The organism is Pseudomonadota bacterium, assembly GCA_027624955.1.
Classification (GTDB): Bacteria; Pseudomonadota; Alphaproteobacteria; order UBA828; family UBA828; genus PTKB01.
Genome location: JAQBTG010000022.1, coordinates 1 through 57,671, shown reverse-complemented (window position 1 = coordinate 57,671; position 57,671 = coordinate 1). Strand labels below are relative to the sequence as shown.

At 58.6% G+C, this 57,671-nt stretch carries 50 protein-coding genes, 1 tRNA gene and 1 pseudogene (1 of these 52 running past the window's edge); 20 read left to right on the top strand and 32 right to left on the bottom strand.

Annotated features, from left to right (window positions below):
* A protein-coding gene (locus O3A94_10260) for an MFS transporter (GenBank protein ID MDA1356637.1) crosses the window boundary here: on the top strand, positions 1 to 202 show its 3' portion. It extends 1,040 nt beyond the left edge of the window; 202 of the gene's 1,242 nt are visible here — the last part of the coding sequence; its start codon lies beyond the left edge, outside the window; the stop codon is at positions 200 to 202.
* A 36-nt stretch (positions 203 to 238) separates the two neighbouring features.
* Here O3A94_10260 and O3A94_10255 read toward each other — a convergent pair whose 3' ends face one another.
* Positions 239 to 823, bottom strand: coding sequence for a molybdopterin-dependent oxidoreductase (locus O3A94_10255; protein ID MDA1356636.1), 585 nt, complete (start codon positions 821 to 823; stop codon positions 239 to 241).
* 294 nt (positions 824 to 1,117) lie between these two features.
* Here O3A94_10255 and O3A94_10250 point away from each other — a divergent pair, with 294 nt between their 5' ends.
* Positions 1,118 to 2,221 carry a class I SAM-dependent methyltransferase gene (locus tag O3A94_10250; protein MDA1356635.1) on the top strand — a complete coding sequence of 368 codons (1,104 nt, stop codon included), beginning with the start codon at positions 1,118 to 1,120 and terminating at the stop codon, positions 2,219 to 2,221.
* 9 nt (positions 2,222 to 2,230) lie between these two features.
* Here O3A94_10250 and O3A94_10245 read toward each other — a convergent pair whose 3' ends face one another.
* Entirely contained in the window at positions 2,231 to 3,940 is a 1,710-nt protein-coding gene (locus O3A94_10245; GenBank protein MDA1356634.1) for an ATP-binding protein, read from the bottom strand.
* Positions 3,941 to 4,221: 281 nt separating this feature from the next.
* On the opposite strand from O3A94_10245, the gene O3A94_10240 reads away from it, so the two are divergent.
* The gene (locus O3A94_10240) at positions 4,222 to 5,490 is read left to right on the top strand and encodes a Rieske 2Fe-2S domain-containing protein (protein MDA1356633.1); all 1,269 of its coding nucleotides are present in this window, start codon (positions 4,222 to 4,224) and stop codon (positions 5,488 to 5,490) included.
* A complete protein-coding gene (locus tag O3A94_10235; protein ID MDA1356632.1) occupies positions 5,487 to 5,960 on the top strand; it encodes an aromatic-ring-hydroxylating dioxygenase subunit beta in 474 nt (157 codons plus the stop codon). The genes O3A94_10240 and O3A94_10235 overlap by 4 nt, the downstream gene beginning before the upstream one ends.
* Positions 5,961 to 6,018: 58 nt before the next feature.
* On the opposite strand, the gene O3A94_10230 is transcribed toward O3A94_10235, so the two are convergent.
* Positions 6,019 to 6,729 (bottom strand): cysteine hydrolase, encoded by a 711-nt coding sequence (locus O3A94_10230; protein ID MDA1356631.1) that lies wholly within the window; start codon positions 6,727 to 6,729, stop codon positions 6,019 to 6,021.
* A 448-nt stretch (positions 6,730 to 7,177) separates the two neighbouring features.
* On the opposite strand from O3A94_10230, the gene O3A94_10225 reads away from it, so the two are divergent.
* On the top strand, positions 7,178 to 8,170 hold the full coding sequence (locus O3A94_10225) for an LLM class flavin-dependent oxidoreductase (protein MDA1356630.1): 993 nt from the start codon (positions 7,178 to 7,180) through the stop codon (positions 8,168 to 8,170).
* Between the two features lie 73 nt (positions 8,171 to 8,243).
* Here the strand turns inward: O3A94_10225 and O3A94_10220 are convergent, their stop codons facing one another.
* The 5 genes from O3A94_10220 to O3A94_10200 form a co-directional block, all read right to left on the bottom strand.
* The gene (locus O3A94_10220) at positions 8,244 to 9,170 is read right to left on the bottom strand and encodes an ABC transporter permease (protein MDA1356629.1); all 927 of its coding nucleotides are present in this window, start codon (positions 9,168 to 9,170) and stop codon (positions 8,244 to 8,246) included.
* 3 nt (positions 9,171 to 9,173) lie between these two features.
* On the bottom strand, positions 9,174 to 10,268 hold the full coding sequence (locus tag O3A94_10215; protein MDA1356628.1) for an ABC transporter permease: 1,095 nt from the start codon (positions 10,266 to 10,268) through the stop codon (positions 9,174 to 9,176).
* 19 nt (positions 10,269 to 10,287) lie between these two features.
* On the bottom strand, positions 10,288 to 11,787 hold the full coding sequence (locus O3A94_10210) for an ABC transporter ATP-binding protein (GenBank protein ID MDA1356627.1): 1,500 nt from the start codon (positions 11,785 to 11,787) through the stop codon (positions 10,288 to 10,290).
* Between the two features lie 58 nt (positions 11,788 to 11,845).
* Positions 11,846 to 12,919 (bottom strand): BMP family ABC transporter substrate-binding protein, encoded by a 1,074-nt coding sequence (locus O3A94_10205; GenBank protein MDA1356626.1) that lies wholly within the window; start codon positions 12,917 to 12,919, stop codon positions 11,846 to 11,848.
* Positions 12,920 to 13,345: 426 nt separating this feature from the next.
* On the bottom strand, positions 13,346 to 13,750 hold the full coding sequence (locus O3A94_10200; protein ID MDA1356625.1) for a nuclear transport factor 2 family protein: 405 nt from the start codon (positions 13,748 to 13,750) through the stop codon (positions 13,346 to 13,348).
* A gap of 133 nt (positions 13,751 to 13,883) precedes the next feature.
* Between O3A94_10200 and O3A94_10195 the strand changes: the two genes are divergently transcribed.
* The 4 genes from O3A94_10195 (at position 13,884) to rbsK (ending at position 17,106) form a co-directional block, all read left to right on the top strand.
* Positions 13,884 to 14,768: an IclR family transcriptional regulator gene (locus tag O3A94_10195; GenBank protein MDA1356624.1), complete on the top strand. Its 885-nt coding sequence runs from the start codon at positions 13,884 to 13,886 to the stop codon at positions 14,766 to 14,768.
* Between the two features lie 90 nt (positions 14,769 to 14,858).
* A complete protein-coding gene (locus O3A94_10190; protein ID MDA1356623.1) occupies positions 14,859 to 15,488 on the top strand; it encodes an SRPBCC family protein in 630 nt (209 codons plus the stop codon).
* 49 nt (positions 15,489 to 15,537) lie between these two features.
* Positions 15,538 to 16,164 carry a 2-hydroxychromene-2-carboxylate isomerase gene (locus O3A94_10185; protein MDA1356622.1) on the top strand — a complete coding sequence of 209 codons (627 nt, stop codon included), beginning with the start codon at positions 15,538 to 15,540 and terminating at the stop codon, positions 16,162 to 16,164.
* 24 nt (positions 16,165 to 16,188) lie between these two features.
* Positions 16,189 to 17,106, top strand: a complete 918-nt coding sequence (rbsK, locus tag O3A94_10180) for a ribokinase (GenBank protein ID MDA1356621.1) — start codon at positions 16,189 to 16,191, stop codon at positions 17,104 to 17,106.
* A 4-nt stretch (positions 17,107 to 17,110) separates the two neighbouring features.
* Here rbsK and cutA read toward each other — a convergent pair whose 3' ends face one another.
* The 5 genes from cutA to O3A94_10155 are packed head-to-tail and all read right to left on the bottom strand — an operon-like array spanning position 17,111 to position 24,907.
* The gene (gene cutA / locus O3A94_10175) at positions 17,111 to 19,510 is read right to left on the bottom strand and encodes an aerobic carbon-monoxide dehydrogenase large subunit (GenBank protein MDA1356620.1); all 2,400 of its coding nucleotides are present in this window, start codon (positions 19,508 to 19,510) and stop codon (positions 17,111 to 17,113) included.
* 4 nt (positions 19,511 to 19,514) lie between these two features.
* Positions 19,515 to 20,051, bottom strand: a complete 537-nt coding sequence (locus O3A94_10170; protein ID MDA1356619.1) for a (2Fe-2S)-binding protein — start codon at positions 20,049 to 20,051, stop codon at positions 19,515 to 19,517.
* Positions 20,048 to 20,926, bottom strand: coding sequence for a xanthine dehydrogenase family protein subunit M (locus O3A94_10165; protein ID MDA1356618.1), 879 nt, complete (start codon positions 20,924 to 20,926; stop codon positions 20,048 to 20,050). Before O3A94_10165 ends, O3A94_10170 begins: the two co-directional genes overlap by 4 nt.
* Positions 20,892 to 22,859 (bottom strand): hydantoinase B/oxoprolinase family protein, encoded by a 1,968-nt coding sequence (locus tag O3A94_10160; GenBank protein ID MDA1356617.1) that lies wholly within the window; start codon positions 22,857 to 22,859, stop codon positions 20,892 to 20,894. Before O3A94_10160 ends, O3A94_10165 begins: the two co-directional genes overlap by 35 nt.
* Positions 22,856 to 24,907, bottom strand: a complete 2,052-nt coding sequence (locus O3A94_10155; GenBank protein ID MDA1356616.1) for a hydantoinase/oxoprolinase family protein — start codon at positions 24,905 to 24,907, stop codon at positions 22,856 to 22,858. Before O3A94_10155 ends, O3A94_10160 begins: the two co-directional genes overlap by 4 nt.
* A gap of 279 nt (positions 24,908 to 25,186) precedes the next feature.
* Between O3A94_10155 and O3A94_10150 the strand changes: the two genes are divergently transcribed.
* Entirely contained in the window at positions 25,187 to 26,536 is a 1,350-nt protein-coding gene (locus O3A94_10150) for a trypsin-like peptidase domain-containing protein (GenBank protein ID MDA1356615.1), read from the top strand.
* Positions 26,537 to 26,686: 150 nt separating this feature from the next.
* Here O3A94_10150 and O3A94_10145 read toward each other — a convergent pair whose 3' ends face one another.
* The 10 genes and pseudogenes from O3A94_10145 to O3A94_10100 form a co-directional block, all read right to left on the bottom strand.
* Entirely contained in the window at positions 26,687 to 27,151 is a 465-nt protein-coding gene (locus tag O3A94_10145; GenBank protein ID MDA1356614.1) for an OsmC family protein, read from the bottom strand.
* Positions 27,152 to 27,276: 125 nt separating this feature from the next.
* Positions 27,277 to 28,959 (bottom strand): energy-dependent translational throttle protein EttA, encoded by a 1,683-nt coding sequence (gene ettA / locus O3A94_10140; protein ID MDA1356613.1) that lies wholly within the window; start codon positions 28,957 to 28,959, stop codon positions 27,277 to 27,279.
* Between the two features lie 137 nt (positions 28,960 to 29,096).
* A pseudogene (locus tag O3A94_10135) lies at positions 29,097 to 29,583 on the bottom strand (hypothetical protein).
* A 336-nt stretch (positions 29,584 to 29,919) separates the two neighbouring features.
* Entirely contained in the window at positions 29,920 to 30,378 is a 459-nt protein-coding gene (locus O3A94_10130; protein ID MDA1356612.1) for a DM13 domain-containing protein, read from the bottom strand.
* Between the two features lie 418 nt (positions 30,379 to 30,796).
* Complete coding sequence (locus tag O3A94_10125) at positions 30,797 to 31,909, bottom strand: ABC transporter ATP-binding protein (GenBank protein MDA1356611.1); 1,113 nt, start codon at positions 31,907 to 31,909, stop codon at positions 30,797 to 30,799.
* A gap of 48 nt (positions 31,910 to 31,957) precedes the next feature.
* Positions 31,958 to 32,836: an ABC transporter permease subunit gene (locus O3A94_10120; GenBank protein MDA1356610.1), complete on the bottom strand. Its 879-nt coding sequence runs from the start codon at positions 32,834 to 32,836 to the stop codon at positions 31,958 to 31,960.
* A 66-nt stretch (positions 32,837 to 32,902) separates the two neighbouring features.
* Positions 32,903 to 33,826: an ABC transporter permease gene (locus O3A94_10115; protein MDA1356609.1), complete on the bottom strand. Its 924-nt coding sequence runs from the start codon at positions 33,824 to 33,826 to the stop codon at positions 32,903 to 32,905.
* A gap of 106 nt (positions 33,827 to 33,932) precedes the next feature.
* Positions 33,933 to 35,156: an extracellular solute-binding protein gene (locus O3A94_10110; protein MDA1356608.1), complete on the bottom strand. Its 1,224-nt coding sequence runs from the start codon at positions 35,154 to 35,156 to the stop codon at positions 33,933 to 33,935.
* A 418-nt stretch (positions 35,157 to 35,574) separates the two neighbouring features.
* Positions 35,575 to 36,270: an IS6 family transposase gene (locus tag O3A94_10105; GenBank protein ID MDA1356607.1), complete on the bottom strand. Its 696-nt coding sequence runs from the start codon at positions 36,268 to 36,270 to the stop codon at positions 35,575 to 35,577.
* 456 nt (positions 36,271 to 36,726) lie between these two features.
* Positions 36,727 to 36,803, bottom strand: a tRNA-Ile gene (locus O3A94_10100).
* Positions 36,804 to 36,934: 131 nt separating this feature from the next.
* On the opposite strand from O3A94_10100, the gene O3A94_10095 reads away from it, so the two are divergent.
* The 3 genes from O3A94_10095 to O3A94_10085 all read left to right on the top strand — a co-directional run bounded on the left by O3A94_10095 (position 36,935) and on the right by O3A94_10085 (position 38,001).
* Complete coding sequence (locus tag O3A94_10095) at positions 36,935 to 37,282, top strand: hypothetical protein (protein MDA1356606.1); 348 nt, start codon at positions 36,935 to 36,937, stop codon at positions 37,280 to 37,282.
* Between the two features lie 64 nt (positions 37,283 to 37,346).
* Entirely contained in the window at positions 37,347 to 37,571 is a 225-nt protein-coding gene (locus O3A94_10090; GenBank protein MDA1356605.1) for a hypothetical protein, read from the top strand.
* A gap of 31 nt (positions 37,572 to 37,602) precedes the next feature.
* Positions 37,603 to 38,001 (top strand): c-type cytochrome, encoded by a 399-nt coding sequence (locus O3A94_10085; GenBank protein ID MDA1356604.1) that lies wholly within the window; start codon positions 37,603 to 37,605, stop codon positions 37,999 to 38,001.
* Here the strand turns inward: O3A94_10085 and O3A94_10080 are convergent.
* Positions 37,998 to 40,049, bottom strand: a complete 2,052-nt coding sequence (locus O3A94_10080) for a M24 family metallopeptidase (protein ID MDA1356603.1) — start codon at positions 40,047 to 40,049, stop codon at positions 37,998 to 38,000. The genes O3A94_10085 and O3A94_10080 overlap by 4 nt on opposite strands.
* A gap of 223 nt (positions 40,050 to 40,272) precedes the next feature.
* Between O3A94_10080 and O3A94_10075 the strand changes: the two genes are divergently transcribed.
* From O3A94_10075 to O3A94_10065, 3 genes are all read left to right on the top strand, one after another.
* Positions 40,273 to 40,725: a MarR family winged helix-turn-helix transcriptional regulator gene (locus O3A94_10075; GenBank protein MDA1356602.1), complete on the top strand. Its 453-nt coding sequence runs from the start codon at positions 40,273 to 40,275 to the stop codon at positions 40,723 to 40,725.
* Between the two features lie 161 nt (positions 40,726 to 40,886).
* Positions 40,887 to 41,453, top strand: a complete 567-nt coding sequence (locus O3A94_10070) for a hypothetical protein (protein MDA1356601.1) — start codon at positions 40,887 to 40,889, stop codon at positions 41,451 to 41,453.
* A 91-nt stretch (positions 41,454 to 41,544) separates the two neighbouring features.
* The gene (locus O3A94_10065) at positions 41,545 to 42,552 is read left to right on the top strand and encodes an MBL fold metallo-hydrolase (protein MDA1356600.1); all 1,008 of its coding nucleotides are present in this window, start codon (positions 41,545 to 41,547) and stop codon (positions 42,550 to 42,552) included.
* Between the two features lie 74 nt (positions 42,553 to 42,626).
* Here O3A94_10065 and O3A94_10060 read toward each other — a convergent pair whose 3' ends face one another.
* The 8 genes from O3A94_10060 to O3A94_10025 all read right to left on the bottom strand — a co-directional run bounded on the left by O3A94_10060 (position 42,627) and on the right by O3A94_10025 (position 53,490).
* A complete protein-coding gene (locus O3A94_10060) occupies positions 42,627 to 43,529 on the bottom strand; it encodes a 50S ribosomal protein L11 methyltransferase (protein ID MDA1356599.1) in 903 nt (300 codons plus the stop codon).
* Between the two features lie 10 nt (positions 43,530 to 43,539).
* On the bottom strand, positions 43,540 to 45,810 hold the full coding sequence (locus O3A94_10055) for a UvrD-helicase domain-containing protein (GenBank protein MDA1356598.1): 2,271 nt from the start codon (positions 45,808 to 45,810) through the stop codon (positions 43,540 to 43,542).
* An 84-nt stretch (positions 45,811 to 45,894) separates the two neighbouring features.
* A complete protein-coding gene (locus O3A94_10050; GenBank protein ID MDA1356597.1) occupies positions 45,895 to 47,634 on the bottom strand; it encodes a chloride channel protein in 1,740 nt (579 codons plus the stop codon).
* A gap of 61 nt (positions 47,635 to 47,695) precedes the next feature.
* Entirely contained in the window at positions 47,696 to 48,271 is a 576-nt protein-coding gene (locus O3A94_10045; protein MDA1356596.1) for a pentapeptide repeat-containing protein, read from the bottom strand.
* Positions 48,268 to 48,756: a thioesterase family protein gene (locus tag O3A94_10040; protein MDA1356595.1), complete on the bottom strand. Its 489-nt coding sequence runs from the start codon at positions 48,754 to 48,756 to the stop codon at positions 48,268 to 48,270. Before O3A94_10040 ends, O3A94_10045 begins: the two co-directional genes overlap by 4 nt.
* Before the next feature lie 30 nt (positions 48,757 to 48,786).
* Positions 48,787 to 50,478, bottom strand: a complete 1,692-nt coding sequence (locus O3A94_10035) for a glycosyltransferase family 4 protein (GenBank protein MDA1356594.1) — start codon at positions 50,476 to 50,478, stop codon at positions 48,787 to 48,789.
* Positions 50,479 to 50,629: 151 nt separating this feature from the next.
* A complete protein-coding gene (locus O3A94_10030; protein MDA1356593.1) occupies positions 50,630 to 50,833 on the bottom strand; it encodes a hypothetical protein in 204 nt (67 codons plus the stop codon).
* Positions 50,834 to 51,006: 173 nt separating this feature from the next.
* A complete protein-coding gene (locus O3A94_10025) occupies positions 51,007 to 53,490 on the bottom strand; it encodes a cation:proton antiporter (protein MDA1356592.1) in 2,484 nt (827 codons plus the stop codon).
* A 309-nt stretch (positions 53,491 to 53,799) separates the two neighbouring features.
* Between O3A94_10025 and O3A94_10020 the strand changes: the two genes are divergently transcribed.
* The 4 genes from O3A94_10020 to O3A94_10005 all read left to right on the top strand — a co-directional run bounded on the left by O3A94_10020 (position 53,800) and on the right by O3A94_10005 (position 57,533).
* On the top strand, positions 53,800 to 54,540 hold the full coding sequence (locus tag O3A94_10020) for a glutamine amidotransferase (protein ID MDA1356591.1): 741 nt from the start codon (positions 53,800 to 53,802) through the stop codon (positions 54,538 to 54,540).
* A gap of 35 nt (positions 54,541 to 54,575) precedes the next feature.
* Positions 54,576 to 55,760: a pyridoxal phosphate-dependent aminotransferase gene (locus O3A94_10015; protein MDA1356590.1), complete on the top strand. Its 1,185-nt coding sequence runs from the start codon at positions 54,576 to 54,578 to the stop codon at positions 55,758 to 55,760.
* A 28-nt stretch (positions 55,761 to 55,788) separates the two neighbouring features.
* Positions 55,789 to 56,322: a pyridoxamine 5'-phosphate oxidase family protein gene (locus tag O3A94_10010; GenBank protein MDA1356589.1), complete on the top strand. Its 534-nt coding sequence runs from the start codon at positions 55,789 to 55,791 to the stop codon at positions 56,320 to 56,322.
* A 98-nt stretch (positions 56,323 to 56,420) separates the two neighbouring features.
* Complete coding sequence (locus O3A94_10005; GenBank protein MDA1356588.1) at positions 56,421 to 57,533, top strand: aminotransferase class V-fold PLP-dependent enzyme; 1,113 nt, start codon at positions 56,421 to 56,423, stop codon at positions 57,531 to 57,533.
* Positions 57,534 to 57,671: the final 138 nt, after the last annotated feature.

The following is a 57,671-nucleotide window of genomic DNA, read 5'->3' as shown; positions in this document are numbered from 1 at the left end:
AGCGGGCTGGCGCATCGGCACAGCACTCTTTTTTACCATCTTCGGCATGGCGATCGGCGGCTGGTTAGCCGGTTTTCTCTACGATCTCACAGGCTCCTACACGGTCTCCTTCATCAACGCACTTGCCTTCAACGTGATGAATTTCGTGATCGTCGCCTTCTTGCTGAGCCGTGCCCGTACGCTCGGTGTCGCGACGCGCTAAGCACTGTGGGTGTCGCGACGCACTGAGCGTTGCGGATTATTGCACCTCGATGGTCGCGATTTGCCAAATCCAGCGGGCGTTATATGTATCGTTGCCAAATTGCGCATTCATGTGGCGCGGATAAACCAGCCAAAGCGGCCCTTTTTCGCGCACCGACATATATTCGCCGTCCGCCTTTAACGCGAGAATCGTCGGCCATTCCCTTGCATCCGCGATCGGCACTTCGATGGCATAATCGTTCAGAGCGGTAACCTTGAGCGTTGTTGCGCCGGAGTCCGCACCGATCACATCGAGAATCGCCGACAACAGCACGCCATCGAAGGTGATTGGCTTTTCGCTCCACGCAGTTTCTGTCGTGAATCGCACCACGCCGATGCTTTCCAGCGTCGCCATATCGAAGACCGCGGCGCCGCCCATATTGGCGCCAGAAATATTGCCGCTTACAGCAAGAACCTTGCGCCCCGTTGGCGCTGGGATCACGTCACCTGCAGCCAGAGTTTGAGCCGATACGACCGTGTATCCGTGCTCGTCCGCGGCCAATTTTCCGCCTGCCCCGGCAAATACCAATGCGCTCAACAGAAGCGCCAAGAACGGACCCAGGCCGGTTTTCTTAAAAATCATCACAAACAAGATTGTTACCTCCAGTATTCGTCGACACGCGCGGCTATTTTCCTCGACCCGTGAAGCCTACGAAAAACACTTTCGAAGTTAGGCCCAGTATTCTATGGATGCCGCAGATAATATGAATGCTCTCTCGGACCATATTGACAGTAATCGGTCAATTTTGACAATGTTAACTTTGTAACTAACTAAGTAACCTAAAATTGAAATTCATGACTCGGAATTATATTACTTTCGGGTTAGTGTAACCAATGATCGGCAAATCCAAGCCGATGCAATAAGGAATCCGCTTCCTTGGCTGAAATTGATACATCTAAGACAGTCGGCCTCCCTGTGCTTAGCGGCCGCGGCCTGGTTCTATACCGGCAGGGACAAGCACAGCCGGCATTGCCTAGCGGGATAAACCGAAATGCCGAAGTGGACACGCGCGGTATCACCAGCGACGGCGACAACATCGCGGACTGCGCCACCGAGTCATACGATTTTGTCTATGCCGTGGATTGCCTGACAACTTGCGCTGAGCCCTATAATGCGCTGGCGAATTGGCTGCGCGTGCTACGACCGCACGGCTTTTTAGCCGTGGGCTCACCGCCGCCCGAGATGGATGCACTGATCGCCCAAATCGGACATCTCGCGGTGCCGCTTGAAACGCCTAGCGAACCAGCGATGCGGGCCCTCCGCAAACGCATGGCACCGATAACGCCGACGGACTCGCAACAATCCCAGCAAGTTCAGTTGCTGGCGGAATTCACACAACAGGCGCTGAACGAGCGCCGCGGGCATCCTGATATTGCCCATTTGCAAGACATTCTCTCGAGCGGCGCTTGCAGCGCGACGCTGGTCGATTTAAGACGGCTTTACATGCTCTATCAGTGGCTGATTTCGACCCGCCATATCACCGGCGCTTGCATCGAAGTTGGCTGCTACAAGGGCGGCACCGCGAAATTGATATCGGAATCGATCTTACGCCACGATATGAACTGCGCCTTTCACGTATTCGATACGTTCGACGGCATGCCGGATGCGCTGGCCCCGGATGAAGCCGGCTTTCTCAACGTATTCGCGGACAATTCGTTCACCGACGTTCAACGCCTGTTGTCTAACAACCCCCAGAGTTTCGTCCATCAGGGCATTTTTCCTGAATCCGCGAGTGAACAGGTGCGGGGCTTGACCTTCAGATTCGCCCATATCGACGTCGATATTGAACGCTCCGTGCTGGATTGCTGCGCCTTTGTGTATCCCCGCCTGGCGCCAGGCGGCGTCATGGTGTTCGACGATTACGGCGACCCGTACTGTCCCGGCGCCGCGCGCGCAGTCGATGCTTATTTCGCTGGCCGTCCGGACAGCGTGGTGCATCTTCCCCTGTTGTCATCCGCTGTCTTGATCAAGCGCGGCTGAGTGCGGCGATCAGTCGGTGCTATCCGGAATGCGCACCGAGAACGTTGTTCCTTCGTTGACCACGCTTTCCACGCTGATCCTTCCGCCGTGCAATTCGACCGCAGTTTTGACCACGCTCAGCCCCAACCCCGTGCCGCCAATTCCGGCGGAATTTTCAGCCCGGAAAAAGGTGTCGAAAACACGGTCGATTTCATTCTCCGCAATACCGATTCCATTATCGACCACGTCAAGGATTAGCTCGCCATTTCCGCGCGATAGACTGACTTCGATTGGGCTGCCGTCTGGCGAATATTTTATCGCGTTGGACAGCAGATTATTGACAATGTGACGGATCAAACTGCTGTCGATCGATACATTATTACCGTCGCATTCAATATTGAGCTTGATGGCATGAAGGTTGCCGGCCAGGTTCTGTGACGCGCGGACGATGTTGCGTAACAAGGTTTCGAAATTCGCCTTCTCTGGGCTGAACGAGAACATGCCGGCTTCCATCTTGCGCACCAGCAAGATGTCATCGAGCAATTGGGTCATTTCGCCGACTTCTTGTTTGATCTCCTCTAGATAGTCCAGTTTTTCGGCCTCATCCATTTGGTCGCTATAATGTTGCAGGAGATCGGCGGCCGAAAAGATTGTCGTTAGAGGCGTGCGAAATTCGTGTGATGCGGTGGCGACAAAATTGGATTTCATCGAACTCAGCTCGACTTCCTTTTCCAAGGCAAGTTCAAGCCGTTTGGAATTCTCGGCAAGTTCGGCTTCGCGCTGTTTCATCTCTGTCACGTCAGTATAGATGACGGCGTTGAATCCATCGCTTGTCCGGCGGCCCTTGACGTGTAGCCATCGGCCATCGCTTAGCCGCTGCTCGAAGAAACTCTCTGGCAGCTTGTATAATTTATTCTGCTCGCGGACCCATTCCTCGATGCCGGCTTCGATTTGGCGGAACTGGCCGCGTAGATAACCTTCACGCGACAATTGATCTACCGTTCGCCCGGACACCGCATAGTCGGCGATTTTCGGGTAACTCGTCAGAAAGCGTTCATTCCAAATTTGCAGCCTGCCGTCTTGATCGTAGAGGGCGAAGCCATCGGTAAAGCTTTCGATGGCATGTATCAGATGCGTGCTTGCCTCTTTAGCACGCCGTTCTGCCTCTGCTGCCCGGGCGAGCAATCTTCTGGCTTCGCGGTTTTGCCATAGCAGGAAGAGGACTAGGATTGTCCCTGAAACCAGAATACCGATGAAATAGCCGACGACCTGCCAGAAAATATCGCTGCGCGCCGATGCAGTCTCAATCCGCAATCCACGGTTGTGATTCGTGGTGTCGAGCACCATCGAGTGAATCGGCGCGCTCAAATCCGTCAACTGGGAAAGGATCGACTGATAGGCGGCGCGATCCGCCTTTTGTAGAGTGGCGATTTCGGGCTCGATGTTGTCGAGCACGGCAGTCACTTCGCCGACCGTTTGCTCAAGTCCCGCGACCTCGCGCAACCGTTCGGATTCGCGGCCTTCGTTGATGACCAGCAAACGGCTCCAAAAAATATCGAATCGGGTTAGGAGGTCGCCCAGGTCCGCCTCGGCAGGTCCGATCGTGTGGTGATAGGTATCGAGGGCGCGGATGAGCCTTAGATGCTCAAGCTCAACTTGCGACACCAGCCATACATCGATGCGGGGATCGCTCTGAAACGGGCCGCGTTTCTCGATCATCTGATTTAGACCGAGAATCACGCTGATCGCTAAGCCGATAATCGCCGCGACAAGAATATATGTCGCTATGCCCCAATTTCGCATTGCTTCACAAATTTGTTATCCGGCTGTGCCCGGCGAACTCTACTCACTGACTGCCGATGCGGGAAGCATCAAAAACTCACTCCGTGAATTTAGGTGGTCAAAATTTCCCCCGGTGCCAAGCCCTTACCACAGGCGAAGAACCTCCGCGTCAACGCTTGACTTGCGCCCAATCGCGCCAATGATAGGAAGTCTGTTTTCATGAGGTGAGCGGTTCAACTATGCGCAACCATCCTTCATTGTCGTGGCCGGCCGGCGATTTCAGCCGCATTCCGTTCGCAGCCTATTGCGACCCGGACGTCTATGAAGATGAGCAGGAGCGGATTTTCCGCGGCCCCACCTGGAATTATCTGGCGCTTGAGGCGGAGCTGCCGAACGCCGGCGATTTTCTCTCCACCAAGGTCGGCGAAACATCTGTGGTCGTGAACCGCGACGGAGACGGTGCGCTGCATGCTTTTGTCAACAGATGCATGCACCGTGGCATGCTGCTCTGCCGCGAACGGCAAGGCAATGCGGCGAACTTCATTTGCCCGTATCACCAGTGGACCTACGATTTGACCGGACAACTGCGCGCCGTTCCATTTCCGCGCGGCGTCAATGGCGAGGGCGGCCTGCCGAAAGATTTCGACCGCGAAAAAATCCACCTGCATGAATTAAAAATTGAATCATACAAGGGCGTCATTTTCGGCACATTTTCCGACGCTGCTGAACCGCTGATCGATTATCTCGGCCCGGAAGTGATGTTTGAAATCGACCGCCTGTTTCACAAGCCGATCCGCATTCTCGGTTATCAGCGCCAGAGAATTTTCGGCAATTGGAAGCTCTATAACGACAATGTCCGCGATCCCAACCATGGCGGATTGCTGCACATGTTCCACGCCACCTTCGGGCTATACCGCCTGAGCCAAAAGGGCGGCGCCAAGCTAGATGCGCGCGGGCGTCACAACATCACCTGGAATTCCCTCGGCACGGATGACGAAAAGACGACCAGCGAAGGCTATGAGGGAACGAAGAAAGTCTATAAGCCGAAATTCACCTTGAATGACATGTCGATGTTGCAGAACCGCACCGAGCATCCTGACGATGTGACCCTGGTGATCCTCTCGGTCTTTCCCAATGTTGTCTTCCAACAAATCTCCAACAGCCTCTGCACGCGCCAAATTCGCACCATCGGCACCGACAAGATGGAGCTTTACTGGACCTATTACGGCTATGCTGACGATGATGAAGAGATGACCCAACACCGCCTCGACCAAGCCAATTTGGTCGGGCCGGGCGGCCTGATTTCGATGGAAGACGGCGAGGCGGTGGAGCTTGTACAGAACGCTGTTCAGCGCGAGCAGGACAAGCATGCAATGGTCGAGATCGGCGGCACCGGCAAAATCGAAACGCAGAAATCGCTGGTGACCGAAGTACCGATCCGCGGCTTCTATTCCTATTATTGCGAGCTGATGGGCTTCACGGCCGGCGTCGAAGCAGCGGCCGAATGACGGAGACGAGCGTGCGCGACGCCATCAACGACCTGATGGCCGATTACTGCCACTATCTCGACGACGACCGTCTCGAGGAATGGCTAGATTTCTTTACCGAAGATTGCCAATACAAGATCCTGTCGCGCGAAAACGTCGAGGACAGTCTGCCGCTCGAACTGCTGTCGTGCCGCAACAAGAACATGCTACGCGACCGCATCCTGTCGCTGCGCGAAGCCAATATCTACAACATCCATTTCGACAAGCATCTGTTGGGCGCAGTGCGGATTCTGGGAGCCGAAAACGGTGGCTACCGGGTGCAGGCGAATTACAGCCTCTATCAAAGCAATCAGGACGGCGTCAGCGAATTGTTCAGCGTCGGCACCTATCGCGATTTAATCACCTTCGCCGACGGCAAACCGCTGTTCAAAGAAAAGATCGCCGTGGCGGATACCTTCGGCATTCCGCGCCTGCTGTCGACGCCGATCTGAGTTTTTGAATTGCCGCAATTGCACCGTCGCCGGTGTTCCCGCCGGCTCGGGGCTTGCTCTACTCTGCGGCTTGCGACGCTTTTGCGCCGCGCGCGTCCCACGCATCGAGAATATCAGCCGATTCCATAACCAGCGCCATGTGGAGCGACATCATCTTGAGCGCCGCATCCTCCATTTCCGCATTGGTGCCGCGCACCAGATCTTGCGCGACGACGACGCGGTAATCGAGGTTGGAGGCATCGAACGCAGCATTCAGGACACAGCAATCGGTGAAGCCGCCGTTGAACACCACGGCGCGCACCCCCATGTTGCGCAGCAGGAAATCTAGATCGGTGGGATTGAAAATCGACAGCCGTTTTTTTGTCTCGACAATCTCGTCTTCGGGCTCGATACGAGTACGGAGGTCGGTCCATTTGCTGCCCTGGAGAGCGTGCTGATCGGCGCCCGGAATTTCACCGACATAAAGCGGGAACACCAGGCGCCAGGCGCTCACACCGCCTTTGACGTCATCACGCCCCGAGGCGCGCAGCACCGTGCGCACATGGATTATAGGCAGCCCCCTAGCGCGGCAAGCATCATGGAAGCTGTCGATCGGGGCGACGATTTCACGGGCGCGCGGCGCCGGACAGGGACAATCCGCATCCTCGCTCAAATGCCCTTCATGCATGTCGATGGAAACCACGGCAGTCCGCGCCGGATCGAGGAAGGATTCGAAAGCCGCGTCCGCGGGCAGAGGCCGACGCTGGCCATACACAAATATGTCGCTCATGCGGCTCCCCCCTTGCCAAGCTTTTGTTGAAGCCAGTTTGGCGTTCACCGCGGCGCAAGTCCAGGCCTGAGCGAACTGTGCGTTAGCGTTCCTCAAAAATCCTATTTACAATCGACGCACATACAGAAATAGCGGCGGCATTTGGCAGCAGAATTTGATGGAATTTCTCTCTCTCTCACTTCGTTCGATGAAGCTTTGGAAAAGCTTGAATTCTTTGGTGCCGACGCGGCATTTGTCGCCGGCGGCAGCGCCATGACGGCGGGAAAATGCGGCGGCGGGCAAAGCCAAACTGTGGCCACCGGCGGTGATTTCCTGCGCCGTCGCCGATGCTATCGGCAAACCAAACCGCAAAATCCCCATCGCCCCGGAACACCTGCTCGAAGCACGGGCCAGGGAAGAATAAACGCATGCAGCGACAAATAACCGAAATCACACCGAGGAACATCACATGACCGCAAATAGCACCCGACCGATCGGCGCACTTATATTTGGCGATACGCCGCCGGGCAAAATCGTCGAAATCTGCCAGAATTTGGAAAACAGCGGGTTCTCCGAAATATGGGTCGCTGAGGATTATTTCATGCTGTCCGGTTTTGCCACTGCCGCCACGGCGCTGGCGGCGACAAAACAAATCACCGTCGGCATCGGCGCGATATCAGGGCGGGTGCGCCACCCCGCAGTCACGGCGATGGAGGCCGCGACCCTGGCCGGCGTCCATCCCGGCCGGCTCAAGCTCGCCATCGGCCACGGCGTTCCGGCCTGGACCAGCCAGATGAAGCTGAAGCCCAAATCCTTTCTCAAATCTTTCCAGGAGGCCACCTCCGGCGTGAAGCGGCTGTTGAAAGGTGAAAGCCTGACCGAGGACGGCGAGTATTATTCCTATGACGCGGTGTCGCTCACCCATCCAGCGCCTGAGCTCGACGTTTTGGGCGCGGTGGTGGGACCGAAATCGACCGATCTGTGCGCCGAGATTTCAGACGGTATCGTGCTGTCGGTACTGTCCGGCCCGAAATATGTCGAGACGGTGAAGCAGAATATTAAAACGATTCGCAGCGCCAAGGGCCTACCGGGGAAATTTGATATCGTCACCTATGTGCTGGCTTCGGTCGGCGAGGACCGCGAACAAATCCGCAATGGGCTGAAGGACGTCGCAGCGTTTTATCTCGACGCCATGGGGGCGACGCTGATGACCGGCGTCTACGGCGCCAACGAACAGTTGCAGCAGATGATCAATCAGGGCGGTGCCGATGCCATCGCCAAGAACATGCCGGACGATTGGATGGATTGGCTCGCGGTCTGCGGCACGCCAGAGGATTGCATCAAATCGATCCACAATTTGTTCGACGCTGGGACAACCTCAATCGTGCTATGCCCGATGCCGACAAGCGATATCGATGTGCAGATCAAGCGCTTCAGTGAATCGGTGCTGCCGAATATCTAAGCAAATCCCGAGCAGGTGAAATCATCTGCGACGACGCATTTGCTTGAATTAAAATGAGACCGGACGGCGTGCTCTACTTGCGGTCCTCGCGCACATAGGGTGTGCCGAGGGCGCGCGGCGCGTCTTGGCCGGCGCGCATTTGGACGGCGGCGTAAATCAATACCGCTAGCGTCACGGCGTAAGGCGCCATTTCGAGGAAATATTGCGGGATGTTGTATCCGGTTGCCTTGAGGCGCGGAATGAGCGCCTCGATACCGCCGAACAACAGGCCGCCGAGGACTGCGCGCCACGGCCGCCAGCGCGAGAAAATGACCAGCGCCACGGCGATCCAGCCGCGCCCCTGGGTCATCTCTTCAACAAAAATCTTGGCAATTACCAGCGACAGATAACCGCCGGCCAATCCGATAAAGGCGCCGCCGAGTGTCGCCGCCAGCAGACGGTAACCTTCTACATTTATGCCGCCGGCGTCGGCGGCTTGCGGATTCTCGCCAACCGCGCGGAGACGCAGACCGATCCGCGTGTGATAGAGAAACCGCCATACAAGAATGGCGAGAATTAAGGTGACATAGACCACGATGTCCTGGCCGAACAGGAACCTGCCGATAACCGGAATATCGGTGAGCACGGGAATGTGGATCGGGTTAAGGGCGGAGAACGCCTTGTTAACCCAGGGCACGCCGATCAACCCGGTCAGGCCGATACCGAGGAAGACGAAGGTAATGCCGGTCAAGACCTGATTGGTGCGCAGCACGACGACAAAGAAGCCGAAACAGAAACCTAAAAACGCGCCGGCGAGGATGGCGAAGATAAATCCGAGAGCCGGGCTGTTGTCGAACTCAAGAAAGGCGATAACGCCGACCAAGGCGCCGCACAGCATGATGCCTTCGGCACCGAGATTTAACAGACCGGCGCGCTCGTTGATGATGAGGCCGAGCGCCGCGGCGATCAGGGGCAGCGCGAAAACGGGCGTGAAGGCCAGCCAATGGGTGAGGAAATCCATTACCTACGCCCGCTCGTAATGCGCCATGCGGAGGCGATAGCGGACAAAAAATTCTGATGCCGTTACTGAAAGCACAATCGCCGCCTGGAACAAGCCGACCAAGGCATCGGGCAGGCTATAGAAAACTTTCATGCTGTCGCCGGCGACATAAAGGCCCCCCATGAGAAAGGCGACGACCAGGACCATCAGCGGGCGATTCGCGGCAAGAAAGGCGATCACAATGCCGGAAAAGCCGTAGCCTGCTGCCAAGGTAAAGGTGAGGCGGCCTTCTGTCGCCGACGCAATGGTAAAACCGGCCACGCCGGCGAGAGCACCGGACGTCAAAGCCGATATCAAGGTGATGGCCGAGAGCGGCAGGCCAATCGCCAGCACCATGCGCGGGTTGACGCCGACGAAACGCGATTGAATGCCAAACCGACTGCGTTCAATCAGCCACCATACAAAGAACAGCGCCAAGCCAACAACGACGAGGCCGTAATGCACGTCTTCCCAACCGACCTTGGGCAGGCGTTCAAAATCGTCATAGCGCGGACTGTGCGGGAAATTATCCTTGGGGTCGCGCCACGGGCCGAACACCTGATTGAGGACGAAGTAAAAGGCGATGTAATTCAGGAGCAGGGTCGAAATGACCTCGCTGATGTTCAGGCGCAATTTCAACAGCGCCGCCGGCAATGCCCACATCGCGCCGAACAGAATGCTGAAGACGAACATCAACGGCAGGCGGAGGCTCTCCGGCCCGATATCGAAATAGGCGATGACGGTGCAGCCGACCACGCCCATGAAGAGCTGGCCCTCAATGCCGATATTCCAGTAGTTCACTCTAAACGCCATGGCGGCGGCGAGGCCGACCAGCACCAACGGCGTGCTTTGCACGACAACAGTACTCATGCCCGACGAGTTGAGAAAGGTGAAGACGATGAATTCATCATAGATCGACGACACATCAACACCGCGGCTCACCAGAATGGCGACGCAGATGCCAAGGCCGAAGAGAACGGCACCGAGAGCAATGGCGACGCGCGTGAAGAAGCCCATTTTCTGACGAACTTCGATTGTCAGGCGGCGGCCGCGGAGGAAGGAGAGCGAAAGGGCTGTCATAGTTCGACCTGCGCCATTCCTACGCGTGCCCGACCATCAATTGGCCGACCGCTTCGCGCGCCACCGGCGCGTCGAACTCACCGACCAGACGGCCGCGGTTGATCACCCCGACGCGATCGGAGACGGCAAGCACTTCATCAAGATCTTCGCTGATCAAAAGAATAGCGACGTCGCGTTTGCAGGCTTCGCGCAAATATTCATGCACGGCAGCGCAAGCCCGCACGTCCAGGCCACGGGTCGGCGAATGAGCTAGAAGGACAGTTGAGTCGCCCGACATCTCGCGCGCCAGGACGAGCTTTTGCGCGTTGCCGCCGGACAGCAGGCGGGCGCGTGTCGCCGGCCCGGCGCCGAGAATTTCATAATCTTTAATCGCTTCCAAGGTGCCGCGCAGGATGGCACGCCGATTTATCCAACCGGCCGGCCCAAACCTGCCACTCGACAGATGCGAGACGACATAATTATCCATCACCGAAAGATCGCCGGCGAGACCATAGATATAGCGTTCCGCCGGAATGGTTTTGACGCCTTTACGGCGCAGCTCCCCGGGCGTCGGCCGTTTCAGCACCTGCCCGCCGAGTGTGAATTCGCCGGATTCCATATGGCGTATGCCCATCAGGGTTTCCGCCAACTCGGTTTGACCGTTGCCGCCAACGCCGGCCAGGCCGTAAACCTGCCCGGCACGGAGCGTGATCGAGAGATCGTCCAGCGCGGTTGTGCCATTGGCACGCTTGGCGCTGATGTTCTTCAGTTCCAGCACGATATCGCCGCCGGCGCGCAACCGCAGGCTCTCGGAGGAGGCGGCCTCGCCGACCATCAGCCGCGATAATTCCGCCGGCGTCAGCTCGCCCGGGTCACGGCCGGCCTCGACCGTCGCGCCGGCGCGCATGACCGTGACTTTGTCGGCGTGGCTGAACACCTCGCGCAATTTGTGGGTGATGAGAATGACGCTCTTGCCCTGCTGGGCGAAGGATTTTAGCTGATCCAGCAGACGCGTCGATTCCTCGTCCGTCAGCACCGCGGTTGGCTCGTCGAGAATCAGAATGTCGGCGCCGCCCATCATCACTTTGATGATTTCGGTGCGCTGTTGTTCGGACACCGACAAGGTATCGATCCGGCGATCCGGATCGATTTCAAAACCGATATCGCGGCTGGCCTCGCCAATTCTCTTGCGCACCGCATTGAGGCTTTCGCGCCGGCTCGCGGACATGTGGCAAAAGGCGATGTTCTCCGCCACGGTCATGTTCTCGACCAGCTTGAAATGCTGATGAACCATGCCGATCCCAAGAGAATTCGCAGTCAACGGCCCGTCTATGGCGACCGATTTTCCATTCACCCTGACCACGCCATGGTCAGGAGAATAGAGGCCGCAGGCGATATTCATGAGCGTCGACTTGCCGGCGCCGTTTTCACCCAGGAGCGCGTGGACCTCACCGCGCTCGGCAAGAAAAAAGGCGTCCACAAGAGCCGGATTACCGTCAAAGCTCTTGTGGACGCCTTGGAATTCGAGAGCGGCGCTCATCAGTTCAGCCCGTGCATGGTCAAACTATATCGGGCCAAACTGCGTGCCGTTCTCGGCTTTACAGTGTTTTGGTCGAGCCAACGACTCCTTGGAGCAACCAATCCATCCCCCAAAGATCTCCGTCTGAAGGTACTTCGCCTTCCTTGACGCGCAAGGTTCCATCCTGGTCGTACAGCGGACCCTCGAAGACATGCTTGCCGCCAGCGATCGCGGCCTTTTCAGCATCAATCTTGGCGACGATATCGGCCGGCACGGCATCGCCGCAGCAGGCGATATCGTTGCCGCCGTCTTGGATATGGATGAAATCACCATAGGGCTGAGCGGCCGGATCCCATACACCGTCGACCATCTCCTGAATCTTGGGGATCAGATAGCGGTCCCACACCCAAATTTGCGAGCATTGGGTGGCCTCGGGCGCGAATTCTCTCATATCGCGGTGATGCCCGGTGCCGTAAATGCCGTTTTCCTGGGCAACGATCTGCGGGGTGGGCGTATCGACATGCTGGCCGATGACATCGACGCCCTGTTCGACAAGCGCCTGCGCCGCAGCTCGCTCCTTGACCGGGTCGTTCCAAGCGCCGGTGTAGACGACATGCAAGGTCACGTCCGGATTCACCAGACGCGCACCAATCAGATAGGCGTTGACCGTCCAATTGACGACGCCGAAGGGATTAGCGGCGACGAAGCCAATCTTGTTGGATTTGGTCAACGCGCCGGCAGCGATGCCACAGAGATAATGCGGCTCATAGGAGCGGCCGTAAATGGCCTGCAAATTGCCAGCATTGGTGTTGCCGCCCGGATTGATGAACGCCACGTCCGGATATTTCTCGGCGAGCTCGAGGAAGCCGTCGCTATGGCCATAGGCGCTGCCAAGAATGATGTTGTAGCCGCGTCTGATATATCTTTCGGCCGCTGGCTTGATCTCCGACACAACTTCGGGAATTTTCTCTACAAACGGAATGTCCCAGCCAAAATGCGCATCGATGCGCAGTTTGGATTCGTGAATTGCCTGGGTCCAACCGCCGTCGCTCTTGACGTCAAAATAGAGCCAAGCCGGCTTCGGGTCGCCTTTCAATTTAAACGGTTCCGCCGTCGCAGCTTGCCCAAAGGTCAAAGCCACCATCGAAATCATAATACCCGCCAGTGCGAGCCTAATAACTTTCATAGATCGTCTCCCTCTCATGTTTCTTCTCTCGCGCCAATTGCGGCCCCTTCGCGTGGGGCGCTTTTTCGTCTTATTACTTGCCGGCGCTTAACCCCCGACCCTTTTCACGGCGAAGCGTAGGACAGAAGTCTTCTTGTCGGCAAGGCCAATAGCGGTAATTCGTCCTTCGTCGCGTCGCGGCACCAATACCGCTAGAAGTGGATTTCACGGCAGCACCTGCTTTTGGATTTGCTTCCTGAATTCCACCGATCTCATGGTCACGGGCTCACCCAATTGGCGCCAATTTTAGCCTGACCAGCCGCCCATGAAGCGGGAAAATATATTTGCCCGCTATGTGGATATTGTATTCGTTTCTGAAACTTTTCGTCAAGTTGTCAGGACAAAGACCGCGGATTAGCGATAGGGTCCGCAACTGGCCATAGCTTCGGTATCTTCATAGGCATCCCACAGGACAATCTTGTCGCCGCGCACTTGGAACACCCAGCACCATTTTGCGCGGTAATCCTTTCCGCTGATTTGCGAGGCCGCTTCTTCGAGGCCGGTGACAGCCACCATATCGTCCTCGGCCACCCATATCTTATGCTCATGAGAGATGATTCTGAGTGCCGCCGGCATGACTTTGAAATATTCGTCGATCTTGGCCGCACCCTGCCAGCGCCCGGCCCACGGTAAATCGCTCGAGCCCGGCATATCGATCACGGCGTCATCGGCAAACGTGGCTATAATCGCCTCAATATCGCCGGTCGCCAGATAACCCACCCATTTTTCGATAACCGCCTTGGCCGATGAAGTTGTCATTTATTTTCTCCCGCTCGTTGAGTCTTTTGGTTTGTTCACGTTATCCAGATTACCCGGCCAAAGAGTAGACTTTCACGGCCCGGCATACCATCGCGATAACAACACACCATATGCCGGGTTATTCGGCGCTGCGATGACCTTGACCCCGGCGGTACTTTATCCGATATACGGATACGCTGATTTTTCGAAAACTGCGCGGGAAAGCATGGCGCAAAAGAATCAAAATGGTGGCGCAGCCGAGGAGAGAGCGCCGGCCCTGAAGGGTGTGCGGCGCTCCCTGCAGGTGCTGGAATATATCGCCCTCAATCCCGGCCGCGCGACCGATGTCGCCGCGGGATTAAAAGTTTCCTGGGCAACGCTGCACCGCACGCTGAGCGAGTTGGAGCAAGGCGGCTTTATCGCTCGCGACGGCGATTCAAACCGCTACGCTATCGGCCCCAGAATGTGGTTTATCGGCACCGCCTATCTCGCAGGACATAAGGTGCTGGAGGCAGCGCGACCCTATCTCGACACCGCTGCCGAAGCCGGCGATTACACGGTGCAACTGGTGGAGCGTTCGGGCCGCCTGGCGGTCACCCTGTATTCCTATCAGACCGCCGGGGAGGTCATCACTAAATCCACCTATGGCTATCATTTTCCACTGCATTGCGGCTCCAAGGGCCAGGTTCTGCTGGCCTATTCCGCGGCACAGGAGATCGATGAGTTTCTCAGCGGCCCGTTGGAAAGCCTGACGCCGGAAACGGTCACCCAACCCAAAGCGTTGCGCAAGCGCTTGAAAGAGATCAAATCCCAGGGCTATGCACAGACTGTCGGCGATGTGCAGCATTTCACTGGCTCTTTGTCGGCGCCGGTTTTTGACCGCACCCACCAGGTGGTTGGCGCCGTCTGCTTCATCACCGCGCGGAGCGCCTTTCGCGACAGCGCGCAGGTCGAGACGATGCTGGAAACACTATTGCGCACCGCCCAATCGGCCTCGTTGGCACTGGGCTGGCGGCCAGGCGCGGCACCGCAAAGTTGAGCCGCCAGGGGATGGTATGGTTTGTGATTGTTCGCATTACGGATACAATAACCACTAAATGGATACACACTTTCGGCCTTGAGAGCGCCCGTGCCAGAAATTTCGCAGAGCTTTGAAATCGATCAGCCGCCGGAAACGGTGTGGCGCTTCTTCCAGGATGTGCCGCGCGTCGTCACCTGCATGCCAGGCCTGGAATATGCTGGCCTTAAGGCCGACACAGCAGACAGTGAAACCCATCGCGGCAAGGTGCGCATCAAGCTCGGCCCGGTAAGCGCCGCCTTCGAGGGCGAAGCCGCGATTCTCGAGAGCGATGAAACCGCCCGCTCGGCGCGCATCGAGGGCAAGGGCATCGACAAGCGCGGTGGCAGCCGCGCCAGCGCCTCGGTGGTGTACAAGATAGTTGAAAATGGCGCCGGCAGCCGCGTGCAGCTCGACGCCGACATCAAGCTATCCGGCGCGCTGGCGCAGATGGGCCGGACCGGAATCGTGCAGGATGTGGCGGCGCAAATCACTGAGCAATTCGCCGCGAGCCTGCGCGCGACGTTGGCCGCGGATGGCGATGCGCAAACGGCAGCAACGGGCGCCGAAGCAACCGGCGGGGAAGCACCTACCTCGGCACCATCGCCGCCACCGGTGCCGAGCGAAATACGCGGCGATGCGCTGCTGCTCAAGATCCTCTGGCGCCGCATCAAAATGTTGTTCGGCTGGCGCAGCGCATAGCACCGGGTTAGGCTCTCACGCCCCTTCACCCAAACAGGCTGAGAGCAATATGTCCGAGATCGAATATTTTTATTCCGCGCATTCCCTTTTTGCCTATTTCGGTTCAGCCCGCCTGACCGAGATTGCACAAACCGCCGGACGCCGCATCGCGCATCGGCCGATCGATTTGCCCAAAGCCTTGATGGGTGTCGGTGCGACCCCGTTCAAGGAACGCAACAAAAAACACTTCGACTATTTTTTCGGCCGCGAAGAAGAACGCTGGGCGGAATATCGCAACGCGCCGATCCTGTCCCACCGCCCCACCCATCACGACAATGACACGACCCTGGCGAACTGCATGCTGATCGCCGGCTTGGAACGCGGCATCGATATCGGCCCGCTGGCGCATGCCATCCTGCAAGCGCATTGGCGCGACGATGCGGATTTCGCTTCGCCGCAGACCCTGGCCGCACTGGCCGGGCAGGTGGGCATCGATGCCGCGCCGCTGCTTGATGCCGCCGGCACGCCGGAAATTCACGCGCTTTATGACAAAAATACGGCGGAGGCGATTGCCCGCTCTGTGTTCGGCTCGCCGACATATTTTGTCGACGGCGATATGTTTTATGGTCAGGACCGATTGGAGATGGTCGAGCGCGCGCTACAGAAACCGTTTGCCGGAACCTGGCCGCGGGTATGATTCCGACCGTGGCATGAGCGCCTCGTGAGCGGCGTCGTTATTCTCGGCGTGTTCGTCGCCGATACGTCGTACCGCGCGGCGCGCCAGCCGCGCATGGGCGAGACGATTCTAGGCGCCGGCTTTACCCTTGGTCCCGGCGGAAAAGGCTCCAACCAAGCCGTTGCTGCCGCCCGCCTGGGCGCGGACGTGACCTTCATTTCACGAATCGGCGACGACCCGTTCGGAGATATGGCGATGGCGCTGTGGGCCGAGGCCGGTGTCAAGACGCAAGTGCAGCGCGTGCCGGAGAGCTATACCGGCGCGGCCTCGATCTTTCTCGAAGAGAGCAGCGGCAACAACGCGATCATCATCTGCCCCGGCGCGGCGGCAACCCTCTCGCCGGCCGACATCGAAGCCGTGGGGGACGTCATCCGCGCCGCCTCGGTGTTCGTCACCCAACTTGAACAACCCCTCCCCGCCGCACGCCGCGCGCTCGAGATCGCCCGCGAGGCGGGCGTGACGACGGTTCTTAACCCGGCTCCGGCGGCGCAATTGGACGCGGGATTCTTTGCCTTGTGCGATTATCTCACGCCCAACGAGACCGAAGCCGAAGACTTGACCGGCATCAAAGTCGAGACCGCAGGGGAAGCCCGCTTGGCCGCCCAAGCGCTGATGGATAAAGGCGCCAGTGCGGCGATCATCACGCTCGGCGAACAGGGCGCGTATTTGCACAACAACGAGATTTCAGAGTTATGCCCGGCCTTTGAATTCGCTCCCGTAATTGAGACGACAGGCGCGGGCGATGCCTTCAACGGTGCATTCGCGGTGGCGCTGGCGCGCGGCGATACGGCGCTGGAGGCCGTGCGTTATGGCTGCACGGTAGCCGGTATATCCGTGACCCGCCCCGGCACGGCGCAATCCATGCCGTCTCTGAAGGAAGTCCAAGCGGCGCTCGAAGCCTGAGCGGCTATTCCTCTGACTCGCCGCCGAGTGCGGCAAAAATCATGTTGGGCGTGAGGGGCACATGTTCGAGCGGGCCGATGCCGAGCGGACGAAGTGCGTCGGCGACGCCCGAGGCGACGACCTGGCCAACCGGAATGCAGCCGGCTTCGCCGACACCTTTGACGCCGAGCGGGTTGAGCGGCGACGGCGTTTCGAGATGGAGGATTTCGGCCTTTGGTACTTCGGTGGCGTAGGGCATCAGGAAATCCATGAAGTTGGCGTTGCGTGGATTGCCCTCTTTGTCATATTCGATGCGCTCGTAATGCGCGCCGCCGACGCCTTGCGCGATGCCGCCCATGATCTGGCCTTCGACAATGGTCGGGTTGATCATGCGGCCACAATCATGAACGCAGATATAGCGCTTGAATTGAATCGAACAGAGGCCGGGATCAACCTCGATAATGGCGGCATGCACGCCATACGCCCAGGCAGCATGGGGCGGGCTGTAATAATCCGTCGCCTCCAGGCCGGGCGCCGCGCCCTCGGCCAGGGCCGGGCCGTCATGGCGGCTGGCGGGGGCGAATTGGGTCGAGGTTTTGGCGGCCTCGTTGAAAGCATAGCGCAACGGGTTTGACGCGGTGGCGATCTCGGCCAAGCTCACGGCCATGGCGGGCACGCCGCTGACAAACGCCTTGCCGCCTTCAAGGACGAGATCTTCCTTGGCGGCTTCGAGCATATTAGAGGCGGCATCGAGGACCTGCTCGCGCACTTGTGACGCTGCTTTGTGGACGGCGTTGCCGCTCACCACCGCGGCGCGGCTGGCGAAGGTGGCGACGCCCCAATCGAAGGCGCCGGTATCGCCTTCGACGACGATCACATCGCCCACATCGACGCCCAGCTGATCGGCGGCAATTTGCGCGAACACGGTCTCATGGCCCTGGCCCTGGCAGGAGAGACCAGTGTTGACATAGACCTTGCCGGTGATCGGATGAATGCGGATATGGCTGCCTTCATAGGGGCCGAGCCCGGTGCCTTCGACGTAATAACCCAACCCCAAGCCAAGATAGCGTCCCTCGGCCCGCGCCGCTTCTTGCTCGGCAGCGAAAGCATCGAGATCGATCGCCTCGACGATCATGTCGAGCGCGCGGCCATATTGGCCGCTGTCATATTCCACCGGCAGGCCGTCAGCGAACAACAGGCCTTCGCGGCGGTAGGGGAAATCCTCATCGCGGATGAGATTGCGCCGGCGCACTTCGAAACGGTCGAGGCCGAGCTCGTCGGCCAGCTTGTCCATGGCGCGCTCGATGGCGAAACAGGCCTGCGGCCGGCCGCAGCCGCGATAGGGCGTGATCGGCACAGTCGGCGTGAAGACTGCCTTAAATTCAACTTCGATATGGGGCACGCGGTAGGGCCCGGCGATCGAGGTCGAGGCGACCTGGGCGACGGCAATGCCATAGGGAATAAAAGCGCCGGTATCGTGCAGGAAGAAATCGCGCAAACCAAGAACTTCACCATCCTTGGTGGCGGCCAGTTCAAGCTCGTGGATTTGCGTGCGCTCCTGCGCCGAACCGATGAAATTTTCGTTGCGGTCCTCAATATATTTGACCGGCCGACCGAGTTGCATGGCGACATAGGGCACCAGCAGTTCATCGGGATAGAAGAGATACACTTTTTGCCCGAAGCCGCCGCCGACATCGGGCGCGACCACGCGCACTTTGTCCTCATCGAGGCCGAGGATGGAGGCGAGGCCACCGCGCACCGCAATCGGCGCTTGCGTGCCATCCCACACCATCAGTTCGCCCGTGACCGTGTCATAGCGCGCGGCGACGGCGCGGCATTCGAGCGGCGCCGCGGTGCTGCGGTCAATCTGGACTTTGATCTTGGTGATGTGATCGGCGCGCGCGAAGGCGCTATCGGGATCGCCCGAGCGCTGCACGAAATGCGCCGCCACATTGTTGGCGACATCGGGATGCACACGCGGCGCATCGTCTTGCACAGCCGCCGGCAAATCCAATTCGACATCGAGCGGCTCGTAATCCACATCGATCAAGCGGGCGGCATCTTCCGCCGTGTAACGATCGACAGCGACCACCAGGACGACGGTCTGGCCGACATAAAAGACATCGTCGCGCGCCAAGGGGCGCTGGGTGCGCGGCTCGGTAAGCGAGGGATGGGGAATGAGCAGCGGCATGAGAATATCGAGGCGGCCAAGATCGTCGCAGGTATAGACGGCGGCAACGCCGTCCATCTCGCGCGCCGCTTCACAATCGATTGAGCGGATATGGGCACGCGCGAAGGGGCTGCGCACGAACGCCACATGCAGCGCGCCCTCAAGCGGAATATCGTCGATAAAGCTGCCTTCGCCGCGCACCAGTCTGGCATCGGCAAGGCGCTGTACGCGTTCTCCGAACAGGGCGGTCGACATGCGATTACGACCCTTTGCTGGTGGTCATGAGTTCATGCGCGCGGCGCACCGCCTTCACAATATTCTGATAACCGGTACAGCGGCAGAGATTGCCCGACAAAGCCTCGCGGATGGCGTCCTCGCTCAAATCAGGATTCTCATTTTCCTCAAAGAACGTGACCAACGACATGATGAAGCCTGGTGTGCAGAATCCGCATTGCAAAGCATGGCACTCGTGAAAGGCTTGCTGGACGGGATGCAACACATCGTCACTGCTGGCAACGCCTTCGATGGTGCGGATAATTGCGCCCTCGGCCTGTACCGCGAAGGTGAGGCAGGAGCGCGCGGCGGCGCCGTCGAGGCTGACCGTGCAGCAGCCACAAACGCCGTGCTCGCAGCCAACATGGGTGCCGGTCAGGCCGAGTTCGTGACGCAGGAAATCCGACAGCAGCAGGCGTGTGCTGACGCGCCGCGTCACGGCCTCGCCATTGACGGTGAGCGATACCTCGCGCGTCGGATCGCTATTTGCTCTCGCCGCCGTCTGGCGCACACGCCGCGTCATGACTGGCACCTTTGTTGCGCGCGGGCGCGCGCTTCCGTCAGAGTGCGGCGCGTCAGGGTATCGACCAGATGGCGGCGATAAGCAGTGCTCGCCTGGCCTTCGTCCAACGACGTCACCGCGTCGCGCGCGGCCTTGGCCGCAGCCGCGATGGCAGCATCGTCGAGCATCCCGCCGATTAACTCGGCTTCGGCCTTGTCGAGCCGTACCGCTGTTGAAGCGATGCCGCAGGCCGAGAGGCGTGCCGCCGTGCAACGGCCCGCATCATCGAGCGTTACCAGAGCGCAGATGCCCGCCAGAGCGTAATCGCCGTGGCGGCGGGCAAATTCCTTGAATGACCAGCCGGTGTTGGGCGCGAGCGTCGGAACGCGCACGGCGGTGATCATTTCATCATCCGCCAGACTGGTAGTGAGATGAAATTTAAACAGATCGCCGGCTGCGATCGTGCGGCCACCCGACGGGCTGCGCACGTCTACCGCGCCGCCGGTGGCGAGTAACATGGCCGGCAATTCCGCCGCGGCATCGGCGTGGGCGATACTGCCGGCGATCGTGCCGCGGTTGCGCACCACCGCATGTGCGACATTGAGAAGGACCTCGCGCAGTAAGGGATTGGCGCGGTGTACCGCTTCGTCTTTCTCGACTTGGCGCTGGCGCACCATGGCGCCGATGGTGATCTCGGCGTCGCCAACATCAACATTTTTTAGTGCGTCTATGCGGCCTATATCGATTACCAAAACCGGATTGGCGATGCGGAAATTTAGTGTCGGAATCAGGCTTTGGCCGCCAGCAAGCAGCACCGAATCCTCTTCGGCCGCGCGCGCGGCGACGGCGTCTTCGACGCTCTCAGGCGTTACGTAGTCGAACAGCGGTGGCTTCATCTTGCCAATTCGTCTCGTCGATATCGCCGGCAAAGCAACCGTCGTCGGGATCGCTCCAACCGTCCGGCCAATTAATGCCCGTATCGCGCTTTATTTGCGCGAAATATGGGCCGCGGTCAAACATTGCCAGGCGGCCCCGCGCCTGGCGCAGCTCGGCGCGGCGGTTGACGGTGGCGGCTGCATCGGCAGTGAGCAGGCGCCCGTCTTTTTTCAATACCACGCCATATTTTTCCAGCGCCGCCTGTTCCGAGACCAGGCCCGAACGCACATCTGCACATACGCGCTCGGTCTCACGCTCCAGCGGATCGCCCCAGCCGCCGCCACCGGTGGTCTTGATGCGCACCACCGAACCGGCGTTAATAGCGACATTGTCTGACATGCCGGCGACCGTCTGTTCGGCATCATCGCCATCGCTGACGGTAATACCGTAGGCATCGCCCGGCCCACCGCCATTGACGCCGTATGTGTTCAATAGCGCGCGGTCAGCATTTGAAAGAAGTTTTGAATCGGCCAGTGCGCGGACGCGCTTGTCATATCCGCAGCCGCCGCGACGGTATCCGACGCCGCCTGAATCCGTCGCCAAGCCAAGCTTCTCGACCAGCACCGGATAGCGCGTCTCGGAAAATTCGGCCGGCAGGTTGCGCGAATTGGGCACGATATGGACAACATCGCTGCCGTCAGCCCAGGGCCGCCCCGGCCCGCCACCACCCAATACCTCGCGGAAGAGATAAAAATCTTTCGACGTATCGCCGCCATGCAGGCCCCAGATACGGATGGTTTCGTGATCCGCCGGCATGCGCCCGCCGGTCGCCTTGGAAAGGCAGGCGGCGAACACGCCCAGAGAGCGCAGCAGGATGAAAAAGCGCAGCCCCGTGGGTTTGCCGAAGGTCGGCGTGACCAACGTGCCCTTGCCGGGGAAATTGACCTCGATGACGTCGAGCACGCCTTCGTTCATGTCTATTTCCGCCGCGCGCTCGGGCGTCTCAGCGAGCGAGCGCAACACCGGCGCAACCCATTTTCGGAAGAACTTGCCGTCGCTATAGTCAATTGGCCAATTGATTGGCCCCTTGGCTTCCGGGTCGGTGCCGGTAAAATCGAGGGTGATCTTATCGGCGGTCTTGGTCATGGTCAGGCGGAGCGCATGCAGCTTCGGCGCCTCAACGCCATCGCACTCGATATAATCTTCCCAGTGATAGACGCCATCGGCGATCTTGGGCAGCAGCTCTTCGCGGATGGTGCGGGTGCAGTTCTCGATGATGGCATCGAAGGCGGCTTCGAGATTGTCGACGCCGTAGCGCTCGGCCATGGCGATCATCCGCCCAGCGCCCAATTGTGCGGCGCCAATCTCGGCATCAACGTCGCCGCGGAGATGCTCGGAGAGCCGCGAATTGCGCTCGACAATCTTCAGCACCGCTTCATTCAGAACGCCGCGGTCCGAGAGCTTGACCGGTGGGATAACGAGGCCCTCTTGCCACATATCGGTGGCATTGACCGGCATGCTACCCGGCACCGCACCACCGACATCATCATGATGGCCGAACACCTGGCTGAAGCCGATCAAGCGCTCGCCGTAAAAAATCGGCACCGTGGTGCAGAGATCGGGGATATGACCGATGCCGCCGGAGGAGTTGTACGGATCATTCCAGAAAAACACGTCGCCGGGATGAATATCGTCGGCGCCGAAATATTCGAACACGGGCTCAACCAAGGCGGAATAAGAGCGTCCGGTTAATTTTCGCCCTTTGGCGTCAAATAGTGCGACGCGGTAATCATGCTGGTCACGGATCATCGGCGAACGCGAGGTGCGCTCGACAGCCGCTTCGATTTCCAATTCCGCCGAGCGAATGGTGCCGACGATGACTTCCAATTCCACCGGTCCGATGGCAGCCCTCTTTTCTTGACCAGAATCAGAGGTAGTGGAAGTTTCGCTCATGTCAGTTTCTCCAGCAAAAGATTGCCGTGCGCGTCGGCGCCGACCCGCCAACCTTCCGGAACCACAACCGTCGAGCCATATTCCTCGACGATCAGCGGCCCGTTCAGCACATGGCCGGAAGACAATGCCCCACGGCGGAATATATCGCACTCGGCCCACCCCTGGCCACGCCAATAGACCGGGCGCCTAGAGGCGGCGGCCGGCGCGCCAACCTGTTGCTCGGGCGGTGAGACGCTCGGCCGGTGAATGCGGCCAATCGCCTGAATACGTAAATTCACCAGCTCGACATCCTGGGTGCCTTCATAGGCAAAGCCGAAGGTGCGCTTGTGGACGCGGTGAAACTCCGCCCACAGATGCGCGACGGCACCATCGCCGGTGAGCGCGGCCGGTACGGTCACCGGCACTTCATGGCCTTCGCCGACATAGCGCATATCGGCCGAATGGCTGATCTGAATAGCGTCCTCACCGACGCCTTCGGCGGCGATTTCGCGCCGTCCCTGGGCCACCAACGCGCTCCACGCGGTGATGATCTCCGCGCTATCGGCGTTCGATTGCTGGCGCACCAGGGTGCGGATATAGTCGCGCTTAATGTCTGAGACATGCAGGCCGAAGGCCGACAGATTGCCCGGATTGGGCGGTGACAAAACCGTGCGGATGTTCAAGAAATCCGCCACTTCGGCAGCAAAAAGGCCACCCGCGCCGCCGAACGCCACCAAGGCGTACAAGCCGGGCTCGCGGCCCTTCATCACCGAGACCTGGCGGATGCCATTAACCTGGTTGGCGGCGGCAATTTCCATCACCCCGGCGGCGGCTTCCTCGGCGCTCATATCGAAGCGCTCGCCGAGCAGCGCAAAGGCGCGCTTCGCCGCAGCGCCGTCAAGGGCGATTTCGCCGCCGACCAAGGCCTGCGGCAGGCGCCCGAGCACCAGCGCGGCATCGGTTACTGTCGGCTGGGTGCCGCCGCGGCCATAACAAATTGGCCCGGGCTCGGCGCCGGCGCTTTTGGGCCCCACCTTGAGGGCGCCGTAATCATCGACCCAGGCAAGCGAACCGCCGCCGCTGGCGACGGTGGCAATATCGAGCATCGGCGTCTTGACCGGATAATTTTCGACCAGCGAGTTGCTGGTGAGCTGCGGCTCAAGATTTTCAACCAATGAGACATCTGTGGAGGTGCCGCCGACATCGAGGGTCAGGATATCGTTGAAGCCGGCGAGACCGGACATGAAGGCGGCGCCGAGAACACCGGCGGCGGGGCCCGAGAGCAGCATCGTCACTGGCTTTTCGCCAGCCGCGCGGTTGCTGACCACACCGCCGTTGGACTGCATGATAAGGAACGGAATTTCGCCGGCTTCGCGCTGAATCTCCGCCGCCGCATGGTTGAGATAGGTCTTGCAATAGGGCTTCACCATGACATCGATCAGGGTCGTCATGGCGCGCTCATATTCGCGGTATTCCGGCAGCACGACAGACGACAGCGACACGAAGAGCTGCGGGAAATGCTCGGCGATGATCTCGCCCACCCGCTGCTCATGGCGCGCATCGGCGTAGGAATGGATCAGGCACACGGCGAGGCGGGTGACGCCATCGGCGACCAGTTCCTCGACCGCCGTGATGACGCCGGCCTCGTCGAGCGGCGCTAATTCGTTGCCCTCAAAGTCAAGACGCCCCGAGACCTCGCGCACCAGATGCAACGGCACCAGGCGTGGCGGCTTGACCCAGAAGAACGAATTGCCATAGCCGTCGGGCACCGACTGGCGGGCGATTTCGATGATGTGGCGGAAGCCCTTGGTCACCAACAGGCCGAGGCCTTCGAATTTATGCTCCAGCACGGCGTTGGTCGCCGTGGTCGAGCCGTGCAGCACATGGCTGACATCCGCCGGCCCGCCGCCCGCCGCCTCAGCCGCCTTGCGCAAACCATTCAACAGGCCAACGCTCGGATCGGACGGCGTGCTCGGCGTTTTAATCGCGTGCTGGGCGCCGGTCGCCTCGTTGATCGCGACAACATCGGTAAACGTGCCGCCGGTATCGATTGCAATACGAAGATTCATGCCCTGCCCAGTCGCTCAAGGGCCGCGCTGACGGCCAATAAGAAATATCCGTTATGCGGATATGATATTCAAAAAATAAGGTAATTGAGCTCGACTATCATGTCAAGCGGACGGCCAGCGGAATTGGGTTGCGTGAGGAAAGCTGCGTCCGGCAAAATCCTCGTATAGATAGAAAAACTGTGTCGCTATTGCAAACAACTGAATAGCCTAAATTAGGGATACTCGGCGTCAAGTAAAGACTCACATAAATTTCAAACTCTCTAAGAACCCGGGACTGAGATGATGAATATTGCTTCAATTTTCGTGGTCGTTTTGGCTGGATTTGCCCTCGCGTCATGCAACACGACGTCAAGCATGAATGTCCCTAAAGCAAAGACCACAGTTTCTAGAAGCATTGACCAACCTGTTAGCCAACAGGCGTCGTTCGCGCTCTCGAGGGTACTGGCCAATCTAAAACGTGGAACGACAGTCGGGCATTTCCCGGGAGGCGGTGTCGAAGGCGTTGAAGGCTATGGCTGCAATGCGAGGATGCAGGGGAACGCCACCTTGGAGTGGGGCGCCGGAAGTTCCGAACTTGGAAATTGGAGCACCGAGTTGGGCGAAATATTTTTTGAGGTGATGAGCCAAAAGGGACTCAACATCGCCGGCGACCCGACAGACCTCTTTGATCGGGGAGACGCCGCTACGTCAGCTGAATATTTCATCGGCGCCAGAATATCCCAGCTCAATTCAAATTACTGCCAACCGGTCAGCTTTTGGGACGGTACGCCGCAAGACGAATATAGCGGAGAAACATACATCAAAGTGGAATGGACAATATTCTCGAATCTTCTTCAAAGGGAAATATTGAAAACAACGACGGACGGATATTACAAGTTAATTCAACCAAAACGCGAAGGAATTGTGCTCACGTTTCAAAACGCTTTTGCAAATGCTGCCGAAAACCTTACTTCTTCCGAGGCGTTTATTGACATCGCCTTGCGCAAAAACACAGCGCAAGCGGAAGAGAATGTCGGGGACATGATTCTCATCGATAAAGTAATTCTCAAGCAGAATCTGGCAATAGATAACCTCGGCCTTATCATGCCGGCTGTGGTGACGGTGCGTGTTGGAGGCGGCCACGGCACCGGGTTCGTCATTGCAGAAAATGGCCTGATTTTGACGAACGCCCATGTGGTTGGGCCGGCGGAATTCGTGAATATAATTTTGAACAACGGAGTGGAACTAAAGGGTGAAGTATTGAGAAGAAGCGATCAGCGGGATGTCGCGCTGATAAAAGTTCCCATTCGCGTACCCTCCGTCCTCGCTATCCGCGAGGAAGCCGTCAGGCCATTGGAGAAAGTTTTCGTCATCGGCACTCCTATTGACATCGGGCTGAAATCAACAATAACGACCGGCATCGTCAGTGCGCTCAGGCGTATGGAGCGTACTAATTTGGACTTCATTCAGGCGGACGCAGCAATCTCGCGAGGCAACAGTGGCGGCCCCCTATTGGATGAAGGGGGAAATGTAATTGGCATAAGTGTCTTAATAATCGCCCCGGAAGTGAGCGAGGGATTAAACTTGTTTATCCCAATCGGTTCCGCGCTCAACGCTTTAAATATCGAGATTGCCCATAGTGGTGGCTAAAGCGACGTCACATAGCGCATCCAAATAACGCGGAGCAGGACGTCTCAGTGGCGGTGATTGCGCCTTCAAATTCACCGATCCAGGGCTTGGATGGGACGACGCTTGGTGTCGCTCACCGGGGCCTGCGGTAACGCCAGGCTCGCCGCCGATTTAATCCAGTGGCCGGACTGTCCAGTGTTCGTCGATCTCGATGCCGGCTTGGGTCATGATGACGTTGACCGGGCAGCGCTTTTGGAGCGTCGCTTTCATCACCGCCAGCTGATCGGCGCTCGCGTCGGTGGCGAAATCGAGGCGGAGGTCGATCTTTTCGATTGGCTTGGTTATCTCGGCAACGCCGCCTATGCCGCGAATGTCGAGTTCGGTATCGAGCGACATCTTCATGTCATCGATGCGCACGCCCAACTCTTCGGCGATAATTCCGAGGATGACATGCGAGCAGCCGGTGAGCATGGCGACGAAACTGTCGAACGGCGGCGGCCCGATATCGCTGCCACCACGCGCCGGCGGCTCGTCGGTATGAATGCGGTGGCCTTCATAATTGAGCTGCAGACAGGTCGGCGTAAGGCCGACCGCCACCACAGATTTCGGCCTTTTCTTCAACGTGATCTTGCTCACTTGGATTCTCCCCAGCGCTAGACGCGGTCCATCTTTTCAGACTGACAGGTTGCGTCATCTTTTGCGCGCTGAAAAGGCCCGTGCGAGCGCACTGGATCAGCTTTTGAAATCAGGGCGATATTCTCCTAATTCCGGGTCAGTGGCTTATATTTAATCCTGTGCGGCTGGTCTGCTGCTGCACCCAGGCGACGACGGCGGTCTGCGTCGTAATCGTCGTAGTTGCCTTCAAACCAGACAACTTGGCTATCACCTTCAAACGCTAGAATATGGGTCGCCAGCCGGTCTAGAAACCACCGGTCATGCGACGTTATCAAAATGCAGCCGGCGAATTCTAACAATGCCGCTTCCAAGGCACGAAGGGTTTCCATATCTAGATCGTTGGTTGGTTCATCGAGAAGTAAAACATTGGCACCGGATTTCAGCATATTTGCCAAATGTACCCGATTCCGTTCACCGCCCGATAGCTGTCCGACATTTTTTTGCTGGTCGGCGCCCTTGAAATTGAACTGGGCGACATAGGCGCGGCTTTGTATGGAGCGCTTACCCAATTGCAGTTCGTCCAAGCCGCCGGAGATCTCTTGCCAGACGTTATTTGATTCGTTCAAGGTATCTCGCGACTGATCAACGTAACCTAAGACTACCGTGTCGCCGGTTCGCAACGTGCCACTATCGACCTGTTCCTCCCCCGTAATCATGCGAAACAATGTTGTTTTACCCGCGCCATTGGGTCCGACAATACCGACAATTCCCCCCGGCGGCAGTTTAAAATCCAGGCCATCCATCAAAAGGCGGTCGCCAAATCCCTTTTTTAAACCTTGCGCTTCAATCACCAAATTACCGAGGCGGGGACCCGGCGGTATAATAATTTGTGTTGTGCCAGAATCTTGCTCTGCGGCGTCAGCTAACAGTTTATCATATGCTGTTACGCGAGCTTTGCTTTTTGCCTGGCGGGCACGCGGCGAGGACCTAATCCATTCCAACTCCTGCTTGAGAACCCGCTGGCGGGCGTCTTCCTGGCCTTCTTCCTGTGATAAGCGTTTTTCCTTTTGTTCCAGCCAAGATGAGTAGTTTCCTTTATACGGAACCCCTCGGCCGCGATCGAGTTCAAGGATCCACCCGGTAACGTTATCAAGAAAATAGCGGTCATGGGTTACGATGATGACGGTGCCTTTATAATCTTCCAAATGCCGCTCTAACCACGAAACAGATTCCGCATCAAGGTGGTTAGTCGGTTCATCCAGCAATAGAATATCCGGCTTTTGTAGAAGCAAACGACAAAGCGCCACCCGACGCTTTTCTCCGCCTGAAAGCTTAGCCACATCAGCATCACCCGGTGGACAGCGGAGTGCGTCCATGGCGACGTCCAATATCCGCTCCAATTCCCATCCGTTGACCGCATCAATTTTTTCCTGCAAGTCGCCCTGCTCGGCCAATAAAGTATTCATTTCGTCGTCGTCCATTGGCTCGGCAAACTTAGCACTAAGCTCATTGAACTGATCGAGTAGGGCTTTGGTCTCCCCCATCGCTTCCATGACATTGCCCATGACATCTTTATCCGCATCAAGTTCAGGCTCTTGTTCAAGATATCCCACCGAAACACCATCGGCGGCCCAAGCCTCGCCATTGAACTCTTCATCCTGGCCAGCGATGATCTTCATCAGTGTGGACTTACCCGATCCGTTAGGTCCCAAGACGCCAATTTTAACGCCAGGAAGAAACGAAAGCGTGATGTCTTTTAATATCTCGCGGCCTCCGGGGAAAGTTTTAGAGACATTTTTCATCACATAAATATATTTGTAGGAAGCCATGAATTTACCTTCTAAATATTGATTAAATTCTCTTAAAATTACAGAAGAATCAGGGTATCAGAGACGTTATGTGCCGACCTCAGTTCGGCACTATCTGAGAAACGCGGGCGTACCAGAAAATCCGATCCCTCGAAGTTTCAAGCAGAAATTTCACGCCATTCGGCAACAGCGAGCGAGCGATTGGGTTTAAAGATTTGGCGGCTGTGAAGATGGCATTCCTGGTTAAAGTAGTTGTGGATCGAATCCAGGATCGAAACGAATTTTTGGTGAGATTTCACATTCCCGATATTCGCCATCATACGCTCCCGTCGCCGAAACGGCTGGTGTGATTTCTCCGCGCCAGAGGTAACCCAATTCGCCATTGATATGCACGAAAATCTCGCCGAGATGCCATCGCCAAGATGAATATGATCGATCATAAATGCGCCGCTTGCGGATCTCGGCCGCAAACCTCGGACCGAACCGGTACCACTAGGCGCGAACCATTGCATAGCTGATATAGATACCGCGTTCGTGGAGCAAATATTCGACCTGCCTCAGCGAAAGCGGATACCGGACATACATCATCACAGCTTTGCGGGCAATTTCGGGCCATGTCTTGAAATATCGGAAGTGATTTTTCATCGCGGGACCGTACGAAACGCTGCCTTCAGGCTCAAGCCGATTTCGCCTGACACGGCCCCTGGACGAGCTCACCGCTTTGCTCGCCCGCTCACAGTAATCCCGCTGCCGGCCCCGTATCTCTGATCGGGCTCCGCCTCGCGTACAGAAAACTTTGCGAGCATCCGCCAACTCGAATGTTTTGGCGGGCTTTTTTCGCAACATTTTGGAGCTTGATTTTACGGCACAAGAATACCCGTCGCCCTACAAGCGCAAGCGTCCCTTCGGCGAGACGCCGGATCAACCTGACTTGATCGCCAAAGATTTTGCCGAACCCGCCGAGATGTTGACGCAGCACCCCTAGTTTAACGTCGCCGCCGAGAACAGCACGCTGAAGCTTTCGCACCAGATCACCACTGAGCTGTACGCGGCGGGATCCACGTTCGCCGGGAACTGGTAATTCTGATTGCCGCTGGAGCCTTTGAGCGCGCCGAGTGCGACATGGTTGGCGCCTGTGACGTCCGCAGAGGCTCGAATGTCGGCGCGATCGACGAGGTAGACAACGAGGTCCGGTCCGGGCGTGACCTCGAATTCCGAGAGGCGCAGCGCGTGCGCGCCGTTTGCTTCGCGATAAATCGTTGCCGTGCCACGACCGCCATGCGAGCCGTCCACATCGACGAAAGTTCCGGAAGCGAGCGTCACAGCGTTGCCCGCGGCGGGTTCGTCGACATGTTTCTCGACCGCGCAGGCGGCGAGCGGAAGCAGGCTTGCGGCCAACAGGCCGAGTTGGAATTGGCGGCGGGTGAAGATGGTGGGCATGATGTTTTCCCTGCGTCGGTGGGCGGATGTTGTGATTGGGGCGGGGCCACTGACCCTACGGCGGAAGCTCCTGCGAATCCAATAGCCGCCGCCAACGGAATGGCCGCGAAATACGCCTGTGGAGACACGTCGGCGAGGGGCCTTTAATTCTCCAACGCTACCGTCTTCCCGGCGGGAGGCCGCTGGTTAATGCGGCGCTATTTTTATGAATCTTCGCCATTAATCCCAGCACCCTGAGATGATCAGGAAGTCTGAGAATGAACTGGTGGTGGACGCAGTGGCATTGTCAGACTAAAATATTAGCGATTTTTATGATCGTCTAAAGGTTGTAGAAAATCACCAATTTCTGCGGCTTTCATGAGCTGCCGTAAATCGCAATTTCAACCCGGTTGGCGTTAGTCTGACAATGCCGCAGCCTTCAGCCGTCCGCCGCTGCCGCCATCTGGGTCACGGCACATTCATCCTCACGCCACCACAGGGACGCGAGGTCGGCGAGATCGGCATCGCGGTCCCAGATGCGCGCCTTGATCGAGCCGATATCGGTATCGAGCGTGCGGTCTATATATTTCCCTTTATAGATGGTCGCACCTGAGTGGCACGGGAGTCGGTTGACACCGTCTTTCTGGCCGCCGCCGCTGGCATTGCTAAGGCGCACGCGCTCGGCACGGACGGCAAGGCAAACTCGGCTGCCCGCCGCCACAACATCGCCGCCACTCCACATGCCGCTCAGAAAATTCTCACCAATGCGCACTCTGGCACGCCCGTCGGACACCGCTTCCAAGGTTCCTTCGAGAAGATTTTCCATGCCCATAAAATCGGCGACGAATTGATTCGACGGGCGATCGAAGAGGTCGGTCGGCGGCCCCTCCTGCACAATCTCGCCGTGCTGCATCAAGATGATGCGATCGCTCATGGTGAGGGCTTCTTCCTGGCTGTGGGTGACGTATATGAATGTGATGCCAAGGCGTTCATGCAGATCCTTTAACTCGACCTGCATATCGACACGGAGTTTTTCATCCAACGCGCCGAGCGGCTCGTCGAGCAGCAGGATCGCCGGCTCGGTGACGAGTGCCCGGGCCAGTGCAACACGTTGGCGCTGCCCGCCCGAGAGTTGATGGACGCGACGGTCGTAAAGACCCGTGAGGCGCACCAGGTCAAGCGCCCGCTCCGCATTCTTGCGCCGTTCGCCTTTGCCTTGGCCGCGCAGGCGCAAGCCATATTCGATATTCTGGCCGACGCTCATATGGGGAAACAGCGCATAGTGCTGGAATACGGTGGTGCAATTGCGCTTGTTGGCCGGCGTGTGAGTCACATCTTCGCCGTCAATCGAGATACGGCCGACGCGCGTGGGCCGCTCCAGCCCGGCGATTATCCGGAGCAGGGTTGTCTTGCCTGAACCGCTCTCCCCCAAAAGAGTCAAAAACTCGCCGCGCCGCGATGTCAGCGAGACATTGTCCAAGGCAAGCACGTCACCGAAGCGATGGGTGGCGTCAACCACTTCGAGAATGGGCGCTTCCGCGATGTCACTCACGCTCATCTCCCTGCCCTGCCGGCATTTCCCCGGTTGTCCATAACTCCCTCATTTCTTCTCGCTAAAGCCGACCCGAATCGCAACAAAGGTCAGGAATATGCTGGCGATGGTGATCAATGTGCTCATCGCGAAAATAAGTGGCACCGATGTGTTGTGCGCGCCGGATTGAATCCAAAGATAGAGCGGTAAGGTCGACTGGCCGGCACGCATGAAAATACTGAACGGCAACTCATTAAACGACAGCAGGAAGCCGAAGAACCCGGCGGCGAAAATACCGGGTTTGAGAACCGGCACTTCGATTTGCCAAAAGCGCTCCAACTTGCTGGCGCCAAGGTCCGAGGCGGCTTCAAGCAAACGCTGGTCGAAGCGCGAGGCGACGACCATCATCGCCAAAAGCGCGAACGGAAAAGCCCAAATAAAATGCGCCAGCGCCAGCGACCAGAGACCCATCTTGAAGTGCAGCCCGACGCGGAAGAACAGGAAGATCGACATGCCGGCAACGATCCCGGGCACCATCAACGGCATCAAAAACGCCATCAGAAACGGCCCGCGCCGGCGAATGCGCGGCAACACGGAGCCCACCGCGAGCGCAGCCGCCATACAGGCGATCGAGGTGATGGCGGCGAGCAGCAGGCTCAACAAGAGAGGCTTCACAATGCGAAAGTTACCGCCATAAGCCTCGCCCTCGCGCTGGCCCGAGCCGTAAAACATGTCATCATACCATTGCAGCGTCCAATCGCCCGGGAAACCGGTGAGCGGCTCGCCGCTGACCGAAAGCACGATCAGCCAAAGAATGGGGAAATAAATGATGCCGAGAACAGTATAGCCGAGCGTCGCCGACCCCCAGGCCGACCAATATTGGGCGATCCGCTCGCCGAGCGGCATGCGGCTCGCCGCGACGAGTGAGATATCGGATCGCACGGTCATCGCTTAAATGTCATCGCTTAAATGTCATCGCTTAAATGTCATCGCTTAAATGTCATCGCTTAAATGTCATCGGTTAAGGCTCGCGAATACATTGGCTAGGCCGCCCATGGGCCTGAGTGCGGCCCACAAGATCATTTGGAAAGCCAACATGATGGCCAGGACAATCGTCGCCAGTGCCGCGGCCATGGTGAAATTGCGCGCGCCGATCATGTTGTAGACATTGTGACTGATCATCAGCACATTGCCGCCGCCCATCTGCTGTGGCACCACGGTATCCCCCAGCATAGGCACGAAGCAGAAGACGATGCCGGCAACGATTCCGGGCAGCGAGAGCGGTAAAATAATGTGATAGAGCGTGCGCCAGCGATTGCCGCCAAGATCCTTACTCGCCTCTAGGTATTCATTATCGATCAACGATATCGAGAGAAAAATTGGCCACACCATGGCGGGAAAATATTGCCCGAGCAGCCCGAGATGCACCGCGAAATCCGAGAAAATCAGCCATTCCACGGGCTCGCTGACGATACCGACGTCGAGCAGAGCCGTGTTCACCAAACCGTGGATGCTCATCACCGCGCGCCAGACAATCACCCGCGCCACGGGGCTGAGGAAAAAAGGCACGGTGAGCGCCGTGAAGGTAATCAGTTTCAAGGTTTGATTTTTCGCCCCTTTGGCGAGCCAGAAGGCGAACGGGAAGGCGAGTAAAAGCTCGATCGCCGTCATGGTGGCGGCGATACGGATAGTCCGTTCCAATAGATTTCCGCCGCCGTAGAAGAACAGCTTTTCGTACGCCGTAAAGCTCCAGTCCCACTGGATCTTCACGCCCTTGGTCTGCAAAAAAGAGAATATGACGATGCCGATGAGGGGCAATACGACAGCGAGAAACCAGAATGTCGTAAAACCGCTTAGCGTCCAAATTCCACCCGGCAGCCGAGGCAGCAATCCTCGCCCCCACAGCCCGCGCGAGCTGTCTGCATGCCTCATCGTCATCACTAGAATCTACCAATAATTACAGGCGGCGCGGTGTGCGGGCACCCTGGTGCTCTGAATGCACCAGGGTGCCCGACCCGTTGGCCAACGAGAAATACTAGTCCAACTACGCGTTCAGCACACGATCCGTAGCAGCTTGAATGTCCTGAAGATGCTCAGGAACCGCCGTGAACCACATTTGCTCATGCGAGAACTTGGTCTTCAACTTGTCCTGCGCTTCGGCGATTGCGATACCGACATCTTCGCCGAGACCCATGGATTTGGCATATTCCGCACCGAGGTCGGGGCGTCCCGAAACATATCCACGCAACGGGCTGATCGCCGCCGCGTAGGCGCCCGACATCAGCCAGTTCAGGAAGGTGTAGATTTCCTCAAAGTTGCCCCTGTCCTGGACCTGCGTTGGGATGTAGGCGGCATGCATCCACTTCATATAGCCCTCAATCGCATTGGCGTAGACGAAGTCGGTCATACCGGATTTTTGCGCTTCCTTCACCGCCGGCTCCCAGCAGCGGATGGCGAGGACTTCGCCATTTTTGATGAGCGATACCTGGTCATCGAAGGTGGTGTGAAAGCTGCGGAACTGGCCGGCCTCCTTGCGTTCGATCAAGTAATCGGCCGTGGCGTTAGCCTCCGCCGGCGTCATGTTTGCCGGATCGTTAATCGCCACCTTGCCGGAGCCCTTGAGGAACATGGCGCATTCTTCCAGGTAGTAATACATGGTGCCGGTCGCGCTCTTGCCCATGGTACGCTCGTCTTCGAACACCAACGACCAAGACACCGCTTCCGGCGGATAGGGCTCGTTCAGCTTGTCGGGGAAATAGCCGAAACTATCGGCGTTCATGGCGAGCGGCGTGCCCCACACCGTGCCACCCTCCGGTTTCAGGTCGCGCGTGAGATAGGGCACCTGCTTGATCGAGTCGGGCATCCCCGCCCAATTCGACAAATTACCATGCTCGATCGGGATAATGGCCTCGCCGTTGATAAGCTCTTGCTCGGCGCCCGAGAGGGTGGAAATCAGATCAAAGCGGTCACCGGCGTCATTCACCAGCACTTCGTTCAGGAATAGACCGGGGTCGTCCTTCATCACCTCGCCTTCAAGGCGAATACCGGTATCCTTCTCGAACGCGCTCCAATCGCCGGGAATCATCGTCGGCGCCGTCATGAGAAAGCGAACCACGCCTGATTCCGCTTTGGCACGCCGGGTGAGACCCTTAAGAATTGCCGGCGCACCGACAATCACTGCGCCAGTCGCCGCCGCACCTTGAATGAAATTACGGCGCGAAAGATTGTAGTAAAGATGTTTGCTCGTGATCTTCTTGTTATTCGCCATGATGGCCTCCCAGGAAAAATTGAGACAAAATTTGAACTTCACGCTCTTCAAAACTACTCGCAACAACCGTCGTGCGAGAATTATGGATCAAGTATGATCACATGCCCATAGGTTATTCGCAAAAGCCTATGCTTAAAGCGGAGGCATTGTCACGTTAACAGGTAGGACACGCAAGGAACCGTGTGTCCGTCGTCATATAATTTGGAACAATCTACGGCCTGATCTAAAGGAGGATTTGGCCCATCTGGTTCAAGATATTAAGCGGCGTATTTGCTGTATTGCAAGCGCCGGTTCTCCATCGTTTTCAGTTTGATCCTTTCTCGTTGTTTTAGAATTGATTGCCCACGCCCGAAGTAAACGTCTGCGGGCATTGTCACGTTAACAGGCAGGACACGCAAGGAACCGTGCCAGCTGTTTTTCAAGCCGCCACGCACGCATTTTCCCACACGCCGAATGCGTCGGTTCGCAACCGCTTGAATGTGGACCTACTGAGTAAATGACGCTGGACATAAAAGCTGTTGTAGACGGCAGATTGGATGTTCAGAAACCGTTGGGCAGAGCCTGGTGATTTGAACTTCTGCTGTTTGCGTTCCCGTCGTCGCACTGGCTGATGCGAGTTTTCAGCACGATTATTCGCCCGCTTGTTATCGATGTGCTCAGCCGTCAGGCCGAGGGTTCGAATGGCGACATGGTAGGATCTGAGCTTATCGGTTGTAATCCGGGTCGGCGCCACTCCCTGTTTCTTCAGCAGTCTGCGCATCAATTTCAACGCCGCCTTCGCGTTCCGCCGGGATTGGACGAGAAAATCGAGGACTTCGCCTTCATTGTCGACCGCTCGCCACAACCAGTGACGCCGCCCTCGAATGACGATGACCATTTCATCGAGATGCCAGAAATCACTCGGTGCCGGCCGCATGCTGCGCAAATTCTTTGCGATCGGCGCGCCGAATTTGAGAAACCAGCGCCGCACGCTCTCGTAGGAAATATCAAGACCCCGCTCCGCAAGCAGATCCTCTACATCTCGATAACTCAAAGTAAACCGGGCATAGAGCCAAACCGCGTGGATAATAATATCCGGTGGAAATCGATGGCGAGCAAACGAGATGTTATCCATCTCGACAGGCTATCGCAGATGCCCCTACACGTCCTTCCTGTTAACGTGACAATGCCCAAAACTCGCCCCCCGCAAGCAAACCAATCACGCCGCCTGATGGCCCCGCCACCAACTTCCGGGCGCAGCTCCACTTGCCGTGTGAATGGCAAGAATGGGACGAAGCTAAATCGAGTCCAAATCCATCAACCCGACCGCACGCCAATTCCCGATTTCACCCACATAGTAGATTTCAATCAAACCTGCTTACAAATGGAGCTCTTGTCTTCATTTAGAGCGCAAAGGTGAAGATTGGGCAGCGTGCCGTCCTAAGATTGACCTGAAAGGCCAACCGAATTGCCTAACACCACTTTTCCACAGTACCGCAATGGTGCAATTTGGAACGGACAAAACTGCACTTACAGTGCACTTACGGCGCTATATGGCAAAACGTTGTAATCTTCTAAGTCATTGAAATATTGGTGGGCCTGGCAGGACTCGAACCTGCAACCAGACCGTTATGAGCGGCCGGCTCTAACCAGTTGAGCTACAGGCCCGCCCGCAAGATGCGCATTCGGCGGTGCGAGCGCAAGTCCCGTTTGTGGCTTTTTTTGATTTCCCGGGGCCCGCCGCAGCGACTTGATGCAAATCAACGTCCGGGCCGATCTGCCGCGCCATACTAGATCGCATGGAAGCAGAAATTCTTCACCGCGATGACCGCGCGGCACCGCGCTATATCAGCAATCCAACAGCGCCGTACTTGACGAACGCGGCGTGCTACCACGCGTGGCCGGAAGCGCTCGATCCGACACTGCAGCTCTCGCTCCATTTTCATATTTCGTTCTGCGATTCGCTCTGTTGGATTTTCGACTGCACCACGATGGTGGTGCCGCGCTGCGAACACGTGGCCAAACATCTGCAGCGTCTGAGAAACCAAGTTGAAATTGTCGCTCGCATTCTGGCCGAGCGACGATGCGCGTATCGAAGTCCTGGCATCCGGGAGGCCACTTCTCCGCGTCGTTTGCACTGCCTTTGACAACTATTGGAAACCGGCGGAATCACGGCATAGCCGGGCAATTTAACCAACCACGGAGTATCGAATGATGGCGAAGGTTGTGAGCCTGCACGGCGCGACCCCGGCCGAAATATTTAGTTCCGGGCTAGACAATCTCGGTGCGATCGAAGAAGTCGCGCTCTCGGTCTTGTGGAAGGATGGGCGCGTCACCGCCGGCTGGTCGGCCACCGACATGTCCAAGCTGGCCTTCATGATCCTCGCGCTCGACGAGGAGCAGCGTAAACGCAACCTGCGCTCTGGAGAGGCTTGAGAATCGTGCGGTTATTCCGCATGTTTGGCGTATGCGAATAGCGCTCCTGGCCCTCGTGTTTCTCGCCGCCGCGTTTGGCTCGGAACAATCCTTGCCCGGTGGTTTGTCGGCGCGCGCTGAAGGCGACAGCTCGGCGGGACGTAAAGTTTTTAAACAATGCCGCAACTGCCATTCGGTGCGGCAGGGAAAATTCGGCACCTTCGGCCCCAATCTCTTTCAAGTGGTCGGCCGCATGGCCGGCACGGCGCCGGAGCATAAATATTCGCCAGCGCTGGCCGGTGCCGGCTTTGCCTGGACACCGGAGCGGCTCGACCGCTGGCTAACGGACCCGCAAGAATTCTTGCCCGGCGCAAAGATGAAATATGTTCTCGAAAGCGCGGTAGCGCGCGCCGACGTGATCGCTTACTTAATCGCCGCCGGGAAGCGTTAGGCCGGCGCGCGATTTAACGGCGCCGCCGCGCCGGTCAGCCACTCCACCACATCCGGCCACGGCGCTAGTTCGGGCGCGAGACGCGCGCGCACCATGGCGTGGTAGGCGTCGAGCCAGTCCAACTCCTCATCGTTCATCAGCACCAAATCCACCAGCGCGCGATCGATTGGCGCAAGCGTCAGCGTTTCAAAAGCGAGAGTAGGGCGTTCGGCCCCTTCAAGGCCGGTCGCGGCGATGACGGTCACCAAGTTCTCGATGCGAATGCCAAAGGCGCCCGCCTTGTAATATCCTGGCTCGTTGGAAACGATCATGCCGGGCTCAAGCGCCGCCGGGGTGGGATGCTTCGAAATCCGCTGCGGCCCCTCATGCACGTTCAAATAGGCGCCGACGCCATGGCCAGTGCCATGGTCGTAGTCGAGGCCTGCCTGCCACAAAAACTGACGCGCCAGACTGTCGAGCTGAGCGCCAGTGGTTCCAACCGGGAAGCGCGCCCGCGCCAATGCGATATGGCCCTTCAGCACCCGGGTAAAGCGGTCACGATACTCTGCCGTCGGCGCACCAATGGCGACAGTGCGGGTGACGTCGGTGGTGCCGTCAAGATATTGACCGCCCGAATCCACCAGATAGAGCGACCCGGCTTGGAGCGCCCGGTCGCTTTCCGGTGTGACGCGGTAATGCACGATAGCGCCATTGGCCGCGGCGCCTGAGATGGTGTCGAAACTGGGTCCGCGGTAATGCGCGCCACCGGCGCGGAATGCCGCAAGCTTTGCCACCGCCATCAACTCAGTGACCTCTTCTGAACCATCCAACCCAGAGAGCCAGCAGAGGAAACGGGTCAACGCCAGACCATCCCTCAAATGCGCGGCGCGGATGCCGTTTAATTCCACCGCGTTCTTGCACGCTTTCGGCAGCGCGCAAGGGTCTGGTTTTTTGATGATAGCAGCGCCCGCGCCGCACAGGCGCTGAACCGCCCAGTCTGGCGCCGTCGCAGGATCGAGCATAACTGACTTGTCAGCAGCGCCGAACGAATCAAGCGCGGTGCCAAGCGCCTCAGGAGATGCCGTAGTGATTTCATCGCCGAGATGAGCAGTTAGTTCTGCCACCTGCTTGCGCGGATCAACGAACCACTGCACCCGGCCGTCTGCCTGTAACAGAACGAAGGATTGCGGCAGCGGCGCACATTCGACATCGGCGCCGCGAACATTGAGCAGCCAGGCAATCGAATCCGGCGCGCTCAAAAAGGCCGCCGCCGCGCCTGCCTGTTTCACCTGGCCGGCAATCTCACGCCGCTTCTCGGCTGATTCTCGCCCGCTAAACTGAATATCCTGGGGCACGATAGCCCCCACGGGTCTGGGTGGCTGGGCGTGCCAAACCTCGTCGAGCGGGTTGGAGTCGCAGGGTTTGAGCTCAGCGCCAGCCCGCGCGCACGCCTCGCTCAGCCGGCGCCGCTGATCGGCGCTGTGCAGCCACGGATCAAAACCCATCTTCATACCGGCGGAAAGATTGGCCTCGATCCAATTATAGGGCGGCGATTCGGTAATATGATGGCGCTCATAGAGCGCGCCATCCGTTTGGTTTTCTATTTGCAGCGTGTAGCGGCCATCGGTAAAGAGTGCGGCCTTCTCGACCAGAAGGAGGGCAAGGCCGGCCGAGCCGGTAAAACCGGTGAGCCAGGCAAGGCGACGCGAGCGCCGGGCGACATATTCACCCTGGTGCTCATCCGCAAGCGGCACCACGAAGCCGTCGAGGCCTTGGCGCCTGAACGCCGCGCGCAAATCGGCAAGCCGCGCCGGCGATGCACCCGATTGGCCGATGCCGTCATCCATCGCCGCCAACGTCTCGCGCAATGCAACCAGCTGAGCGCGCAACGGGCCTTCCGCCGCGGGCACGACCAGGCGCAGCCATTCACCGTCGTCTAGCGGGCGCGGCGCCGCCGCGATCCCGGCCAGCAGTTCCTTGACGTCTCTCAGCGAGGTCGACGCGCCGGACGCCGTCAAGAGCTCAGCTAAGTTTTCGTCGCCTTGGTAGGTGAGTTTAATTTTATTCATGGCGCAATTTGTACTAGCTCATGAAGGCGCGCTTCAAGCAGCAATGTCAGCCATAAATCCGAATCGGGACGCCCGCAACCGCCGCAAAGACCGGTCCAAATTTGGCGTAAAGATGGTTCAGGGCCAGCTCGATGCGAAAAAATTGCGCATCTTTGTGCTTTTTAACGCGCACAGAGCGCTTTCACAGTTGACATGAATTTTTAAAGATGTATATACATATTACATGATCAACGAACAAACCATAGTCGACAGCCCGGACATTCGTACTTGCGTCTGCGCGAATTTGCGCCGCACCACACGAATGGTCACGCAAGCCTATGATGCGGCATTGCGGCCCGCTGGGTTGAGAGCGACGCAGTTCACACTGCTTGCCGTCCTCGCCAAACGCGGACAACTTCGACAAAGCTATCTCGCCGAAATATTGGTGGTGGATGGGACGACGCTGACTCGCAACCTTCGGCCACTCGTTAAAAACCAGTGGATCGAGATCGACCGCGACAGCGATCAGCGAGTGCGTTTGATCTCAATCACGGCAAAAGGCCGGCGAATCCTCGCCAAGGCGGTTCCCATGTGGCAACAGGTCCATGCGCGGTTCGTCACCGGACTCGGAGATGAGCAATGGTCGTATTTGCTAACCGCTCTGACCGAAGCGACCGCTATCGCGCAGCGAGACTGAAGCTTTTTTTTGCGTAAATAGATGTATCTACATTTTATTTAATGGATTTTAAAATGACGTCCCGAAAACAAGAACTCCGCCATGGGGCACGCCGGCCGGGGACCCGAGAATCCCAAACCGCTTAAACTTTTAACCGAGGAGCAAACCACATGACTCACGCTATGCAGCAGCCGATCTCCCATGGCGTCGTTCCCGAGCAGCCGAGTCTTGCATCGCTGGTCGACGCTGATGTGATACGCCGTGCAGCGATTGTCGCCTTAATTATGGGCAGCGCTCTAACGCTGGCCAATCAACCCGATGCCTTCTTCGGCGAAGGCGCGGTCCGAATTCTACCGCTTCTCCTTGTCTTCATAACGCCGTTCATCGTCGTAACGTTTTCACAAATCCTCGGCATGCGCCGCGCCCACCTGGATGCGCGCGGCGTTCAGACGCCCCCTCTGGAAAGCCTTGCAGCCAGTGCTCTGTCGCAAGCGATCCCGCGCAGGTCCGTGGCTATGGGCGTAATCGTTGGCTCGGCGAATACAGCGATCACTGTTCTCACCGCGCTGACGGATGGGCTCGTCTTGGCCGATCTACCGACCGCTCCGATTGGCCAGGCCTTTGTTCTCCCCATGCTGTTCAGCATGATTTCCCAAACGATTTCCTACCGCCGCGTAGCACGCCGGATCGCCGCGCGGCATCAAAGCGAGGCTTTCGAATCGCCCCAGCCAAGCACTAAACAGGCATGAACATGCAGAGCTTGAAGAACACCAAGCCGGCAACGGCGCCGGATTTTATCCAAATCCCAAGTAGGGCCACACTCAAACCAAGGAGAAACTCATGAGATACTCAGCGATACTTACAGCAGCCGTCGGTGCGTTGGCACTGTTCACTATCGGCCAACCCAACACAGTCCACGCCCAGTCGACATCTGCCAGCATAGCCGAGGATTTTCCTGTGCCACCGCTCCACCCAGAGGGTGCTGTGCTCGAAACCCGAGAGCTGGCACCGGGTGTCTACGCCCTTATCTCGAACAAGCCGCCGACTGACAATTCCGGATTCGTGGTCGGTGAAAAGGGCGTGCTCGTCATTGACGCCCACATCGACGGCGACATGGCGCGCCAGATCCAGGCCCGTGTGCGCGAGGTCACGGACAAGCCAATTCTATATCTGGTCAACACCAACTATCACGGCGACCACACCTTCGGAAACTATGCCTTCCCAGAGGACACGCGCATCATCGCGCATCGGCTCACCGCCGAACGCATGAAAGACTTCGAACATGAGATGATTCTCATGCTCGCCGCGGTCGATAATGATGCCAGCATCCTGAGCGACACGCGGCTCAGGTTGCCCGACGTCACGTTCGATAAAACCATGAAGATCGATCTCGGCGGGCGCATAGTCGAGCTCCATCACTTTGGCGCCGGCAACACCCCAGGCGACACTGTCGTCTACGTACCAGACGCAAGGGCCGCATGGACCGGCAATATGGTGCTCGGTGAGGGCATCATCCCGTTCCTGATCGAGGGCGGCGCAGTGCCCTACATCGCGAGTCTGGCGCGCTTCGCGCAAACCATTGACGCGCACACGATCATTCCTGGCCACGCGATTCCGACAACTGGCGCGGCGCTTGGCCGTTACCTCGCCTACCTCAATGATCTTGTACATGAGATGCGCGGTGCCCGGCTTCAGGGTCACACGCTGGAACAGGCGTTGAGCGGCTACGCGCTTCCCGCCGCCTACGTCATTCCGGCAGACTCGCCGCTGGCGGCATTCGGCGAATTTAATAACGCCCTACACCGCTGGAACCTCCGCGTGACTTACGGCGAGCTCGCCGGCGGCTGATTGCAAACACACCATCGAGCTATCGACCGGGCGGCGCGTTAACCGCCCGGTCATCTTATTCACGAACCTCCGCCTCAATAGGTTAATAACAGGGTGGACCAATTGCCAAGCCGGATAGGATCGACACTGCGCAATCCAGCGTCGCCATAAGTTTCCACGACTTCCGCCTCTTGGCTGGCCAGCAGCCCGGATAAAATAGCGATTCCGTCGGGCGCCAAATGGTGCGCCAATTCCGGCGCCATTTGGCGCAACGGATTGGCAAGAATATTGGCGCAGATCAGATCATAGGGCGCGGCCTCGCCGATCTCGTGTGCAGCGAAGCCTTCGCTCTGACAAATCCGCACGCTGGCTGCGACGCCGTTCGCCTTAGCGACGGCCTGCGAGACCGCTACCGACGCCGGGTCGATATCCGCCGCCAGCACATCGGCGCGGCCCATGCCGCCGCCGTCCCAGCATTTGGCAATGGCGACGGCGAGAATGCCCGAGCCGGCGCCGAGGTCGAGCGCCTTCTGCACGCGGCGCGTGGCAGCGATACGATCGAGCGCCAGCAGACAGCCACGGGTTGAGCCATGCATGCCGGAGCCAAAGGCGTTGCCGGCATTGATACAGAGCGCGATGCGCCCGGGTGGCGGGTGAAGATAATCGCCGTGCACGACGAAGCGTCCAGCAAACAGCAAAGAAACTTCGCGCGCATATTTAGCTGCCCAGTCTTCGTCGGCAATCGCCTCAATTGCGATCTCCGGCGCCACCAGGCCAAGGCGCGCCGCAGTCTCCGACGCCAGCGCCGTCACGGCATCGCGTTCTAAAATATCGGCGCAATAGGCATTGAGCCGCCACAACCGATCCGGCAATTCTGCAGCTTCTCCGCTGTCGTCCACCAATGACGTCGACACGGCGACTGCATGGTCCTCGAACAGCGTTTCAAACTCGCCGAGAAAGAGCTCAGGGAGCGTTAGGCCGATGCGCCAAACCGCCATAATCGCACCCTCATACCGGCTCGACGAAACGGTCGATAACTTTTTTATCGCCGGCTTTTTCAAAAGCGATACTCAGTTTGCTGCCGTCGACCGAGCGGATTCGGCCGTAGCCAAATTTTTGATGAAAGATGCGCGTGCCGATGGCCAAGCTTCCGGCGGCGGGCTCTTTTTTCCAAACTTCCGTGTCGGCACTTCGCTCGATCAGGCGAGCGCGGGCGCGGCGCGGCGGAAATCCGGATGCTCCGCCATTGCGGCCCGCGAAAGAGCTTTCCATTGCCGTCACCACCGGGAATCCGTCGCGGTTGCGCGCTTCGCTGTGATCGGCCGGCAATTCATCGATAAAGCGCGACGGCAAGGCGCTGACCCATTGACCGTGAATGTGGCGGCTGGCGGCGCTTAAGATATGTACGCGCTTGCGCGCTCGGGTAAGACCGACATAGGCGAGACGGCGCTCCTCTTCCAGGCCGGCAGCGCCGTTTTCGTCGAGCGCCAATTGATGCGGGAACAGGCCCTCTTCCCATCCCGGCAAAAAGACACTGTCGAACTCCAGCCCCTTGGCGCCATGCAGCGTCATGAGGTTGACCATCTCCTCACCGCGGCCTTCCTCGCGGTCCATGACCAGGCTGACATGTTCCAAAAATTCGCCCAGGCTTTCGAATTCCTCGAGCGCGCCCGTCAGTTCCTCCAGATTTTCCACGCGCCCTGGCGCCTGTGGCGTTTTATCCTTCTTCCACATGTCGCGATAACCCGATTCATCGAGCACGGCATTCAACACATCCCAATGCGGCGTTTCTACGGCCATCGCGCGCCAACCGTCGAATTGCTTCAGCAACCCAGACAGCGCGCCGCGCGGCTTGGGCTTCAACTCATCGGTCTCGACCAGAACTTCTGCTGCGCTGTAGAGCGAACAATCCGAAGCGCGGGCAAGGTGATGCACGAGTTGCAGAGTGGCGTCGCCCAGGCCGCGGCGCGGCAAATTGATGATGCGCTCAAAAGCGAGATCATCATCGCGCTGCCCCAACACGCGAAGATAGGCCACAGCATCGCGGATTTCCTGGCGCTCGTAGAAACGCAGACCGCCGATCACCCGGTATGGCAAATTGATAGCGACAAATCGTTCCTCAAAGGCGCGGGTCTGGAAGCCGGCGCGCACCAAAATCGCCATTTGCTGGATGCTTTCGCCGGCGCGCTGGAGGCTCTCGATGGCTTCACCCACGATACGTGCCTCTTCATCACCGTCCCAACAGCCGGTGACCGCGACTTTCTCACCGTCACTATCCTCGGTCCACAGGGTCTTGCCGAGTCGCCCCGTGTTGTGAGCGATCAGCCCCGAGGCTGCGCCCAATATGTGCCCGGTGGAGCGGTAGTTGCGCTCCAAACGGACGACCTGGGCACCCGGGAAATCCTCCTCGAAGCGCAGGATGTTGCCGACCTCGGCGCCGCGCCAGCCATAGATCGACTGGTCATCGTCACCAACACAGCAAATGTTATGGCGCGCGCGCGCCAGCAAGCGCAGCCACAAATATTGCGCCACATTGGTATCCTGATATTCGTCGACCAAGACATATTTGAAGCGCCGTTCATATTCCGCCAGCACGTCGGGCTCGGCGGTGAAGATCGTCAGATTGTGCATCAAGAGATCGCCAAAATCCGCCGCATTTACGGTTTTCAGGCGATCTTGATATTGCCGGTAGAGCTCGGGCGCTTTGCCGTTGGCGAATTCCGCACCGGGAGCATTGGCAACTTTATCGGGCGTCAGACCGCGATCTTTCCAGCGCTGCACGATGATCGAAAGCGTGCGCGCCGGCCAGCGCTTTTCATCAATGTCAGCCGCCCGCACGAGCTGTTTCAACAAGCGCACCTGATCATCCCCGTCGAGAATGGAAAAATCGGACTTGAGACCAACAAGTTCCGCGTGACGCCGCAAGATTCGCGCCGCCATGGCGTGGAACGTGCCCAACCACAGCCCCTCCGCCGGCCGGCCGATCAGAAGCGAGACACGCTCCACCATCTCGCGCGCCGCCTTATTGGTGAAGGTGACCGCTAGGATTTCGCTGGGAAATGCTTTGCCCTGATGCAGGATATGCGCGAGGCGGCTGGTCAGCACCCGGGTTTTTCCAGTGCCGGCACCGGCAAGGACGAGCACCGGGCCATCCACCGCCTCAACTGCAGCGCGTTGCTCAGCATTGAGCGACGTCAGATAGGTGGGTTCTGGCGCTTTCGCGGGCGGCCCGGCGGGATTGTCTTCCACCAAGTCGGCAAGATCGAAGGGATCACTCATGTGCCAGTCTAGTCACGAATCGATAGCCACATATATAACATCGCGCGCCCGACATGCCACGCAATGAACGCCAAACCGTGGCGATTATCCGCCGCCGCCATGGATCTCGCGCCACGCCGCCTGCAAGGCATCGCTATGCGCTCTGAGCGCCTTGTCGCGGTGGGCGACGCCGATTACCTGGGCGCTCTCATCATCAGTAACAACCGGCAGGCGATCCACCCCGCTCGCGTCCATCAGGCGGAGCGCAGTGGTTAACTCGTCATCGGCGCGCAGGATGACGGGGCCCCGGTGCAGCAAATCCGCGGCATAGAGTAGCGGGTCGAGATCGGCTTCAAAGGCGACTTCTTTAATATCGGCGAATCCCACCATGCCCAATTGCCGCCCGTCTTCATCCACCACCACAATGTCGGCGTTGGAGTCGACACTCAAGATACGCTTTATGTCACCCATGCCGGCGGTCGGTGCTAGGCGGATGAATTCGCGCGTCATGACGTTCGAGACCCGAACCTCGCGCATCAATCCCACTTCGCGGCCTTCCTGCAAATCTAGGCCACGGTCGCCTAGTTGCATGTGAAAGAAGGAGCGGTGGCCAAATGGCGCAGTTGCAACCGCCGCTACCGCTACGGCCACCATGACGACGACGGTCACCTCATAGCTGCTGGTCAATTCGAAGACGATCAAGATTGTCGAAATAGGCGCACCAAGAACGGCGCCCGCGACCGCGCCCATGCCGGCGATCGCGTAAACGCTCTGCGACGAAGAAAGCTCCGGCACAATACTCGCCGCGACGAACCCGAAGGCACCGCCGGTCATCGCCCCGATGAACAGCGAGGGGCTGAAAACGCCACCAACGAAACCCGATCCGAGGGACAGCGAGGTAGCGGCAATCTTGGCCGCGAGCAAGGCGAAGAGCAGCCAAAGCGGAATGGCTTCGTTGAGCGCCCGGTTGGTCGCCTCGTAGCCGACGCCGAGAATTTCCGGCAGAACGATGGCGATGGCACCAATCGCGGCGCCAGCCAGGGCCGGGCGCAGCCAGCCCGGCACATTTGTGCGCTCCCACGCCATTTGGGTAAAAAGGATGCCGCGCATGAAAATGACTGCGACGGCGGCGCTGACCAGGCCAAAAAGGGCGAATGCGGGCAGCTCGAGAAACGAGACCAGCGTCGAATCCGATATAACGAAGGCGGGAAAATCACCTAAATGAACGCGGGCAATAATGGTGCCGACAACCGAAGCGATCACAACAGGGGCAAAGGCGCTAAGCGCATAGTGGCCGATGACGACCTCGAGCGCGAAGAAGGCGCCGGCGATCGGCGCATTGAATGACGCGGCCACCGCCGCGGCAACACCACAGCCGAGCAGCGTGAGCGAGAGCGAACGGCTCAGCTTGAGGCGGTGGCCAAGCAAGGATGCCATGCTAGCGCCGATATGCACCGCTGGCCCCTCGCGCCCGACCGAAGCGCCGGAGCCGATCGAGATAATTGCGCCTAGCGCAGCCACGATGCCTTCCTTGAGGGGGATGCGCCCGCCGTGCAGAACGCTTGCCTCCATGACATCAGCCACACCATGCGGGCGCGCGCCACTCTGAAAATAGCGCACCAACAATCCCACCGCGAGGCCGCCCAGGGTCGGTACGAGGACAATCTGCCACCACGGCAGTTTCGCCGCCGCTGTGATCAGCCGCTCGCCCAGATCGCCATAACCTGCGGTTTGTACGACGCCGATGAGCTCACGAAAACCGATACTGCCATAGGCCGCGGCAACGCCGATTAGCACCGCCAACAGGGATAGAATGACCTGCTCATTGCGAACCAGGCGCAACATTCCCTTTTTAACAGGATGCCCCGAAAGTGACGCGCCCACGCCGACTGTTACTCGCTAGCTATCAGTTACATTGCCCGATCGAGGCTTCTGCACAGATTGTCTTGCCATCGACCCAAGTTGCGCCGCTGAGATCGGCCTTAAGGAAATCCGCGTCGCCAAGAGTTGCGCCGGTGAAATTCGCACCGCGCAAATTGGCGCGGAAAAAGCGCGCGCGGCGCAAATCGGCGCCCTTGAAAGAGGTGTTTACGAGTTCAGAGGTGGTGAAATCCGCCCCGATCAGGCGCGCATCGTCGAAGCGCGTGTTGGTAAACACCGCCGAGACAAATTTGGTCCGGCGCCCGTCAACGCCGGATAGGTTCGAGCCAGTAAAATCGCTGCGCGCGAAGAAGGCGCTGCGCAGATCAGCGCCACTCAGATCGGCGTTCAGGAATTGCCGATTGTCGAGACTGCAGCGCTTCCAATCAACACCGGGAGCTGGTGTATCGGTACAGCCGGCATAGGCCGCAGAAGGCAAGAGCAGAACCGCCAACAAAACGGGTAAGACCGCCAGACCGAGAAATTTCTTCGGAACAAAGACCATTGCCTTATAGATGTACAGTGCGCGGCGGCGCTCGGAAAGCCTTAACTGCCGCCTCATACGCCACTACGTAGAAGTCCGAATGGCCGCACCAAGGCGGCATGGCGCACCAAGCTTTCATGTGCGGCCATAATTTCTCCCAATATCGCCAAGGATTTTTCTGGCAACGGCTCCGACCGCCGCGCGCCGAGATCAACGTGAACCAGCACCCATTCGCTCAGCGCCGAGATCCATCCCTCTTCGCCATGCAGCAATTGCAGGCAAACATGAATGCGCTTGGAATCATAAGCGATCAATTGGGCGGTGACCCGGATCGGCGCGCCCAGAGTAAGTTCGCGGAGGTAAATAATTCGCGTATCGAGCGCGAATGTCGATTTGTTGGTCGCCTTCACATAGCTCTCGCCGATGCCAATACGGGTGCCGAAGGCATCCATCGCGTGATCGGCGGCCATCAGGTAATAAGCCACATTCATATGGCCGTTATAATCAATCCACTGGGGAAGGACAGTTGCGCGGTAAATCTCCAGCGGCGCTTCGATATTCATCAATTCAACCCTGTGTTTTTTTGATTTCGTTCAACCGCCGGTGTGCTTGCGGGCGCTGACGACGCGGATCACGTTCAGTTTGGTCAGCCAGGCCACGGTCCGGTGAGCCAAGCTCCGGTTTTCGGTCGGCATGCGGTTCAGTAGCGCGTCGATTTCACACTCCCCCAACTCTCCCAATACCGATAGCAGCGTGTCGGTTTCCTCGCCCGAGAGGAAGAGATAAGGCGCGAACGAAACGATGGGATTTTGCCGAATCGCCTTGAACCAGGCTCCGGCAGCGCCCGGATTGAGCGCGATCCGTGCTTTGCCGTCCAAGAGAGCGGTCGGATACCCGGCGAACAAAGCAAAAGGGTCGTTGCGCAAGGGATGCCCCGGTCCCTTTTCGGGGCGCGGCGCGATGATGGCGGCGGAGCGCCGGCGCGCCGCAAGCGAATCCCAGAGCGCCTGATAGGAGGCAATGACAACCGGCCAATCAAATTTTTCACTGGCATGTCTGCGCCCTGCCTCACCCATACGGCGGCGCAAATCGGCATCGTCGATGAGGCGCAGAAAGGCTTTCGCGCAGGCTCCCGCATCGACGCTGGTACACAGGCTCGCATGACCAAGATAGCGATCATAGCTATCCAATCCCGCAGCGTGGCGGAACGCGATGTCGCCTCCCAAACCGGGCGGCAGGGACACGGTAGGAACGGCAATTCCGGTTTCGCCATCGACGATGGTATCGCGGTAGCCGTTCCAGTCGGTTACCACCACGGGGAGGCCCGTTGCCATCGCCTCGAGCGGAGTCAGTCCGAAAGTTTCCTGAATGTTATCGGACAGCGAAGTGAAAATATCAGCGGCATACCAGATCGATTCGCGAACATGCCCGTCACGGCCATCCAAGAATATGGCGTTGACGGAGGGGCAAATGGTGCGGGCGCTATCAGCAAAGGCCTTTTCGATGGAATCATTGGCAAACCAGCCGGCCTGAATGAGATGAATTTTGCGTTTGGTCTCGCGTGCCGCATTCTCCAATCCGAGATACATCGGCAACGGGTGTGCCTTGGCGTGATAGCTCAGCCTGCCCATAAACAACACGACGATATCGTCTTCGCCGATGTCATGGCGCGTACGCCATTCTTGGCGCCAACCTTCTGCCTTACCGTCAGCTCTGAGCCCGGCGCAGTCGACGCCGAGAGGAATCACCGGAAGCTGAACCGGCGCGTTCGCCAAACCGCGTGTGCGCTCATTCAGATATTCCTCCCAGTCGGTCAGCACGTGACGAAATGTTTCCCGTACCGCCTCGGACGTGCAAATCACCGCGTCCCAAGACTGATAGGGAGCGACCATAAGATCGCCGATACTGTCCATAATGCTTTCAGAGGCCGTGGTGTGGGTGATGCCGCACACGCTATAGCCGCGCGGATCGAATTGTCGGCGCTGCCAGACCAAATCCGTTGTATTGGGCCCGGGCACGAATAGACAGCCGGCTTTGGCCAAATCGTTCGGCTGCTGGTGCGAAATCCACTGAGTCGCGTGTTGCGCACCAGCAAGAGCGGCCACACGCTGTTGAAAATTCGCAAACATGGCTTCGGTCTTGCTGTAACAATAGAGCGGCGAGGCGCCGCCATGCTCGGCATAGGCTTTTAGGAACGCCTCGCCAGCGGCTTGGCGTCCCATGAGTTTGCTGCCCGAAGTATCAAACCCCTCGGGATGATAATAAATTGCGGCGGTGGCCCGCATGCTGCCTCACCTCTCTCACGCGCCAAATTGGCGCGTTCGGGCGGATCATAGCGGCGGGGCGTGGTCCTTCAAGCAAATTGCGGGATTGAAAAACGAAGCCTAGGCCAAAAAGTCGAGCCCGGCAGGCAACGATTCCGCAGCGAACTTGAGGTCAGTGAGTGGCCGACTGGTTTTCGATACGCGCCGTACCGCGGCCATCAACGCTCACCGAAGCGCAGGCACCCGATTTCAGCTCGTCCACGCAGGACTGAAGGAGCTTTATTTCCCGCACATCGTCGCGGTCGAACGGAATAATCTGACTCAGCTTGTTTTCAGCCAGATCGATCAAGGTTTCGATGGAGCGTCGTGTGAGCATTTGTCGAGCCTCCTCTATGACACCGCTGATTAAGGTTAACGACGTCATTTTAGGGGTCGTATATTTAAGAGGTAGTTAACGACGCACACATTCAACACAGGTGGTCGATCATTTCTTTCCGCTGGGTTGCCGATCGGTCACAAATCGGCGCCGGGCGGGCTTCCCTCTACGGGCTAGGAATCGCCGAGACGCTCCGCGACGACGCGCTCGATGGTTGCCTTCAGATCGGGCTGCGAGTCCATCAAGGAGCGGAATTCGCGCGAGTGCAGCATCAATATCTGGCAATAACTGAGCGCCACCACATCGGCGTTGCGCGGCATATCCCGCACCAGGGCGATCTCACCGAAGAAATCTCCGCTTCCGAGGCGTATGGGAGCGTCGCCGATAACGACTTCCAGAGCGCCGGTGGAGACGAAATACATGGCGTCTCCGGTCTCGCCCTTTTTAATGACCTTTTCGCCCGGCAACACCAGACGCGGACGCAAGAGAGCAACAATCTGGCGGATGCGCGCTTGGTCAAGATCCGCGAAGAATGGCACCTTGGCCACCATGACCTCGGGCTTCAAACCAAGGTCGAGCTCGGGCATGGTTTCGAAATCGCGTGCCCGGCTATCGAGATCCGCAATCAGATTGCCGTACACATCGGGACTGATGAGTTGCTCGGACAGCATGCGCCGGTAATCCTGATCCTCAAGGCGTACGGCCACACGACCGATATGACATCTTTGTACGGCATCGAAATAATCTGGATATTGAAGTTTGAGCGCCTCGAGCGCCGTGTCCGTGGCGGCGGCGCGCTGGCGCACAATCTGTTCGAGCCGCGTGGCGGCGTCGGCCCCAAGTAGGCTCTCCATACTCTTTGCTGCCATGCCCAACAACTGACGTAGCCCGGTTTGCGTGGCGATCAAGACTTCGAAGCGCTCAGCGAGTTGGCGTTGCAGGGCACCGGTCAGCCCGAACTTGCGTTGAAGATACATCGCCGTGCGGAAGCCGAAACCGAAGCCGAGTTTTTGCGTCACCGCCTCTTCATAGCCGGCGACGCCGTCGGCTTTCATGCCATCTTCCAGCGTGTCCGTCGCGGCCAAAAGCGCGCGGGTGATATCGTCCGAAGCCACCCCGTCTGAGAAGCGCTTGAGATAAATCTCACGCTCGCGGTTGACCAAGGTGCCAAGGCCGATCTTCACCCGGTCATCCTCGGCGAGCTCGGTGGTGTTCGCCATTTGATGCTCAAGCGCGTTGAGCCGCTTGGTGTAATCGTCGGAGATTTCGCCGGCCAGTTTCGGCGACACCTGCTGCGTCTCGGCGACTTCATGAATTTCGTCGCGGATGCGAGTGAGAGAGAGCGCCATCACCCGGTCGCGCACCACCAGATCGGCGGGAGAAAGTTTGTCCAACCCAAACATCGCCATCACAAAGCGGATCGTCGTAGCGTTAATAAACAAGGTGATCAGCACGAAACAGGTAACCAAGACGACGATGAAATTCTTCACTTCCTGGTCAACGCCGTCGGTCTCGAAGATGACAAGCGCCAGGGCCAATGAGACTGCGCCGCGCAAACCTCCCCAGAACATGATGGTCTTGAAGGCGCCACTTACATTGGCGCTGAGCTTGGCCCGGATCATCAGCGGCAAGACCCCGAACAGCACAGCAGCGCGGGCGGTAAACGCTACGGCGACGAGAACGACCAGCCAAATTGCTTGCTCGCCAGTGAAATCCTTGAGTACCTTCGGAACCAACAAGCCAACCAGGAAGAAAATAAGTGAATTAGCCCAGAACCCGAGCTGTTCCCAGGTTTCGTGCAGCGCGTGCCATGTGGCGGGCGACACCTTGGTGCGCCCGTAAGAGCCCATTACCAAGCCGGCAGTCACAACCGCCATCACACCTGAAACATGCAGATAATGCTCGGCAATCAAGAAGGAGAGATAGGCTAGAACGACGGTCAACGTAACTTCGACAAGCGGCAGGTTGCGCATCATGCCGATGATCCAGGCCATGGCGCGCGAGGCCACCAGGCCGACCGCGATGCCGCCGAAAAAGACCTTGATGAACTCTATCGCCGCGGAACCGGCGGAAGCTTCGGCGCCGGCGACCATCACGCCGGCGAGAATGATAAACAACACAATCGCCGTAGCGTCGTTAAACAAGCTTTCGCCCTCGACCAGGATGGTCAGGCGTTTGGGGGCCCCGAGGTCCTTGAAGATCGCCACCACTGCGACCGGATCGGTCGCCGAGACAATGGCGCCGAGCAACAAGCAGGCAACGAATCCAACCCCCGAGATCGCCTCCATGGCGAAGCCCACCGCAAATGTCGAGATCAACAAGCCAACCACCGCGAGCATCAGGATCGGCTTTATGTCCTTCATCAGGTGGCGGACATTGATGCTCATGGCCGATTCAAAAATCAGCGCCGGCAGGAAGAGGAAAAACACCGCTTCGGAGGTAATATCCAGATTTTCAATGGCGCGCAGAAAGTCTCCGGCGATACCGGCGCCGCTCTTATCGGGGATGACGAGCACGAGGACGCCGAGCAGTACGCCGGCGGCGGCGAGTAGCACGGTGAAGGGGAAATTCAGGCGTCGGGCCAGAGGCTGCAGAAGACTGGCTATCAGCAACAAGACAAACAGGCCAAGCACAACTAGAAAGAGATGTAAGTCCATAGGTACTCCCCCCGACCCGCGGAAACTCCAACGATACATCGCTACCCCACACATCTTCATGTGCGGCACGGCGTGTCAGTTTCTCTTGATTTGGATGCTATCACTCCGCGCGCCCGGCGCAATAGCGCAGTTTCTCGCCGCGACGGACGGGTCAGCAGGCATGGGAAACTGTTGCCTCCGGCGAGAAGGCACGGTAAGGGGAGTATCGGCGCCCTACCGGTTCGTCCCATATCCCAATGGGCTTCGGAATAACAACTTAAAAACAATAGGTTGGACCGCCACTCGAGCAAAGTCGAAGGCACAGGTGGCATGCAGGGCGGCAAGATAGTTTTTATCACCCATTCGGAACAGGCCGATCCAGGCGCTGTTGCTGAAGCGCTGCAGGCACGCGGCTATGAAACGGAAATCTGCTGTCCACTTCTCGGCGGCACGTTGCCGCCGCTTAAGGACGGAAAACCCGAAGGCTACGTCGCCGCCATCATTTTGGGCGGCGCGATGGGGGTGAACGATGCCAGCGAGATGTATTTTATTGCCGACGAGCTTGCCTGGGTAGGCGGACAAGTCGAGAACGACGCGCCCCTTCTCGGCATTTGCCTCGGCGCACAAATGATTGCGCATGCGCTCGGCGCCAAAGTGTGGGAGCACCCCGACGGCGCGCGCGAAATCGGCTATCACCAAATACTCGCAACGCCGGCGGGACGCGGGCTCTTCCCCGAGCGCCTGACAGCCTATCAATGGCACGGCGAAGGCTTCGACCTGCCGCATGGAGCCGAGCTGCTCGCCACAGGCGGCGGTCCCTTCCACAACCAGGCATTCCGCTACGGCCGGAACGCCTACGGCGTGCAGTTTCATCCGGAAATGATTCCGCGAACGATGGAACGCTGGGTCACCTCTGAAAAGGGTGCGCCACAGCTCGATTTACCAGGTGCGCAACCGCTGGCGCAGCAGCGCGCCGAAGCACCGGTGCATGATCCGGTCGTGCGCCAATGGCTGGAAAATTTCCTCTCCGTATGGCTCGGCCCGACGGACCAGGCGAATGGCGTGGATTAGTTCGCGCCAGTAATGCAACGAAGGGACCGCACGCGATGCAGCTTGGCAAGACACTGGCGGCGATGCCGTCATCAGGAATTCGAGACACGTTTAATCGCATTATGGGCATGCCGGATGTCATAAATCTGGCGCCCGGCGAGCCCAATTTTCCGACACCGCCGCACATCGTCTCAGCCGCCAGCCGGGCGATCGAGGCCGGGCATACCAAATATGTCAGCAACGCCGGACTGCCCGAATTGCGTGAGGCGCTCTGCCGCAAGCTGAAGGCCGACAACGGAATCACTGTCGACAGCGACGAGATCGTCGTCACCCATGGCGCGATGGGCGCCCTCTACAGCGCGTTTGTCGGCCTCATCGAGCCGGGCGACGAGGTATTGCTGCCCGACCCGGCCTGGCCGAATTTCACCATGATGGCGACCTTGCGCTCGGCCGTAATCCGGAGCTATCACCTCACCGCCGAAAACGGATTCCTGCCCGATATCGACGAGCTTGAAACCCTGGTAGGGCCAGCCACCAAACTGCTGTTGATCAACACCCCGCTCAATCCGATCGGCTCGGTCATTCCGCGCGCGCGTATGGCGGCGCTGTTGGATTTCGCTGCGGCGCACGATTTGTGGATTATTTGCGACGAGGCATACGAAGCCTTGACCTATACCGACAGCTTCGTGAGCGCCGCGTCGCTGGGTCATCGAGATCGTTTGATCGGCGTTTACAGCTTCTCCAAAACCTACGCCATGACAGGCTGGCGCATTGGCTACATGGTGGTGCCGCGCGCCATCGCGCCGGTTCTCGCCGATTTGCAGGAAGCGATGATTTCCTGCGCCAGCACTCCCGGCCAATGGGCCGCCCTGGCTGCACTGGAAGGCCCGCAAGACGTCGTCGCGGAGATGCGCAAGGCCTATTCTGAACGCCGCCAACTAGCTCTCGATGTGCTTAGTAAACATGGCGTCACGGCACATCCGCCGGACGGTGCGTTTTATCTTTGGATCGATATACGCGGTGCCGGCGTGCCGAGCCGGACATTCGCCGATCAACTGCTGGAGGTCGACCGAGTTGCGGTTGTGCCCGGCCTCGATTTCGGCCCCGGCGGAGAAGGCTATGTGCGCGTGTCACTCGCCGCAGCGCCCGAGGCCCTGCACGAGGGGCTCGAGCGCCTCGGGAAATGCTACACTCGCTTCGCCACCAATGCCGGCGCCGAGATGCGCCGCGCACAGTCGTGAATCGCATTGGTCGATTGAGGGAGAAAATATGAGCACAGACAAAACAGAAGACAGCTGGCGCGGTAGGGTCGGCAAACTGAGCACCGACGAAGTCGATCAATTCCTTGAAGAGCCCAATCTTGCCCGCATCGCTTGCCTTGACGCCAAGGGCTGGCCTTACGCGGTTCCTTGCTGGTACCAGTGGGATGGCAAATCAATCTGGCTGGTGGCGCGGGCCAAATCGAAATGGGCGAAATTCCTGGTAGCTGAGCCGCGCTGTGCGGTAACGATCGATGAATCCTCCTTCGCTGATGCTTCAGAAGACCCGGCGGCGGGTGTGCAACGCAATTTCGCGGCGCAATGCGAAGCGGTGATCGTGGAAGAGCCCAACATCGGCGGGCGCTGGGTCGAGGTGGCGCGCACGATGGCGCTGCGTTACTACGGCGCAAACGGCCCGAGCTATCTCGAGCCGACCATGACCTGGAAGCGCTGGCTGATTCGCCTCGATCCGGTCGAGACCTGGACCTGGCAGGGCATCGCCTGGCCAAAAACCTATCTTGAAGGCGACGCCGTTGCCCGTTGACCGCGCGCTGGGCGGACATAGCGCGCTGACCGGGCGCGAGACCGACACTTCAAGATACCCGCACGCGGGAGTGACTTGGCACGCTGGGCGACATATTCATGCTGGCACCTAAAAGCGATTTCATCGGCCTTGAAGGCGTGACCCATCTGGCGACGGGTGGTGAGCCCCCCTTGCTCAAATCGCACCGCAAAGCGTTCGAAGCATTTGCCCGCGACAAGGCGCGCGGCTTTCCTGGCTACCAAGCGCATTGGGCCGTCGGCGAAGAAGTGCGCGGCCGGCTGGCGGCACTGACCGGCCTCGCAGCCGATGACTTTGCCCTTCTCGGCAGCGCCTCGGCCGGCATCGCTTCTGTGCTCTCGTCCATTGATTGGCGCAGCGGCGACAATGTCGTCACGTCGTCGCTCGAGTACGCGTCCGGCCGTTATGCCTTTGCCCGCCTAGCTGGGGTCAACGTTGAAACCCGCCTCGCTGAGCCGGCTGGCTGGCAGGTCGAACTCGATGGCCTCATCGCTGCCTGCGACACACGAACGCGCATAGTCTATGTTAGCCAAGTTAGCTATCTGACCGGCCAAGCGCTCGACATCGCCGCCCTTTCCGCAGCGCTCAGGCCGCGCGGTATCGCCTTACTCGTCGATGTCAGCCATGCCTTAGGCGTGGTGCCGGTCGACGGCCGGCTTGCCGATTTCATCGTATGCGCCGGCTATAAGTGGCTGCTTGGCACCCACACAGGAATACTCGCCTGGAACAAGACAAGCTGGCCCAGTTTCGAGCCGCTTCACATTGGCTGGAACTCTGCGTCGCAGGGGCCGACACCGGCTTCCTACACGCTAAAGGAAGGCGCCGGGCGGGCCGAAGCGGGCAACCCGAATCATCTCGACGCCTATCTCCTGCGCACCTCGCTCGCCTATCTCGGCGATATCGGCATCGATCGCATTGCGCGCCACGCTTGGGCGCTCGGCGGCATCCTGAGGTCGGCGCTGACCGAGCTTGGCCTTTCAGTTACCACACCGGCGGAACCACATGCCCGCGCCGGCAACATCTGCTTCACCCATCCCGCCGCCGCACACCTGATGGCGTTGGCGGCAGAGGACGACATCCTGGTGTGGGCCGACAACGGCCGCGTCCGTCTTTCCGTACATGCCTTTGTCGATGAAGACGATATTGCCCGCTTGCTGGACCGGCTCCCCGAATATTTGCGCAAAGCCGGCTGACCGCCGCGCCCGGCTTTACAATCCCGAAGCGCACGCTAAATTAGGCGCCAGCGCACCGCGCACAAACACCTAAGCACCCGTAGCTCAGCTGGATAGAGCGCTGCCCTCCGAAGGCAGAGGTCACAGGTTCGAATCCTG

Coding starts and splice junctions, on each gene's coding strand:
- O3A94_10255 (MDA1356636.1), bottom strand. CDS start 823: ATGATTTTTAAGAAAACCGGCCTGGGTCCGTTCTTGGCGCTTCTGTTG.
- O3A94_10240 (MDA1356633.1), top strand. CDS start 4,222: ATGCGCAACCATCCTTCATTGTCGTGGCCGGCCGGCGATTTCAGCCGC.
- O3A94_10235 (MDA1356632.1), top strand. CDS start 5,487: ATGACGGAGACGAGCGTGCGCGACGCCATCAACGACCTGATGGCCGAT.
- O3A94_10230 (MDA1356631.1), bottom strand. CDS start 6,729: ATGAGCGACATATTTGTGTATGGCCAGCGTCGGCCTCTGCCCGCGGAC.
- O3A94_10225 (MDA1356630.1), top strand. CDS start 7,178: ATGACCGCAAATAGCACCCGACCGATCGGCGCACTTATATTTGGCGAT.
- O3A94_10220 (MDA1356629.1), bottom strand. CDS start 9,170: ATGGATTTCCTCACCCATTGGCTGGCCTTCACGCCCGTTTTCGCGCTG.
- O3A94_10215 (MDA1356628.1), bottom strand. CDS start 10,268: ATGACAGCCCTTTCGCTCTCCTTCCTCCGCGGCCGCCGCCTGACAATC.
- O3A94_10210 (MDA1356627.1), bottom strand. CDS start 11,787: ATGAGCGCCGCTCTCGAATTCCAAGGCGTCCACAAGAGCTTTGACGGT.
- O3A94_10205 (MDA1356626.1), bottom strand. CDS start 12,919: ATGATTTCGATGGTGGCTTTGACCTTTGGGCAAGCTGCGACGGCGGAA.
- O3A94_10200 (MDA1356625.1), bottom strand. CDS start 13,750: ATGACAACTTCATCGGCCAAGGCGGTTATCGAAAAATGGGTGGGTTAT.
- O3A94_10195 (MDA1356624.1), top strand. CDS start 13,884: ATGACCTTGACCCCGGCGGTACTTTATCCGATATACGGATACGCTGAT.
- O3A94_10185 (MDA1356622.1), top strand. CDS start 15,538: ATGTCCGAGATCGAATATTTTTATTCCGCGCATTCCCTTTTTGCCTAT.
- cutA (MDA1356620.1), bottom strand. CDS start 19,510: ATGTCGACCGCCCTGTTCGGAGAACGCGTACAGCGCCTTGCCGATGCC.
- O3A94_10170 (MDA1356619.1), bottom strand. CDS start 20,051: ATGACGCGGCGTGTGCGCCAGACGGCGGCGAGAGCAAATAGCGATCCG.
- O3A94_10165 (MDA1356618.1), bottom strand. CDS start 20,926: ATGAAGCCACCGCTGTTCGACTACGTAACGCCTGAGAGCGTCGAAGAC.
- O3A94_10160 (MDA1356617.1), bottom strand. CDS start 22,859: ATGAGCGAAACTTCCACTACCTCTGATTCTGGTCAAGAAAAGAGGGCT.
- O3A94_10155 (MDA1356616.1), bottom strand. CDS start 24,907: ATGAATCTTCGTATTGCAATCGATACCGGCGGCACGTTTACCGATGTT.
- O3A94_10150 (MDA1356615.1), top strand. CDS start 25,187: ATGATGAATATTGCTTCAATTTTCGTGGTCGTTTTGGCTGGATTTGCC.
- ettA (MDA1356613.1), bottom strand. CDS start 28,959: ATGGCTTCCTACAAATATATTTATGTGATGAAAAATGTCTCTAAAACT.
- O3A94_10130 (MDA1356612.1), bottom strand. CDS start 30,378: ATGCCCACCATCTTCACCCGCCGCCAATTCCAACTCGGCCTGTTGGCC.
- O3A94_10120 (MDA1356610.1), bottom strand. CDS start 32,836: ATGACCGTGCGATCCGATATCTCACTCGTCGCGGCGAGCCGCATGCCG.
- O3A94_10115 (MDA1356609.1), bottom strand. CDS start 33,826: ATGACGATGAGGCATGCAGACAGCTCGCGCGGGCTGTGGGGGCGAGGA.
- O3A94_10110 (MDA1356608.1), bottom strand. CDS start 35,156: ATGGCGAATAACAAGAAGATCACGAGCAAACATCTTTACTACAATCTT.
- O3A94_10105 (MDA1356607.1), bottom strand. CDS start 36,270: ATGGATAACATCTCGTTTGCTCGCCATCGATTTCCACCGGATATTATT.
- O3A94_10095 (MDA1356606.1), top strand. CDS start 36,935: ATGGAAGCAGAAATTCTTCACCGCGATGACCGCGCGGCACCGCGCTAT.
- O3A94_10090 (MDA1356605.1), top strand. CDS start 37,347: ATGATGGCGAAGGTTGTGAGCCTGCACGGCGCGACCCCGGCCGAAATA.
- O3A94_10085 (MDA1356604.1), top strand. CDS start 37,603: ATGCGAATAGCGCTCCTGGCCCTCGTGTTTCTCGCCGCCGCGTTTGGC.
- O3A94_10080 (MDA1356603.1), bottom strand. CDS start 40,049: ATGAATAAAATTAAACTCACCTACCAAGGCGACGAAAACTTAGCTGAG.
- O3A94_10075 (MDA1356602.1), top strand. CDS start 40,273: ATGATCAACGAACAAACCATAGTCGACAGCCCGGACATTCGTACTTGC.
- O3A94_10070 (MDA1356601.1), top strand. CDS start 40,887: ATGCAGCAGCCGATCTCCCATGGCGTCGTTCCCGAGCAGCCGAGTCTT.
- O3A94_10065 (MDA1356600.1), top strand. CDS start 41,545: ATGAGATACTCAGCGATACTTACAGCAGCCGTCGGTGCGTTGGCACTG.
- O3A94_10060 (MDA1356599.1), bottom strand. CDS start 43,529: ATGGCGGTTTGGCGCATCGGCCTAACGCTCCCTGAGCTCTTTCTCGGC.
- O3A94_10055 (MDA1356598.1), bottom strand. CDS start 45,810: ATGAGTGATCCCTTCGATCTTGCCGACTTGGTGGAAGACAATCCCGCC.
- O3A94_10050 (MDA1356597.1), bottom strand. CDS start 47,634: ATGTTGCGCCTGGTTCGCAATGAGCAGGTCATTCTATCCCTGTTGGCG.
- O3A94_10045 (MDA1356596.1), bottom strand. CDS start 48,271: ATGAGGCGGCAGTTAAGGCTTTCCGAGCGCCGCCGCGCACTGTACATC.
- O3A94_10040 (MDA1356595.1), bottom strand. CDS start 48,756: ATGAATATCGAAGCGCCGCTGGAGATTTACCGCGCAACTGTCCTTCCC.
- O3A94_10035 (MDA1356594.1), bottom strand. CDS start 50,478: ATGCGGGCCACCGCCGCAATTTATTATCATCCCGAGGGGTTTGATACT.
- O3A94_10030 (MDA1356593.1), bottom strand. CDS start 50,833: ATGCTCACACGACGCTCCATCGAAACCTTGATCGATCTGGCTGAAAAC.
- O3A94_10025 (MDA1356592.1), bottom strand. CDS start 53,490: ATGGACTTACATCTCTTTCTAGTTGTGCTTGGCCTGTTTGTCTTGTTG.
- O3A94_10020 (MDA1356591.1), top strand. CDS start 53,800: ATGCAGGGCGGCAAGATAGTTTTTATCACCCATTCGGAACAGGCCGAT.
- O3A94_10015 (MDA1356590.1), top strand. CDS start 54,576: ATGCAGCTTGGCAAGACACTGGCGGCGATGCCGTCATCAGGAATTCGA.
- O3A94_10010 (MDA1356589.1), top strand. CDS start 55,789: ATGAGCACAGACAAAACAGAAGACAGCTGGCGCGGTAGGGTCGGCAAA.
- O3A94_10005 (MDA1356588.1), top strand. CDS start 56,421: ATGCTGGCACCTAAAAGCGATTTCATCGGCCTTGAAGGCGTGACCCAT.